Here is a 53,527-nt window from a genome sequence, read left to right on the forward strand (position 1 = left end):
ATGCCACACGGCGTTGGAATCGATCCGCGCCATCTGGACCGGGGTGAAATGGCTGATCGACGTCGATGTTGTCGGGTTCTTCGACAACATCGATCATGATGTCCTCGTATCCCTGCTCGAAAAACGGATTGCGGATCGTCGCTTCGTGCGGCTCATCCGGGGTCTACTCAAGGCCGGGTATGTCGAAGACTGGGTCTTTCACAAGACCTACAGCGGAACGCCCCAAGGCGGGGTCGTCTCCCCGATGCTGGCGAACATCTACCTGCATGAACTGGATATGTTCATGCAGGCCAAGATGGCTGGCTTCGACAAAGGGAAGCAGCGATCACCATCCCCTGATGCCCGGCGCATCAGGAACCGCCTGTCCTATGTCCGCCGCACAGTGGATCAACTTCGCGCCAAAGGGCGCGGCGACGATCCCAGAGTCACTTCCTTCTTGGAAGAGATCGGTCGGCTCAAGGCGGAACGGCTTGCCGTTCCGGCCAGCGACGCCTTTGATCCGAACTACAGGAGACTGCGCTACTGCCGATACGCCGACGACTTCATCATCGGCGTCACTGGTAGCAAATCGGAAGCACGACAAATCATGGAGGAGGTCAGGACCTACCTGTCCGATCACCTGAAGTTGGCCGTGTCCGCCGAGAAAAGCGGAATCCACAAGGCTTCGGATGGGGCACGGTTCCTCGGATACGAAGTCCGGACCATGACCAATCCCAATCCGCACAAGGCGATCTTCGATGGTCGTCCGGCAGTGCGGCGAGGCTTGGCCGACCGGATGAAACTTCTGGTGCCAAGGGACCGCGTCGTGCGGTTCGTCAACTCAAAGGAATGGGGCGACTACGACAGCTTCAGACCTGTTGGGAGGGCGGCCTTGCGCTTCGCAAGCGATGTGGAAATCGTCCTAGCCTATAACGCCGAATGGCGCGGCTTTGCGAACTATTATGCCATTGCTGACGACGTGAAACGCAAGCTGAACAAGGCAGGTTACTTCGCCTTGCTCTCATGCGTGAAAACCATCGCCGGAAAGCACAGGACATCGGCTCGCAGAGTCTTCGCCAAACTGCGTCGCGGTACGGACTTCTATATCAGCTACGAGGTGGGAGACACCACCCGGACAATAAAACTGTGGCAGTTGAAGGACCTCCAGCGACACACGCGCACCTGGGGCGGGATCGATATCCCTTCCTCAGCAAAGTTCGTGTTCAGCAGGACAGAGCTGGTCGAGCGGCTCAACGCCCGCGAATGCGAGCGTTGCGGTAGCAATGACCAACCTTGTGAGGTTCATCACGTCCGCAGGATCGGCGAATTGCAGCATGCCGGGTTCAGTCGCCATATGGCGGCCGCCCGTCAGCGTAAACGCATGGTCTTGTGCTCCCGCTGCCACAACGATGTCCATGCCGGACAGCCGACCGACCGCCAACGGCGGACAGCACGCAGTCGTGGAGAGCCGAATGCGCTGAAAGGTGCACGTTCGGTTCGGAGGGGGGCCTAGCGATGTTCTCTCCGAGACATTGCGGGCCTACCCTACCCTCGCAGATCGATGGCCTGCCGCCGCATTTCTATCCGAGCCCGGTGCCTGAAGCGCCGCCGACGCCCTCGCAGAAGGCCGCTGCCATCGAGCGCTTCTTCGCACCCGTCCCGGCTGATATACGCCTCGGCGGAGACCGCGCGTTCTACTCGCCAGGCGCTGATTATATTCAGCTTCCGCACCCCAATGTCTTCAACACCGAAGACGGGTTCGTGGCCACGAAAGCGCACGAACTCGGCCATTGGTCAGGCCATGCCTCGCGGCTTGCCCGCGAATTTGGCAAGCGTTTCGGCGACAAGGCATACTCCTTCGAGGAGCTGGTAGCAGAGCAGGTGAGTGCCCGGATCTGCTACGAACTGGGCCTTCCGGCAGACCTCCACGAAAGCCATGCAAGTTATGTCTCGCACTGGCTGGAGATCCTCAAGGCGGACAAGACGGCGATCATCACCGCGGCCGCGAAGGCCGATCAGGCATTCAACCATCTTGCGGCCTATTCGGGCTACCAGAGCGAACCTGCAGAGGATGAAGGGGAGGAAGCCGATGAAACGGCGCCAGTTCCGGCTTGTGCTTGAGCCAGCCCCCGAGGAGGTCGTTCGCCTCGCCCAGCTTCACCGTTATGCCGGCGATGTCGCAGGCCAGGGGAGGGCGCCCATTGGCGGTGTGCTGGCTGAGTATATCGCAGGCCTGTTCCCCCAGAGGGATCCACGCCAGGTGCTGGACGGTCTTCTCGGCAAGGGGGACGCCGGTTGGTCGCTTGGCACAGCTCCGGGTCAAGGCCGATCGCTAATCATCCAGACAACCGAGGCGGGCGTGGCGGTCTCGGCAATAGCGAGGATCCTCGAACAGATTGCGCCAGGGGCGCTCCTGCGACCGATGATCTACGAGCCGTTGCCGCTGGAGAACCCGAGCGAGCACCGCGGCAGCCTGCATTGAGGGAAGGGGGATGGGGCCATTGCATCTTGCAATGGAAAGGAAGCCTCATGTCCTGCGACATCGATTACCGTTACCGCCGCGCACTCCAGCCCGACGGGCTGACGACCTTCGAGAATGCGCTGCGGGCATTGAACGAGGCCGTCGATGATGTCCGCCTTGCAGGCCGGCAGGTTGGAAGCTGCCCGGCAGTGCTGCTCCTCACCCGCCACCTTCAGCGCATTGCCGACGGAAGGCCGACCGAATGTGAGGCAGACGACCAGGCGCTGCGGTCCCAGTGCATCGAACGCCTTGCCGAGCTCAAGCACAGACCGGCGATCATTGCGCTGGTCAAGCGCGGGATCGACTATCGTCCCGAAGAGCTGCGCCACTACCGGCGCGAGGGCACGCGCACACTCCGTCAGATCGCAGCAGGGATCGGGCTCGATCACGCCGATTACCGCATCAGCTATTACACCTCACAGGAACAACTCGCGGGCGAGCATGTGCTGGAAGCCGAAGGTATCTATGTCCGGATCAGCCCGGAAAGGTTCGGCGAGCCGGGTCTCGCTTGGCGCAACCCGTTCTGGAAACCGCCTGGCGCGGTGATGCGCAAAGCGCCGATCACCGCCCTTGCAGATATTCCCGCACTCACGGCGCGGATCGCGCGCGAATTGAAGATCGCACCTCCGGCGCAGCCGGGGCTCATCTGAAGGAGAATACGCATGGGCTGGCTTTACATGCACCGGGCCGGAATGGGGGGCTTCGACACTCCCAAGGCCTATCTCGACAATCAGCTCACATGGGAGCGCGAAAATGAAGAAACCGGCACCTTTGAAGGATGCCGGGTCATCAGAAGCGTGTCCACAACCGGGGCCAATTACGCAGCTGTCCAGCGCTATGGATCGAACAACCAGACCCACGCCATCTCCGCGGTGATCTGTCTGGTGCGCTGGAACCCCAAGGCCGCAGACGGCCTCCTGTTCGGTTACAAGGACATGGATGAAAACTCCGGGCCGGTGGAGGCCGGATGTCCCAGAAGTATCCTCGAGGAACTGGGACCAACCCGTCACCCTTATGCCCTCGACTGGCGCAACCGGTGCTACCGCCATCTGCGCCTCAAGGAACGCAAGATCGCCGATGGAGACATGATCCGGCTGCATGAACCCATGAAGTTCACCGACGGGAGCGAACACGCCGAATTCAGGGTGACAAAGCGCGACGCGAAGATTGAACTTAGCACGCCCGATGGCCGAGGCCGGTTCCGCATCAGCAGATTGATGGAGCGCCGGTTCGAAGTCGTGCCGCCCAAGCGTGCGCCGCGCACATTCTTCCCGGCAACGCCGTAACGCTCGGGAGGTGATCATGCTGCTTCAGAGCCTCGATCCCAGAAGGGCGATCCTGTGCGGACGCGCCAATGCCGAGCGCCTCGCCATCCGGATGACAGCAAATTCCGGGCAGAGCCATGCCGTGGTGAGGACGGACAGCAAGCTCCAGCCCTTCTGCGTTTTGCCTGCAGAAGAGGGCCTTCCCGGTGCGATCGAATTGCAGGTCGTGGTTTTGTAAGAGCGGGAAACCTCTGCGGCAGAACCGGAACACCTGCTGGGTCTGGGCACAGCAAACCTTGATTACCGCAAAAATTGACGCTATATCGCGTCAGAATTCATGGGAAAGTGCAATGGCGATTCAAAACTACGCTGACAACGGAGCGTTTGCTCCGCGCAAGATCGTCGACGCGCTGCGGACCACCAGCGACGAACTCGCACGCTCGCTGGGCCTCGGCAAGGACGCGATCCAGCGCAAAGACCGGATCGCGTCCGATCGTACCCAGCGCCGCCTTCGCCAGATGGTCGAGGTGCTCAACAAGGTCGAACCGCGCTTTGGCTCGGCGTTGCTGGCCTATGCCTGGTACCGCTCGGAACCGCTGCCCGGCTTCTTGGGCCAGACCGCCATGCAGCTGGTGCAGAGCAACCGGGCCGACGACGTTCTGACCTATATCGACGCGGTCGACGCCGGCGTCCACGCCTAGTCCAATGCACTTTACCGGGCTGCTCTACCGCGCCCACAATCCGGTTTGGTCCCGCGAACCCCTCTCAGGGGAGGGGGCGGCCCGGTTTGGCGGACGGTTCAATCGCATCGGGCGCATCGCGCTCTATACTTCCCTCGCCCCTGAGACCGCGCTGCGCGAGGCCAATCAGGTTGGCACCCTCCAGCCCACCACGCTCGTCGCCTATCAGGCCGACATCGGACCGTTGGTCGATGGCCGCGATGTGGCTGCATTGCGGCCTTTCGGTATCGCACCGGCTGAACTCGCCGACCCGGCGTGGCGCGATCGGATGCTCTCAGGCAAGCCGGTTCCGACGCAGGATCTGGCGGAGGCCGCGATCGCGCAAGGCTATGCCGGCATCGTTGTCCCGAGCTACGCCCGCGGTGCCCCTGCGGACGCGCTCAATCTGGTCCTGTGGGACTGGGACGGGCGCATCGCGCTTGTTGATGACGACGACCGGCTTGGCCTTCGCAATAACTGATGGCCGCTTATTCCTCGATCATCCCTCCAAGACCGGGATCGAGATACCACGATGGGCCTTCGGTAAAGTCGGCATTGCGGGCAGGAACCGGGCCATCAGGCTCTGACGAGACGTAAGGGTTGACCATCGGCGCAGGGTGCTGCCCCGATCGCAGAATGTGCCCCGACATCTGGCAGCGCGGCCCGAGGAGCCCGAAAAGCCATTCGAGATCGTCGAGCATCTGGACGACTCCGCGCCCTGCTAGCGCATAGTAGAGGCAGCGCTGATAGTCATCGCAATGGCAGGACAGGATTTGCGTCAGCCGAGCCTTGGCATTGGGCAGGCCCTGAAACACGCCTTGCAAGGTCTCATAGAGCTCGCGCGCCGAGTAATAGGCATCGAACGGCTCCACTCCGATTGAGGCATTGGCGAGCATGCGCTTGGTTGGACGGCAATTCGGATCAAGTGCCGCGTCGCGCAGCGTGACATCGAGGTCGAACTTGCCGATATCAAAGACCTTGTTCATTATTCATGGGCTCCTGCTGATTATGAACATATCGTGAACAAAGGACAGGGTCAAGGCGTCATCATGCATGTGGCTGGTAGGTAAGGACACCACAGGAAGGACCGGCAGGGTCGCCATCAGCGACGAGCTGAAGGCTGCGCTGGTGCGCTGGTATACAGGCCGGGGCAGGGAGGCCGACCACCGCGCTTGCGTCTCACTGGTCTCCACCGCGCGAGAGAACCACAAGTGGATCGCCTGCGATTGCCTTGGGGCAGAGCGTCCGCCGCCGCTGATGAGCGCGGCATATCTCAGTTTTCAGGAGACCTATTACCTCCGGCGCCTTACTTCACGGCCTGGCCACGATTCAGGTTGCCCGTTTCATCTGCCGCAGGCGCCACCGCGCATCCGCGAGACCGTGAAGGACTCGCTCTATGCCATCGGCATTCCGAAAGGCCTGTTCAGCGCACACCAGAAGGCACCGGAGAAGCTTGCGCAGAGGCCAGAGGACATAGAGCCTGACGATCGCTCACGCGGTGTCGCCATCCCGCGCCTTGGCAAGCTGCTCTGGCTGCTGATCGAACGCGCAGGCTCGAATATCCTGCGCGAATTACCGCCCAGTGGCAGGCGCGCAGGCTCGATCAGCGAAGAAATGCGCCACCTCAAACGCGCGGCTGAGGGCCTCGAAATCGCGCCGGGCATCCGGCTGTCGGATCATCTCTACACCAACGCGATCGATTACGAGAAACGGCGGGTCCATGCCCGATTGCGGGCTGCGGCCGAGACCTGGCCGCCCGAGTTTGCACCGCAAGCCTTTCTGCTTCTCGAAGCGAGCGAGGTCACATCGAGCGAGGTGGTGACGGGGCTCGGAACTGTCGAAATACGCAATCGCATCCAGCACACTGGGATCATCCGGGCCGAGGTCGAGCCACCCTTTCTCGTGCTGGCCGTCGTCGGCGAGCATAGTCGGCGCGAAGGATACCTGGCGCTGCGCGCCTATGCCCAGCCTGTCTTCAGCGGGAACCAGTTCGTGCCCGCCGAGCGTGAACACGATCGCGACGTGCTGCGCGCGCTCCAACAGGCCCAGTATGAATTGCGCCGCCTCGGTGTCAGGATGGCGGTCAAGAAGGTCCTCTTTGACATAACGCTGGCTGCGGGCTCAGCGAGGCCGGATTTCCTGGAGGCGCTGCTCGATGAGCATAGCGGGGTGGAGTGCAAGTTCGCGCTCCAGATCCTGCAGTCGGATGATGCTGACTATCTTGAACTGCGCAGCATCGAGCGCGAGCGTCTCGGTCAGGCCGGGCTTGTCGTATCCATGGCCGTCAGCAGCGTGACGCCTGAGGCAATTATCAGCGAAGCCCGCCGCATTCTCGAGTGAAGGGGAGGGGGAGGATGTGAGCGAACCTGAAGAAGGAGAGTTCGCACATGACATGCTTTGCTCCGTCGCCGCGCCCATCGACATCGATCTGGGGTGCGGTCCAACAGACCGATCAGCTTGGCCCCGGGATTTGGTCGGTGATGACCGCCAGCCACGGCGGCATCATTCTGTCCGATCAGAGACAGGCCGCCATGCCGCCGGCGCTACTGATCGAGGGCGGCTCCTACGAGGAAGACTGCGACTGGGCGCTCCCGATCCTTGCCTTTTCCAGCGAGCTTGATGGGCAGGGCTTCTGCTCCGCAGGCTTCCTGCAGCTTGCCCGCGATACCGCCAAATGTTGGCATCCGGACCGCTTCAGCGCCTTTACCGGCGAGGCCGTCGAGGAGAATGCCTCCACGATCCTGCGGACGCGTAAGGCCTACATCGCCGCGATCGGCGAGTTTTGCGTCACCAGCGCCTGGGGCGATTGGGCCGAATGGGTGCCGGATGGCAAAGTCGGCGTGATTGCCCGGCAAGTCGAGCGCGTCGATCACCTTGGCCGGCCAACCTATGGCGAGGCTGAGGTCTGCGCGCTGGTCGCGAAGGACCTCTACGCTGCGCGCGGCGAGGTCACAGCGCTGCGGGATAGGGCGCACGAGATCATTCCGATGCCCGAGGCCCTGCGGCCTAAGCGCGTGGGCTGAAGAGCAGGCCCAAGCCGTCCGGCTCCGACCAGGCGTCAAGCCGCCGATCTGGAGGGAAGGGGGAGGGGAAGGGCGAACCAGTGCGATGAAGGACCCTTTGCCATGAACCCGACAGTCATCCGACCCAGCGTCAGCCCGAAGACGATCACCAAAGTCACACGCCTCTTTAACGGCACCATCGGCGATATCCTCGGCGAGCTCCTCCAGAACAGTCGCCGTGCTGGCGCTTCCCGGATCGATATCGCCTGCTGCGCGGATCAGGACGGAGCGCGCCTGACCCTTGTCGATGATGGGTCCGGGGTCGCCGATCCCCAGACCATGATTGCGCTGGGGGATTCGGGCTGGAGCCAGCACATCCATGAGGCCGAAGACCCCGCAGGCATGGGTGTCTTCAGCCTCGCGGGCAAGGATACCCGGATCAGCACGCGTCATGCCGATGCCGACACCGGATGGTCGGTCCATGTCCCAGCGGATGGCTGGACCGGCGCGAAGGACATTGCCGTGGTGCCCCTTGCTCGCCCGGTTGGGACGACCATCACCTTCCTGATGCCCGGGTTGAGCGAGCAGACGACCGAGCGGATTCTGCGCGAGGTCGCGAAGTTCTACCCGCTGCCGGTGTTCTTCAATGGCGCGCAAGTGCCGCGCGAGGACTTTCTCGCAAAGGCGATCTACATCGCCGAGTGGAACGGCAGCCAGATCGGCGTGTTCGAGGGGCGCGAATACCACCAGGACCCCACGACGAACTTCCATGGCATGGTGCTCACCCGCAAGCTTGCCAGCGTCTCGGAGAGCCTTGGCGGCAAGACCTACCATGCCCGGCTCGATATCGGGGCCACCCCGGGTCTTGCCCTTGTGCTCCCGGCGCGCAAGGAATTCGTCGAGAACGCCGCATTTGCGGCGCTGCAGGCAGCGTGCAAGCGAACGATCTATGCCGCGCTGGCGCACAGAGGCCAGCACCGGCTTTCCTTCGAGAACTGGAAGGAAGCCCGCGATCTGGGGGTTGCCCTGCCGGAGGCCGACCCCTGCCTGCCCCGCTGGCATGCGGCCATCGCGGAGAGCGACAACGTCAATGTCGAGTATGAGGAGGTCGCGGCAGGTGCGGACACGATCCTTGTCGCGGATCTTGAGCCCGATATTGCACAGGGACTGGAGCGCGCGCTGCGCGAGCACCCTTTGCGCCCGCACCTCGTCGAGAACCATCCCGCATACGCTGGCTATGGCTGGTATGACGCGCTGCATCAGCTCGGCAACGTGCGCTTCTATGTTTCAGCCGGGGAGCAGGGCCACGTCATCGCCGAGAACGGCAGCTTCCCGCCGCTCGATGACCATGTTCGAGCCGAGACGATCGAACTGAGGTTCTGTGTCTTTCACCGCGCCAGCGAAACGCAGCGCGAGGAACGGATCCCGGCAGACGTCGCCTTCGTCATGGGCGAGGATGGCTGGTACAGCGGTGTCGACCAGATCCGTATCGCTTTTGTGCCGGGTCCGGCGCTGACCCCCGAAACGCTGGTCGATCTGATCGAGAATGTCTGTTTCTGCGCGAGCGACGACAGCGAGGCTGACTCCTGGGACACCCAGCACGAGCACTTCTTGCGCAATGCACGCGAGCTCGCAGCCCGGGTGCTGCTCGGCGAAGACGAGGCCATAGCGGCGCGTATCCGCGACACGCTCGCCGGCATCCTATGGGTCATTCCCAAGGATCGGCAGGTTGCCATTACCGTCGCCCCCGGGACCGCGATCGATGTTCAGCTTTCCGCTTGTCAGCCTGCGGGCTGAGGCTCGCGAGGCCGTCCGGTTGCCCGCTCGTCGTCTCTTGGATCAGGAGGAGACCTCCAATTCATGACACATCTGACCTCACTTGCGCGCGGCAACGCACCGAGCGCATTGCGCTGCTCAATGATGCCGCGCGCCAGGGCCGTGACCGAACGGCCCGCATTGTCATGACCTCCGGGCTGCTTGCAGAATTCGGCGGCGACACCGTGGCAGACAGCATGATGGCCCAGGCACGGTTGATGGCCGCTCTGCGCCATTGCACCTTCGCACCAGATTCGCCCGAGCGAGACTTTGCAAGCCTGGATGTCGATGGCATCAAGGTGCTGATGAAAGTCGATTATTACGACACCGAACTGGCGTTCGGGTCAGAGGATCCGGCCAATCCAGCGATGACACGGCGCGTCATCACGCTGATGCGGCCAGCGGACTACTGATCATTGTGAAGGGCAGGCATTTCGCTGCGTGACCGGGCAGCCGCCCAAGCCCGATGCGGAGGTAAACGGCGCATGAGCAGAGACAAAGTACCGCTTCATAACGGGATCGCGGCGGCAAGTGCCTATGTTGGCTGGGATCGCCCGATTCAGACCTATTTCGCACAGGTTCTAAGCGCCCCTGACGAAGACGGAGAGGAGATCGAACTCGTATGGGTCGGAACCGCCTTCGGCGAGCTGCCCCGCGCGGTTGACGCAATCCGCGTGCTCGAACCCTATTGCCATATCGAAGCAAGTCTTGCCGCACAGCTCGAGATCGACAGGATGGCATGCCTCGCCACGCGCGATGGACCCAATCAGCTCGAAGCCAAGGCCTTCATGGCGCGCCTCAGCCAGATCAAGGACAGGTCCGAGCCCGAAGCTTAGGTCGGTGCAGACCGCGCATGGCTCGAAGCAGGGCCGGTTCAGCTCCAAACCTCGCATCGAGACTCCTCAGCCCTCTGGGCTGGATAGAATTACGCGCGCCTGCGGTGGCTGGCGCACGGGCCGGGCCATGGGCCCGGAGGAGAGGGGGATGGGAGAAGGTGTTCCGGACAAGGGGTTCGGACAGCATCAGGAGAATTTGACATGAACATCGGCACCCTCAAGGCCAACGCAGAAGGCGTTCACATCGGCCGCATCACCACCCTCACCTTCAGCGCGACGGTCGCTCTGCGGGCCTTCGAATCCACCAACGAGCGAGCACCCAAGTTCGACCTCATGGCGCTCTCGGCGGATCGCCGCAGCTGGGTCAAGATCGGCGCGCTCTGGGAATACTCGTCGAACGAGACCGGCGAGTGCTTCCTGTCGGGCCAGATTGACGATCCCAGCCTCTCGGCGCCGATCCCGGTCGCCATGTTCCAGCAGAACGACGGCAGCTTCAACGTCGCCTGGCGGCGTTCGAAGCCCAAGGCCTCGCTCGACGGCTTCGGCAGCGAGAGCGAAGGCGCCCTGCCGCCGCTCACCGCGACCGGTGACGAACCGGCCAGCGACCGCGGCGTTGACACCGGCGCGAGCAGCGGCGACGGTCTGGGCGAGAGCACCGCGCCCAAGCCTGCAGCCAGGACCAAGGCGCGCGAAAGCGTTGATGCCTGATTGTCATCAGCCTACGTGACCGGTGCCGCGACCCGCGCCGGTCACACGAGGAAGGCCCGTCCGCGCATGTGTCGCGGGCGGGCCTTTTCTTTTGCAGCCTGCAGTCGGGCTCCACAGATCTGCCGGGTGAAGACGGCCTGCGAGAGGGAAGGGGGAGGTGCCGTTCAAGCAAAAGGAGGCTTGAATGGCACAGACAAACTGGACTCTCGATCTTGGCGGGGCTCCGTGGAACGAAGACTGCGCGCAGATCGGCCACACCCCGAACTTCGACCTCGTGAATACCGCGGAAGCCACGCTCTATAGGGCTGCGCTGATCGCGGTGGCTGGGCCTCCGCCCGCCGGGATCAGCCTGCGGATCAAGGCTAATGCTCATGATTTCGGGACCTACCGGACAGTCGAGGCGAGCATCGACAATGAGCAGGACGATGGCAGCCATGCCAGTTATCTCGAGACCCTCGAGACCGGCATCGCCTTCTGGCATCAGGCCGGGTTTGCACCGCCTGAATTCGGCAAACTAACGGCGAGCGATCAGCTTGCGGGTTTCGTCGTGGATGCCGTCGCAAGCGCGCTGCGGATAACACGGCCGAGCAGCACCGGCGCCTTCTTTCCGGCGTCCTCCGGGCCGCTCCACCGGAACCTCACCGCAGCCTTTCCGGAAGCGGCGCAGCGCGCCTTTTCTGAAGGGGGCCTGCCATGCTGACGGATAGCGAGCGCTTCGCCTTCAGCGCCTGGCGGATCCATGCGTTCGCTTCGACGGGCAATGCCTACGACGCCGTGCAGACCGACGAGACTATCGCTGCTGGCGATACTCTGCTCATTCTCGATGAAGGGGTTGTCGGTGTCGCGATGACCTGGCCCTTTGCTATCACGGCAGAACCGGGCAAGCTTCACGCGGTCTGTGAGCCCGGCGCTGGCGAAACCCTTGGGCACATTGAAAAGGCGCTCGATGCTCCAGATGGGTCAATCGCTCGAGCCTGCCGCCTCGCAAGGACTCTGGGCTTTGCGATTGATGCGGGCCTTGTCCCAGTGTTGCCGGAGCTGCCGACGATAGAGGTGGACGGCTAGTGCGGCAATCGCCGTCACAGAAATCTTGCTATTTTGGCAATAATTGCTATTTTGAGACCAAGAGGAGATACCACCATGCCAGCGGCGGCAAATGAGCACCCCAGGATTCCCCTGACCCGGTTTCACAACAACACTGGCGAGTTCCTCGACCTTGCGACCAAGCAGCCGGTCGTCCTCACCAGCCATGGCCGCGAGCGGCATGTGATCGCAGATAGCGAATATTTCCGCCATCTTGAACAGGCGGCGCGCGGTATGATCACAGATCACATGAATATCGAAGCTGTCGCTTCGTCCGACATGACCGACGCCGACCGCCAAGCTTTCGCCAATGCACGGCCCTCGGACAGCGAACTCGCCAATGACCGCTGGGAAGACTGACCGCCCCGCCGCAGGCCATATCCTCCGATACGTCTACCTCTTCGAGGAAGAGCAGCGCCAAGGCCGCGATGAGGGCGTCAAGGAACGCTTTGTCGTCGTCGTGGGTGTCGAGGGGTCACGCTATCTTGTCGCCGCGATCACGACCAAGGGCGAGGGGCGCAAGAACGCTATCGTGATCCCCGATGAGATTGCGCGCACAGCCGGGCTCGCTCCCGGTAGCGCCATCGTCATTTCGGAATTCAACCGGTTCACCTGGCCCGGGTTCGACATCAGACCCCTGATGAAGCAGCCCGGGTACATTGCCGGACGACTCCCACCGCGGTTCACGGCAAAGATCATCGATGCCATAGCAGCCTGGAGAGCAGCTCCCGTCGACCGGGATTGATTGGCGCAACGTGCAAACAGGCAGCCCCCTTGGATCCTTGTCCGATTGTGCGTGAACGCCGGGCCAGTGGCGCCAACCCTGCGGATCGGCATCCCAGATGGCCAAGGTCAGGTGTTCCGGACGACTGCCGCAAAGGGACTATTCGCTCACCGAAATCGGCGAAAACAGACAATCAATCCTGCGATCATCCTTGATAACAGCAAGCCGAGACGCGGCGAGGTTGATATTCAGGCACGCAATCAGCCCCTGTGCCACCCGCACGTCCGCCGCCCAGTGCCCCTGCCTCTCTGGTCGAGCTTAGGGCCAACCTGCAGAAATGCGAGCCGTGTTGCCCGGCAAGCCGGGCTGCCCGCACCACCTCGATTTCCGAGGTTTCCCGCGCGCGAAGGCGCGCGGTGTCCCAGCTCTCCCGCCGAGGCTCGATAAGGGCACCGGCGGACGAGCCGTCGGCACCAAGGAGGCTCTTGCAATGAACATCGTCAACCTCGTCGGCCGTCTCGCCAAGGATCCAGTTGCCCGTGATCGCAGCGACACCCGCATCACCGAACTCATCCTCGTGACCGAACGTCCCGTCATCCGCGATGGGAAGGTCCAGAAGGACCCCGAGACGGGCTACCCGGTCAAGGACGCCGAATTCCACAAAATCACCGTCTTCAACGGCCTCGGGCTTCCGCTGCGCCAGCACAAGGCCAAGGGCGACCAGCTCGCCGTGACGGGCCGCATCCACTACTCGCGCTGGCAGGACGCCGAAGGCAATGACCGCTACGGCTGCGAGATCATCGCCGAGAACGTCGAGTTCCTGTGATCATCAGGAGGGCGGCGCTTCGGTGCCGCCCTTCGCCGCGTTATTGATGGTGCGCATCCGAGTGCGGCGCGCAGGCCGGTTAGTTGCCGGTGGGATTTATCCTGGCACCACGATGACCACAGCTGCAGCGCAAGTGCCGGGCTACCATGTCCAGTTTGAGGGGGATCGACCTGGTGAAGCACTGATCGCGCAGCCGGGCCGCCGGCATGATGACTACACGCCTGCAGCGGCCGCACTCGATCTGCGCATTGAGGCCATGACGAACAAGATCGGCGACAGAATCGAGGCGTTTGGTTCCCATACGCCATCGAGAACATATAAAGAACTTTATAGTCAAGGGATGCCGAAGGGGAGGTTGGCGCCTGCCGGCCTATGGCCGGCATCGCGCTCTATTCCGCCGGGCTGCCGGCAGCACACAAGCCTTGCCGGTGTGCTGCGTCTGCGACCGGCGTCACCGAGTCCCTGCCGGGTCTCGGCCCGTTCGGGTGACGATCGCTGGCGCGGCCTTTGCCTAGGCCTTGGGCTGCTCTCGGTACCGCAGAGTATATTCTTATGTCCGGTTTAGGGAAACAGGTTGATCGCGCCGGATGACCGGGGTTGGGTGGGAAGCTGCCCTTCCCGGCTAATGAACCAACGGCGGATATCAGGTCCTCTCACAACAGCTCGGCACGATGGTCATTGGGTGGCTTGCCGACTGTATAGACCAACTGAACCTATGAGAACTTGCCGTGAACCCACTATCTTCGAGCGCTGATGGCTCGCGGCATGTGTGAGAGCATCCTTAATTATCTGCTCCGTCGGTCGTTATCTTTTGGAAGCCTTTTTTCCGGGAGCTAAGTTATGACGTCAATCGGATCAGCGGGCGGATCAGCCCCCTATGTCGATCGCGCTACTTACTTGGCCCGTCATGTCAGTGCCCACAACAGACAGGAAGGCGTCAAACCGATAACTCTGGAGGAGGCAACCTCAGAATTGGAAGCTATGGAGCGTTCTGATCTGAAAACTGCCCAAAATCTCGAGACTTTTTATCGAGGAGAAGGGACGATTGTAGGCGGCGACCCTAGCAAGGTAAAAGATAATTTAGCACATGCACGGGCGGCCCGCAGCAAATCCTATTCGCAAATGACCGGTCCCGTTTCGATCACGGCCCTCGATGTCAATGCCGTGGTTAAGGCACAAGGGCAACTTATTGGCAGTGACCTCAAAAACTTGTCAGCTTATGGCGACCACCTTCGCAACGAATTGTCTGCTGCTTCGTCCGTTAGGAGTGATGTGACCTTTACCGGCGCATGGGGCAAGGATCGCATCACACACGATGTGAACGAATACATAGGTTGGATCACTCAGGCGATGCAGCAGTCGTCTCAAAACGCTAGCAATTCAAACACTGATTAAGACAAGAAAGGCGTCGGTTTGCGACTTTCCAGTTTCGGCGGAAAAGTGATCGGAAGCTGCCAGTCAGGTTCAAGCGCTGACTTAATCTGCGGCGAACGAAGGGCCGAGGATGCCAGATGGCCTTATCGGCCCTCCCGATCCAGACGGATGGCTTCATCGAGAAAGCGCTGGGGGTCTCGCACGTACTGCGCTGCTTGTGATTGCATGATTGTTCTCATGACAGCCTCACGGCTTGGCTGAATGATTGCGCCCTCTGGCGTCGCGAGGACGCTATCAAAATGGCGCGCGAAGTCGCAGATCCCGCCGACCAATGGCAAAGACAGGTCCGCTACATTGAGGCGGAACTGGATCGCCTCCATGGCCTGCCCGTCGATGCTGACCTGAATGTCGTCCGCTTTCTCGTCGCCCCAAATCCGCATGCCGTCAGACCAAGACGGTTTCTCTGGAAGGAGCCTGCCGAGTTTCGAGAACACCACCTCCTCATCAGCCGCCGAAAAACCGAGAACGGTCTCATCGAGTTGCGCGCGGCTCATCCGCACTGCGGCAACCCCTGCGACGCGCGCCGCAGATGCAGGAATGAGATCGATGACGAACTGCCACACTGCCATCATTAAAACATAGCGCATAGCTCAGCTGCAGCAACAGGTTGAATTGCCGCGTTGTCCGTGGCTGCCCTCCCTCTGCCGACGAGCCGCGCCGAACCGCCTAAATGACTGGGAGTGTTCCCGCTGTAACCCCTTCGCAGGGCCGAAGGGGCGGCCCGGCGTGGCGCTGAAGCGCCTGACCAGCCCTGCCTTCGTCACACCTGCTCGGGGGCGGGAACGTCTCTTCCACACACACAGGAACACCTGCCGAAACCTATCGGCGGCCGCCCCTTAGTCAAGGATCGCGGTCCCCCCAATTTTCAGCGGGGAGGCTGTGTCGCTGCGCGCCAGCCACCACGCTGAAAATCGGTTCCCCCACGCCCGCCATGGCGGCGGCGAGACGAGCTCGCCGTCCCTGACACGGTTCGTCCGGCCCGATGGGTTTTTGGCTGTTCCCAATGTGGGGACAATTTCAAAAATCGGAGGCTGTTATGACTGTTTTCAACTCGTTCGCAGATCTGGCTCAGGCACGGATCAATCTCGCCGATGCACGTGAAGGGATCACGGAATCCTACGCCGGGGCGTTTCTTGAACATAGCGATCTGGCCAAGCTTAACATCATCGAGGCTCCAATCGCTGCAGAGATGCCGGACCCCGACATGGCGCGCCGCGCCGTGGAGATGGCAATCGGAACGATCTTCGATGTCCTCAAGGACACGCGCATGGAGGAATTTGCGCAGCAACTCGCCTGGGGCATGGTCAACTCCTTTCACATGACCGCACGCCTGGCTGAAGGACGCGAGGACGATGCTGCAAAGAAGCTCGGCGAAATGGCACGCCACTTCGACCCTTCGGAAATCTACGCTGTCGAGCTCGAGGAAACACAGCAGCTCTGCCAGACACTGCAAGGATGCCGAGAAGCGCTCGAGGCGATGCGCGATCATGCAGCAGACGTCTACCGGGTCGAAACCGGTCGCCCCTTCACGGCCGCACGGGGGTCGCAGGTCAGCAAGAACGGGGTGACCGCAAGCCAGGTGCAGGCACGCGATTTTCTCGCAGCACGCGCCAAGGATCGCAGAGCGCAATTCCAGCCCGATGGCCCGCTGGTGATCGTGTCAGGTGGTCAGAAGGATTGGCACGATTTCGCGATGATCTGGGCTATCCTCGACGACATCAAGTCCCGGATCCCGAACATGGTCCTGGGCACGACCGGCATGCGCAAGGGCGTCGACGCCATGGCGGGTGCATGGGCGCAGCAGAACGGGGTCAACACAATCCTGTTCGTTCCCGACCAGCGCCACGGCAACCGCGCTCCGTTCCTGCGGAACGAGAGCATCGTCAAACTGAACCCGGTTGAAGCGATCATTGGGGAAGGATCGGGCATCCAGTCGAACCTTGCACAGCGCCTCCGTCAGGCAGGCGTGCCGCTGCACATCCGCCGCATCAGTGATCAGGCGCAGGTACGGTCGCGCAACCTTGGGTGAGCGCTTTTCGGAAGGCTCCGGCTTATGCCGGGGCCTTCCGCTCTTCTTTTGCGTAAAGGGCGGGCTCTGGGGGCATCGAACCCCCTTCGCCCGCTGCCGCGAGCAACGCGATCCCTGAGTTTATCAGCTGCGCTTGTACCTTGGCTCCGCGCGCCTTGCCCATGCTCGATGCTTTGCATCTTGCGGGCATCGCTGCCGCGCCAACTGCTACACCCCGACAATGGGTCGACCGGCCATCCTTGGGGTGAACCAGAACCATCTGCCGACATTCATCCACAAGCTCGGGGAGTGAGAAAGGAAAGGGGGATGGAGGGGACGAGCAGCGACAGGAGGCAAAGATGCTCGTCACATTCCGCGTCAAGGATATCGAGACAAGGCTCCATTCGAAACCGGCTCAGATACGCCCGCCAGAGCTCGCCGCGCTGATGCGCAGACTACACACCGCCAACAGTACAATCGATGCAGATCCAGGCGAATTCCTGGCCGCGCCCCTGAACTTCGAGATCAATGCCAACGCGCTTGCCATCGCCGAGTTCGCATCATGCTTCGACCATCGTCCGGAGATGATCGCGATCGTCGAGGAAGCGCAGTTTCTTGGGCGAATGCTGCGGATTGAGCACCCGCAATGCGATGCGCCGATCACGATGCGCGTTAGTGAACACATCGCTCTGGTAGGTGACATCACAATGAGCAACGACCTTGCGGCTAAGGTGCTCACCTCTCTTGGCCGCCATGCAAATGAATCTGGCCAATTGTCCCTGCAGAAGCTTGGGACAGCGCTCGAGGATCACCGGACTTACGCGGCTTTCGTCAAGGCAGGAATCACTCCGCTCTTCGAAAGCCTCGCGTTCATCGCCGCCACCGATTGTGGAGAGCAACATCCACTGCTCGAATGGACCTTATGACTATCCGGACAGCAGTTCACGAGCAGTCACGAACCGGCTGAACTCGTCGCCATGTTTAACGCTCGATCTGCAACCAGCCTCCTGCAGGATCGAGGTGGAAAAGGGTGCCCGGCACGTTGCCGCGGCGCCCTTTTTTCATGCCGCCTGGGTCACGCCAATGCCGAACAACCACGCTCCAGGACATAGCTTTCGCGAAGTCGCTGGGAACGCATGCATCCCGCCGCAGGCACGTCCACCACCATCGCCATGAGCACCCCGCCAGCATACTGGTCAACCACTAATTTCCCGACCGAGAAGCCGTGCTGCGCCGGCTTCCGCACCATCGAAAAATTAGCGGTCAAGCCTCCGCTTCGCTCCGGTGACCAGCACACTGACGGGGCGCTGTTTCATGGCATGGCGGACGAGCCGCCAAGCGCCAGGAGGCAAGGTCATGTGCTACACAACGGAAAGCTACGAAGACGACGTTTCAGTGCTTCGTCAGATCAACCCCAACATCATCGCCCTTGATGAAAAAACGCTGGAAGCTGAGCGGCGCTCATACCACACCTTCTTCGACGTCCATGTCGTCGAGACCCGGGACGGATACATCCTCATCGAGGAAGGAGACTATGGCGAGCTGCCGATGCATCTGATCGACCAGATCGTCTACACCGCAACCGGCAAGATGGCCGATGAATTCTGACGAGACAGGGCGGTGGTCATCGCCGCCCAACTCGACAAAAACCAGACGTCACCCGCCAAGCTTCTCGAGGGCAGAAATCGCCACCTTTGGCTTCACTTTGACGGCCAGCTCCAGAAGGACAATCGCCGTATCCTGACCGACCTTCTTGATCAGGCGATTAAGCTCTCGCTCTGCTTCCTCACGCTCAAGCTCTGCAAGCTTCTGCCTGCGCTCTTCCAGCTCCTTTTCCGCTGCTGCCAGCGCGGACCGTTCGCGTTCAAGTTTCGACACCATTGCGCATTCCTCCCAGCCTTGAAAGACCATGCGAAGATGCACCAATCGCAGGGTCTGTTCGAGGCATTTTTTTGCTTGCTGCTCTCGCTCCGCTTCGTCGCAGAGCACGGCCTGCTTGAGCCAACGCCATGGCCAAACCAAGAGCCATTGTCGTCCCACAGCTCCCGCTGTAGGCGGAAATAACGCATGCGGTGAGTTCGCGATTCAGGCTCGCTCGCGCAATCCCACTGGAGAACCACCTGGGCCAGTGATCCCCCTACGGCAATGGACCTAGCACAGGGCACAAGTTCCTGATTTTTGCACACCGTACACCGCTGCGCGGTAGGCTGATGCAGCGAAGTTCGGCATATTTCACAATTGGTTAGCTGAACTCTTGCTCAGAATTCGGGCGGTGCAGTCGCCTGCAGGATGCTCAGGTTTTCAATAAAGCATTGAAAAACCAATGCCATAGCGCTGCACCGGGCTGCATCGCCGAGACTCTTGGCAAGCGCGATGCAGCGCTATATACTCGAACCTGCGATAGACGAACCACGCCTGAAAAGGTGTGGTAGTGGAAAAGAAACAGTTCCAGAGCGTCGGTGTAACGCTCAGCCCGAGGATGATCGACATCGTCGATCAACTTGCGACAAGCCGCGGTGTCTCGCGGTCAGAAGCCATCCGCATTGCTCTTGAAGTGGGCATTCCCCTTCTGAAGGCGGGACTATCGCTCAATGCCGAGCGGGCTGTCACAATCCTCGAGCATACCCAGCTCGCGCTTTCGCTCATCGTTCAGGAGCAATATCCGGCTGATGCCGAACACCTGATCGCTCAGGCGCTCTCCAACGTGCGAGAGCATCATGGCTGAAGACATCCGGTTCAGCAAAAAAGCTGCCACTCTCACCCACGCTTCCGCGCGCGGAAAAGTGAAGCGGAACGCAGGCAACTTTACTCGCGGATCGCAGCTGTTCCACCATGAAATCCTGATGACCTGGGCGGGCATCAGAATGCCCCTCTACGTCTGGGTCGGAACCGCCGTTCTACTGCTGTGCGTCCTCGTCAGTTTGACCTTCAAGAACCACGAGGTTCAGCTCGTGCTGATGAAGCTCTACGCCGAGGCCTGGGGATGGGTGCAGCTCAATCCCAACAAGCCTGTGAACCTGACGCTTCCATCGGGTCAGATGGTGCAAGGTACCATGTCCATGGTGCCCTATCATCCTGCCGTGGAAAGGGCGTGGGCCAAGGCTGTGCAGGTCAGCATTTCTGCGGGTCTTGGTGCAGCCTTTATCTGCGTACCTTTGACCGTCTGGTTCGTCGACTTTTCGAAACGGCGCGGCACAGACATTCTGACCGAGCGCCATGAGCGCGGTGCCGTGCTTGTGACACACAGCGAACTGGCCCAAGCCATCACCAGCCATAACTGGAAAGAGCATGTCAGCGAGTGCCGCAAGCGCAAGCCAGCAGTGGACCCCGATCAGATCCTCGCAGAGCCTTTGAAAGATCGTGTCCGGGCGGGTCTGCATGCGCCTTACCGTCTGGCAGGTGTGCCGGTTCCCTGGCGCCTTGAGCAAAGCCATGCGATGTTCATCGGGACGACCGGGGCCGGCAAGACAACCGAGCTGAAGAAGATCGTAACGCAGGCGCGCGAGCGCGGGCATCGCTGCGTCATTTTCGATCTGACCGGCACTTTCGTCGAAAGCTTTTATGATGCCGAAACGGACATCATCCTCAATCCGATGGACCGCCGCTGCGTGCCATGGTCGATCTTCAATGACTGCGACAATTACGCCGAATTCATGAGCGCCGCGACCGCGCTGGTTCCGAGCGGTCACAGCGCGGAGGATGACTTCTGGCAGAAATCGGCGCGCACCCTGTTCGTCGAAATGTGCGTCAAGATGATCAAGATGGGCGTGAGCTCAAATGGCGCGCTTTCCTACTTCCTGATGCAGTCGGATCTGAAGACGATCCATGCTCAACTTGAAGGCACGATTGCAGGGCCGATGATGTCACCCGCCGCTGCCAAAATGGCAGAGTCGATCCGTACGACCTTCATCGCCAATGCGAATGTTTTCCGCTTCCTGCCAGAACCGCCTCCGGGCGAAACCGGCTTCTCGATCAAGAACTGGATGACGACTGAACCGCCCCGGCTTTCCCGGAGGCATTTTCAATTGAGTCATGCGACCATATCGAGGGTCTCGTTGGCCGCATAGTAGTTGGCTTCGGCTTCGGCGGGTGGGATGTGCCCGATGGGTCCGAACAGGCGGTGATTGTTGAACCAGTCCACCCAGCGCAGCGTTGCCATTTCCACGGCCGATGCGCTCGGCCATGAGCGCTGCCGCCAGATGACCTCGGCCTTATAGAGACCGTTGATGGTCTCGGCCAAGGCGTTGTCATAGCTGTCGCCGACGCTGCCCACAGACGGCACGAGGTTGGCTTCGGCCAGACGCTGCGTGTAGTTCATCGCCAGGTATTGAACGCCCCTGTCGCTGTGGTGGATCAAGCCATCATCTGGACTTGGCCTGCGGGCATGGATCGCCTGCTCCAGGGCATCCAGTACGAAGCCCGCCGTGGCGCTGGTGCTGACCTTCCAGCCCACAATCCGGCGGGCGAAGGCATCGATCACGAACGCGACATAGACGAACCCGGCCCAGGTATGGACGTAGGTGAAGTCGACCACCCACAGCGCATTGGGCCGGCTGACGCGGAACTCGCGGTTGACCTTGTCCAGCGGGCACGGTGCCTTGGGGTTGCTGATGGTCGTCACCGTCGTCTTGCCCCGGCGCACGCCTGCCAGGCCCATGGTGCGCATCAGCCGCTCGACGGTGCACTTGGCCACCTTGATCCCCTCGCGGCGCATCTGGTGCCAGACCTTGCGGGCACCATAGAGGCCAAAGCTGTTCTCGTGGACGCGCTTGATCGCCTCGCGCATCTCGTCATCGCGCCGGACACGGGCGGGGCGCCTGCCGGGATCGGCAAGGCGGGCGGCATATTCGTGGTAGGAGGAAGGGGCGATTGCCAGTTCCCGGCAGATCGGCTCGATACCCAATTCCTTCCGGTGAGCGTCGATGAACGACATCACCATTTGCCGTGGCGGTCGAGCTCCGCCTGCGCAAAATATGCCGAGGCTTTGCGAAGGATCTCGTTGGCCCGGCGCAGTTCCTTGACCTCGCGCTCCAGGGCCTTGACCCGATCACGATCACTGACAGCCTGCGCCGCTGGCCCTGCTCGTCGGCTCGCCTCCTCACGGCACCAGCGGCGCAGTGTCTCGGTCGTGCAGCCAACCTTCCCGGCGATCGACGTCATCGCCGCCCACTCCGACGGGTAATCTCCCCGGTGCTCCTCCACCATCCGCACCGCACGGTCGCGAAACTCAGGCGAGAACTTGTTCCTTGTAGCGCTCATCGTGGCTCCTTCTCACAGATAGGAGCCTCCGGGAAAGCCGGGGCGGTTCAGACCGAGGTCAAGGAAGGATCGATCCTTTTCATTACCTCCACTCACCCGGACCTCGTCCTCAATCGTCCGCTTTTGACCCTTTGGATGGACCTTGCCGTCAATGCGCTGTTCCACATGGGAAGGAGCCGCGATCTGCGCACGTGGTTTCTCATCGACGAGGTTCATGCGCTGCATCGCCTCCCGGCGATCGATCATGGCTTGCAAACCGCGCGCGCGTTTGGCGGTGCCTTCGTGCTTGGCATGCATTCCTTCGACAAGCTTGAAGAAACCTATGGTGAGAACGGGGCTACCAATCTGGCCTCGCTGGCGGGCACCAAACTGATCCTCAAGACGGCCGATCCCGAGACGTCGCGGCGATGCTCCGAGTTCATCGGCAACCGTCAGGTCCGGATCATGGATGAAGCCTATTCCTACGGCTATAATGACAACCGCGACGCCTCGACGATCACGCCCCGTACCAACGTCGAAGAACTCGTCATGCCGGTCGACATCAGCGACCTGCCCAGCATGCACGGGTTCGTGAAATTCCCGGACGGTTTCCCCGCTGCCCGGATCAGGCTGATGTGGAAAGATTACGAACCCCGCGCAAAGGGCTTCGAGCGTGTCACCGACATGCGCGCCGCCGAATACACACCACCGTCCGGGGATGGCGCGGAATTGGGGGGTGGGGATAGGGAAGGCGCACAACCTGACATCGCGCCTAAGGAGCGGAAGGATCGGGAAGAGGTCGCGCTGAGTGAGGCTGAGCGGGCGGCGCAGCAGCTGATGGAGGCGATCGAAGGGCCATTGAACCCTGAGCGCGAACTGACCGAGGAGGAGATGGCGCGCAAGATCGAGGATGAAGAGGAGCGGGCAGAGTTCGAGCGAAGGCCAGCGCAAGGGGAGCTGTATGGCTATAACCGCCCTGGCAAGAAGGACCAGCGCGAGCGGCAGAACCTGGCCATCCGCGACAGCGAAGAGCGCGGCGCGCAGTCTAAGATCGAAGGGCCAAAGGGGCGAGCGCAGAATAGCAGAGCAGACGCCCAGGAGAGCGAGCTTTCCAAAGAGAACATGCGCGGCATCGGAAACGAAAGGCAGAGTCGTCAGGACCCTTCCATTGACGATGATCAGGAGCTTGGGCGATGAGCGCGGCAGGACAGACCTGCCATGTGTGCCCCCTATTCTGCGCGCAATGTGCCGGGCCGATGCTCCGGCGCGAACAGGCAAGGGTAGCCTGAGATGCTGTCGGTCGCATCAGTCGCGTCAGCCGGCGGCGCGGCAAACTACTTCGCCAAGGACGACTACTATGTCGGCGATGGCCCTGCTGAGCTCAGCGAATGGGGCGGGAAGGGCGCCGAAGCACTCGGGCTTGCTGGTCCCGTTGCCAAGGATGACTTCGAAAAAGTCCTTGATGGCAAACTGCCCGATGACACGGTCGTAAATGGCAATGCAAACCGCCGTTCGGGGATAGACCTCACATTCTCCATGCCGAAGTCAGCCAGCCTGCTGGCGCAGTTGGGCGGCGACAAGCGGATCCTTGATGCACAGCTGGCCGCGGTCAAGGCGACCATGGCCTATCTCGAGAAGCACTATGCGCAGGCCCGCGATCGATCACGCAATGCCAACGGCGAGGGCGTGGTCACAGGCAAGCTCCTCTATGCCCTGTTCCAGCACGACACGAGCCGGGCGCTGGACCCGCAGAACCATACCCATGCCGTCATCGCCGCGATCACCCAGGACAAGGATGGCAACTGGAAGGCACTGTGGAACGGAGAGATCTGGAAGAACAACACAGTCCTTGGCTCCATCTACAACGCCGCGCTGCGGACGAACCTCGAGAAGCTTGGCTACGAAACCCAGATCACGGGCAAGCACGGCCAGTTCGAGATCAAGGGCGTGGCGCGCGATGTGATCGAAGCCTTCAGCCAGCGTCGCCTGACCATTCTGGCGACGGCCGAGAAACTCGGGAAGAGCGCAAACGACACAGAAGCCTTGCGTGAAATCACCAAGCGCACCCGCGATCCCAAGCTGAATCCGGATGACAAGCTGGCGCTCCGGCAAGAATGGGCCAAGCGCGCTGCCGGGCTGGGGTTCGATGCCAAGGCGCTGGTCGAACAGGCGCGGGAGCGCGGCTCCGAGGGGCGCGAAAGCCCTTTGGGATCGCCTCAGCGGGTGCAGGAGGTTCTGAGCGGGCTCCGCGACAGCGTGAAGCTCTACACTCGGCCAGCGGACACACTGACAACCAATGGCCTTCAACGGATCACCCTGACGCCCACGCAGCTGCGCACTGAGATGGCAACCGCTTCTGCGATCAGGATCATCGGCGAACGCGAAACCTCCTGGAGCCGGGGCGACCTGGTCAAGACCGCGCTCGACCTTGGCGTAGAAGGCGTGACCGCTGACGGGGTGGAAGCACGGATCGGGGTGTTGGTGGCCGACGGGAGGATGCTGGAGGGCAAGAGAGACAGGCTCGATGACAGGCCCGAGAAATACACCACACCTGAACATGTCGAGATCGAACGGGCAACGCTGGCCAATGTCGCCGCGGGAAAGGGTGCAGGCCACTCCATCATCGAAGCTGCCGAGGCCCCCGGGCGCTTGCGGCAAGTCGCGGGCACTCATGACCTCAACGCCGAGCAGATTGCCGCTGGAACACTGGCGCTCGCCAGCAAAGACCGGACGATCGTGATCCAGGGTGTCGCAGGTGCCGGAAAGACGACGATCATCTCGGCAATTGCGAGCGTGGCGCATCAGGAGGGAAGGGAAGTGATCGGCCTCGCCTTTGCCAACAAGATGGTCAGCGTTCTTCGGACCGGGACGGAGATCCGCGGGCCAGACGGGGAGATCGTCAGGCAGGAAATCGCAGCAAGAACCGTCTCATCCTTTGTGAATGAGCATCTGCGGCCCGCGCTTGCGGGCTCGGGTCCGAAGTTCGAGGCATCGCGCGAAGCCTTGCGCGGCAAAGTGCTGGTGTTGGACGAGGCGTCGCTGGTTGCGAACAAGCCGATGAATGACCTGCTCACGATCGCCAACCGCCTTGGTGTTGAAAAGCTGGTCATGATTGGAGACCGCGCCCAGTTACAGCCGATCGAGGCGGGCAAGAGCTTTTCGCTGATCCAGTCCGACAACCCCGCAATGGCACGCATCGACACCAGTCTACGGCAACGCACCGAGCACATGAAAGAAGCGGCGGGCCTGGTGCGCGCCGGCATGTTCAAGGAAAGCTTTGCCTCGCTTGGCGAGCGCGTCGTGGAAGCAGGCGCAGACCACCTCAAGATCACCGCCCAAAAGTGGCTGGAGCTGTCGCCGAACGATCGCGAGCGGACCGCGATTTACTCATCAGGACGTGCGGCGCGCGGCGAACTCAACCGGATGGTCCAGCAGGGCCTGAAGGCAGAAGGGGCGATCCAAGGGGAAGGGCTGAGGCTGACCACGCTCCTCCCGGCCCATGCGACGCGCGAGGAGCTGCGCTACGCCTCGACCTACAGCAAGGGCCAGCTGCTCGAAGTGACGCGCCAGAATGCACCCGGAGGGCTTGTTCGGGGCCGATACGATGTCGAAGGTATCGACGCGAAGGGCCGGATCATGCTGCGCGATGAAAGCGGCAAGCTGATCAAATTCGATCCGGCGGCGATCGACCCTTCGGACAAGCGCGATGCCTTGAGGCTCTCCGAAAAGCACAAGGAGACAATCTACGAGGGCGACAAGATCCGCTGGACCGAAAAGGATGATGCCAGAGGGCTGATGAAGTCCGAGGAGGCGAGGATCCTCGGGATCAGGGACGGGACCGTCACGCTCGAGAACAAAGCAGGCGAGACCGTGGAACTCAAGCAGAATGATCGCATGCTCGAGCGGATGGGTCTGGCCTATGCGATCAACATGCATCAGGCGCAGGGCGACACGCGCGACATGGCGATCGGTGAGATGCACTCATCAGCCCGGCACTTGTCGAACCAGCGTCTGGCGCTCGTCATGATGACCCGGGTGCGTGACGACATCACAATCGTCACCAACGACCGCAATCGGCTCCTGGCGCAGATTGCCCGAAATCCGGGCGACAAGACCAGCGCACTCGAAACCCTTGGTGAGAAGCGGGTCGAGGCGAAGCGTGGTGGGCGCGAGGCTGGCGAGTTTCGGCCCACAATTCCCGATCATTTGAGGGCACCCGAGGACAGGCAAGCATCTGCCTCGCGGATCGATCCGGCGAGCCTTCGGGAAACGCCGCAGCTCGACGTTCCCGAACGCAACATCGAACGCAGCCGATAGGAGGAAGATCGTGACACAGATGGGCCACGCCACAGCGGACACGCCGCCTTCAGACACCTTCCAGATTCACCTCACGCAGCAGCTGACCCTGACCAATCTGGTGAACGAGGCAGGGCTCTCGGAGATCGCGCGTGCCGCTGGCGGGGATAGCTTTGTGGTCTGCGACCTCAATACGCAAGGGGTTCAGGGATGCGCTGATCTGCGAGCCGCCCTCGATAACCAGAAAATGACCGCCGAGTTGGTGGCGATAGGTCTGATGATCCTTGTCGCCGTTTTGGTGGGCACGATCGCGGCCGCCTTTGCGAGGCTGGTGGCGAAGCGGACGGTTCCTCCTGGGGATCAGTGCGCCAATGCCTTCATCCCGCTGCGCAGGGCTCGGGCAAAGCCCCGGAAAGATGCGGTCAACATTATCATCAGGAAGGAGAGAAGGCATGGCATTTGACTACGAAGACGCAGGGACCTTCGGGAGCGAGCGCGAGGCGAAGGACTGGGCGCAGCGCAACAAGGTCGATCTGCGCGATCTCCACATCCGCAACGTCGGTGGCCAGCGGGTCGAGGTGGGAATCCGCAAGAGCGCCTACGACCAGCGCGAGGATTACGACAACCAGCACGGCCAAAGACAGGACCGGTTCTGGCGGTGAACCCGCCCCAACACTGAACGATCCGATGAAAATCTGCCTCGGAAGGAAGGGGCATGCCGTTTTGTAGAACCGAAGCTTGTCGAGCCCCGTTTTCTCAGAATATGGACATGTGATAATTGCAGTTATCATATATGCGGAATTGACGCCGTTCTATAAGGTGCGGTACAGCCAGCGCCGATGAATGACGCAGCGCACCTCGACGACAACGCCCGGATTGCGGGGGAAACGGCGCCAGCGCCACCAGCGGCTGCCGACGATCTCTCGTGGGCAGTTGTACAAATGCGCGCGGGCGCGCGTATCGTCGTCAACGAAGGCCTGCTCGCCGCCTATCAGGCCGCTTCGTCACCGCACAGCATCCGTGCGCTCAAATCCGACCTCGAGGCGTTCGACCGCTGGTGCCGACGCCACAGCCGCATCGCGCTGCCGGCAACGCCCGAGACGGTGGCGGACTATCTCGACGCGCGGGCAGGGCAGGGGGGCAAGCCGGCCTCGCTCGGCCGTTACAAGGCGTCGATCGCCAAGATCCACCAGCTGCTCGAGCTGAAGGATCCGACCCCGGCGTCGCTGGTGAAGCTGCGCCTGCAGGCGATCCGTCGGCGGCTCGGCACGGCGCAGACCCAGGCGCGGCCGCTGCGGTTCAAGGGACAGGTAGCCAACGTCGAGCGCGACGAGCCGCGCGGGCTGAATGTGCGGGCGTTACTCGAAAGCTGCGCGGAGGATCTGCCGGGCCTGCGTGATCGCGCTCTGCTCTCTGCCGGCTATGACACCGGGCTACGTGCCTCGGAGCTGGTTGCGATCGAGGTCGAGCACATTATCGAGGCGATCGATCCCGACGCGCGTTTGCTCAGCATCCCGCGCAGCAAGGGCGACCAGGAAGGGGAGGGGGCCACGGCCTACCTCAGTCCGCGGACGGTGCGGGCGATCGCGGCCTGGGTGGAGGCGGCCGGGATCGAGGCGGGGCCGGTGTTTCGGCGTGTGAACGTGCGGCGCTATAAAGCGCGAGCGGCTGTGCGTGGTCGGCGGATCGACAGCATCTCCGGGCGGGAGGCGTGGGATTTGCGCAAGACGCTGTCGAAACGGGCTGTGCCGGCGCGAGTGGAGTATGATGTGGGGGAGGGGGCTCTCCACCCCGCGTCGGTCGGGCCGATCTACCGATCGATGATCCAGCGGGCATTCGATGCTGCCGCGCTCACCGATTTGACGACGGATGATCTGGCGCGCCTGCTCAAAGGCGTTAGCGCGCATTCCACACGCGTGGGGCTCAATCAGGACCTGTTCGCGAGTGGCGAGGATCTTGCCGGCATCATGGACGCGCTGCGGTGGAAATCGCCTAGAATGCCGCTTGCCTATAATCGTAATCTTGCAGCGGAGCACGGGGCTGCTGGACGGCTCATGGCGAAGATTGGCTAGGTCTGGTCGTTTGTCTCAAGTATTCGGCCATACCCGCGCCAGACACGCGAGCTTGTCGGCCGCGGGGCTCAGCGGCGTTTTCAATCGGGTGTCAGCGCGAAGCCCCGAAGTTGGAGACTGGCCAACGTCGTGAGCGCGGAATCATTGATCGCCGCGCCGGATGTCACCTGATCCGGCCTTATCTTGTTGCCGACCATGGCTTGGCTGCACACACGGACCGACACACCGGCATTCTGGAGGTCCACAATAAGCGCGACGTTCGGATTGGCAGCCACGTTCATGCGCGCCGCATATGGCGCGCCACGCAGGACGAGCGGGGTTGCGAGGCCATGGATGATTACGACGATGTCGCCAGCGGCCGGGCGCACCTTTTCAGCGCCCAGCAGGTTCACGAAGCGTGCAACTTTCTCAAGGCTCAGGTTAATTGGTCGGGAGAGCTGGCGGCCCTGATGATATTGAACAAGACCCGATAGCGGAGTGTGGGATCGGGACGCTCGGCATCGCTGGGCACGGCCACTATACAGCCGAACTGCGGGATAACGGGTTAGATGCGATCTGTTGGTGCGGCCAGCGATGTCCCGCCCGTCAGCGTCGTGGCCGCGAGTAAAGCATGGTAAAAAGCTCTTTTCAACAATGTTGCTCTCCTCTTGAGCAACAGAGGCTGCATGAGCGCTGTGAAAACTAGGCGACACTGAACTGGCCCATCATCCCGTTATCCTCATGTTCAAGGATATGGCAGTGGTACATGAAGGGAGCGCTTTTGGCCGGATGATCGAAACGGATGAGAAGCTCTACGGGCTCCTTCACAAGCACAGTGTCGCGCGGCCCCTGATCAAGAACATCGGGCTTACCGCCGTCCCGACTAAGAACATCGAAGTGGACGCCGTGAATGTGAACCGGGTGGCGCATCAGTTCACCAGACACCTCCCATATCTCGGTGGAGCCAAGCTTCACGGTCTCATCGATGCGATTCATATCGAATGGTTTGCCGTTGATCGTTAGGCCTCCACCTCCGCCGCCTGACCCCATCATGCCGCCCATACCCATGTTCAGGACGAGGCGGCGGCGGCGCACCGCCTTGCCAGCGTCGGGCCGGGCTCGTGATGCCAGAAGGGTTGGCACCGCCCCGCTGGCACGAGCCTGTCCCAAGGGTCGTGGCTCAAACCGCAGCACGGTCGCGGGCGCGTCAGCATTAGCCCTGCCGGCGCTACGCCCCATCATACCCATCCCGCCCATCATCGAGCTGTTGGTGTCTGCCGCCGTCACAAGCGAAGCGGGTCTGCCGTCAGTAAAGTCGACGAGAAGCTCAGCACGCTGTCCCGGGGCCAGGGTTATGGCTTCAAGCGCCACTGCCCGTTCGAGCAGCCCCCCTTCGGTGCCGATCCAATGAAAGCTTCGTTGGTCACTGAACGAAAGTTCGTAGATCCGAGCGTTCGATGCGTTGACGAGCCGCAGGCGGACCAACCGGTTTGGGACCGCAGCCAAAGGGTTCACCGCGCCGTTCACCAGGATCGTGTCGCCGCGCCGCCCCTGCATTGCGACCATCATGCCACCCGGCATGACAAGGCGACCGCTTTCAAACTGGCGATCCTGGATGAGCAGCGGCAGATCATCCACGCCATATTCCGAGGGCAAGCCCAGACCCTGTTCTTCGTCGTCGGTTACCAGCAATGCCCCGGCCAAGCCTGAATAGACCTGCTCGGCCGTCAACCCATGGACGTGCGAGTGATAAAGGAGCGTCGCTGCTGGCTGCCGGATCGGGAGCGTAGGTCGCCAGGTCGCTTCTGGTGCGATGATCTGGTGAGGGCCTCCGTCCAGTTCTCCGGGAATCAGAAGCCCGTGCCAATGCACAGTCGTGTTCACCTTCAGTCCGTTGGTCACCGCAGCCGCCACGTCGTCGCTGCGACGCACCCTGATCGTCGGTCCGAGATAGCTGCCATTGTACCCGAGCGTGTCGCTCGGACGGCGGGGATAAAAGGAGGTCGTGCCCGACTGGACGCGTAGCGCGAACGAGCGATTGGACCGCGCGTCCAACAGCGGTGGCATCGGCAGCAGGTTTTGCCCGCCGTCGCCGAGAGCTGAAGTGGAGCGCGAGCACGCGGCGGTGGCAAACAACGCGGCTCCGCCAGCCAAAAGCGAACGTCGATCGAGCATCAAACCTGATCCAACGCGCGGGGCAGCTCGGCTGCGTCATTAGTTTTGGCACAATAGTAGCTCACGGCGGCTCCTAAACTTGATTCAACACCTATCCATCATATATGTTGCATATAAGATTCTTGGAGGGCCGGTGTCACTTTTTCTCGCACTGTCTCCGGAGCTTCTGGAGAAAAAGGCCGGCGAAGCGGAGGCGTTTCTCCGTTCGCTGGCGAGTCGGCACCGGCTGATGATCCTGTGCAGCCTGCTCGGGGGGGAGTTGTCGGTTACCGAACTGGGCGAACGCCTCGGACTGACGCAGTCCAATCTGTCCCGCCATCTGGCCACGCTGCGCGACGAGGGACTGGTAGGAACTCGGCGCGCGAGAACCACTATCTACTACCGGATCACGTCGGAGCGCGTGCTGCCGATCCTTACTGAGCTCTACAAGCTGTTCTGCGCCGATGGCGACGTCGAGGAAGGTGCATCCTGACGATGGAGGGTTTTACCCCATTTTCGGCCATCCTGGGCGGTGCGCTTATCGGCTTCTCGGCCTCGCTCCTGTGGATCGCCAATGGGCGCATCGCCGGCATCAGCGGCATCGTCGGCGGCGTGCTTGCGCCCGTTCACGGCGATGTGGCGTGGCGCGGGATGTTTCTGGTCGGCCTGATCGCTGCGCCCTTGCTCTACCGCGCGGCAGGGGGCGTGCTCCCAAACCTCGCCACGCCGGCGCCCCTCATCGCCGTGATCGCAGCCGGCCTCCTGGTCGGGTTTGGGACACGGCTCGGAAGTGGCTGCACCAGCGGCCACGGCGTCTGCGGGATCGCCAGGCTTTCGCCCCGGTCGCTTGCTGCGACCGCTATCTTCCTCATCACGGCGGCGGTGACTGTGTACGTCGCCCGACACATCATTGGGCTATGAGAAAATGAAGAAGCTGCTCGTTGCACTGGCCTCAGGGTCCATTTTCGGCTTGGGTCTGATCGTCTCGGCCATGGTCAGTCCAGGCAAGGTTCTGGCGTTCCTTGATGTCACCGCACCGGCCTGGGACCCAAGCCTGGCCCTGGTCCTCGTATCAGCGGTCATCGTTTCAGCGTTGGGATTTGCGCTCGGCCGAAGGCGCGAGGCCCCGCTTTTCGCCGCTACGTTTAACGGTGCATCGAACCGCTCCCTGGACGGGAAGCTCCTCTCAGGCGCGGCTCTGTTTGGCATTGGATGGGGTCTCGTCGGATACTGCCCTGGCCCTGCCCTGGTAGCGTTGAGCCTTGGGGCACCGGCGGCGCTGGTGTTCGTCATCGCAATGCTCGTCGGCATGGGCCTCTTCGCTCTCCTCCAGCGCCACCAGGCGGCCGCGGTGGGAGCTAAGCCATGACGCCGGTCGATCTCCTCACCCTCCTATCCGGTGTGATCGTTGGCTTCACCTTGGGCGTGATCGGCGGCGGCGGCTCGATCCTTGCCCTGCCATTATTGCTGTACGTCGTCGGCATGAAGGACCCGCACGTGGCGATCGGCACGAGCGCGCTGGCGGTCGCCGCCAACGCCTTCGCCAACCTGGTCCAGCACGCCCGGGCGGGAACCGTGAAGTGGCCCTGCGCCTTGGTTTTCGGGGTATCGGGTGTCGCCGGAGCCCTGATTGGCTCGACCCTGGGCAAGATGGTGGCCGGTCAGCACCTGCTGGTGCTATTTGCGGGCGTCATGATCGTGGTCGGACTTTCCATGCTGCGCGGCAAGTCTGGCGGCGGGGACCCGGACGTGCGGATCACGCGGCCGATCGCTGTCCGGCTCGTCGTGATCGGGCTTCTCGCCGGCCTGCTGTCAGGATTCTTCGGCATCGGCGGGGGTTTTCTGATCGTTCCCGGCATCATGCTCGGCAGCGGCATGCCTATCCTCAACGCGGTCGGTTCGTCGCTGTTTTCCGTGGGGGCGTTCGGCTCGGCGACAGCCTTCAACTACGCCCTGTCAGGGCTCGTGGACTGGCGCGTGGCCGGCTTCTTCATCGCAGGCGGGGTCGGTGGCGGCATCGCTGGCATGAAAATAGCCATCCGGCTCGCCGACCATAAGGGCCTGCTCACCCGCATGTTCGCTTTCGTCCTGTTGGCCGTGGCCACCTACATGCTGTTCCGCAGCCTGGGCGGGATCGGCACCTAACCACCTTTGGAGACCGATCATGATTTTCCGTCAATTGTTCGAGCCGGAGTCCTCGACCTACACCTATCTCCTTGGCTGTCCTGAGACGCGCAAGGCCGTCCTGATCGATCCCGTCCTCGAGTCGATCGAACGCGACCTTGCCGCGCTTCAGGAGCTCCACCTTGAACTGGCCTATACGCTGGAGACGCATGTCCATGCGGACCACGTCACATCGGCCTGCTATCTGCGAAGCCTGACCGGCTCCAAAATCGCGTATCCCGCGATGGACGGCCTTCCTTGTGCTGACGTAGGGGTCGCTGAGGACCAGCCCCTGACTGTCGGCGCGCTCACGCTTCAACCGCTGTTTACGCCGGGGCATACCGACGCCCATCATACTTACCTGGTTGATCAGCCCGGTGTTCTCCGCGCTTTTACCGGCGACGCATTGCTGATTGACGGCTGTGGCCGCACCGACTTCCAGAACGGCGACGCCGCCACGCTCTATCAATCGGTCACGCAAAAGATTTTCACCCTGCCGGGGGACGGACAGATCTTCCCCGCTCACGATTACAATCATCGTCGCATCACGACGGTGGCGCAGGAGCGCGAGCGGAACCCCCGCCTCGCGGGCAAGACCGTTCAGGAGTTTGTGGCGATCATGGACGCTCTCGATCTGCCTTACCCCAAGAAGATCGACATCGCCGTGCCCGCGAACAAGCTTTGCGGTGATTGCCCGACAGATCTGCCCGAGCGGCTACGCCAGATTGGCGGCAAGTCCGAACAGGGTTGAGAGCCCATGCACAGGAGAAGATTTATGCCGCGACGTACCTCGAAACAACTGGTTTCTGAAGCCAATGCCCTTGTCGAAAGTCTCCCGCCTGAAGAAGCAGCCCGGCTCGTCGGCAATCCCGATATTCAGTTTGTTGACATTCGCGAGCCAGCGGAAGTCGCGAAATCGGGTCTGGTCGCTGGCGCGGTGAACGTCCCGCGTGGCCTGCTCGAATTCCAGATCGATCCGGAAAGTCCTACTCACAATGCCAAGCTCGCGGCAGGATCGCGGCTGGTGCTCTATTGTGGGTCCGGCGCCCGCTCAGCCCTTGCCGCAAAATCGCTCAAGGAAATGGGCGTCGAGAACGTCGTCCACGTGCCAGGCGGGTTTTCGGCGCTCAAGGAGGCGGGCGCCTTGATCGCATCGGAATAAGTTCATGGTGCGGTTATTCCTAGCTGTCACGGTGCTGATCTGACCTAACCTAGCTTTTTTGAACCTGCAAAAGATTTGGCCTGCCGCTGGTTCTTTAATTGGTTTCGATCGAGAGAGGGGGTAGCGACCAGCCGCAACTCTGAACATTCCTGGAACACCGAAAGCTGGTCGCGATGCACCATATTCAGTTTGCCGGTCTGGGCCTCCACCCGGTCGCGTTTTCCCTAGGCCCGCTCGATCTGCGCTGGTATTCACTCGCCTACATCGCGGGCATCGTCGCGGGCTGGTGGTATCTGCTTCGGCTGCTGGCCCAACCCGCGGCTCCAATGATTAGCGCGCAAGCTGATGATCTCGTGTTCTACGCGACCCTGGGTGTCATCCTGGGGGGTCGGCTCGGTTATGTGATCTTTTATGGACCCGAAATGATCCTCCATCCCCTGCAGATTTTGAAGCTGTGGGATGGCGGCATGTCATTTCACGGGGGCGCTACCGGTGTATCGCTCGCGCTGATCCTCTTCGCGCGTCGGCACGGCTTAGATTGGTTGCGTGTCCACGATTACGTCGCCTGCACGGTGCCGATCGGCCTGTTTTTCGGCCGCCTCGCCAACTTCGTGAACGGTGAGCTGTGGGGAAAGCCATCCGATCTGCCGTGGGCGATCGTGTTCCCGGGAAGCCATGACGGCCTCGCCCGGCATCCAAGCCAACTCTATGAGGCCGGACTTGAAGGGTTGGCACTGTTTGCCGTGCTCGCCTGCTTGTTCTGGTTCACCAATGCCCGTCGAAGGCCCGGTATGCTAGTCGGGGTGTTCCTCATCGGCTATGGCCTGGCCCGGTTCACGGTAGAGTTTTTCCGCGAACCTGATGCCCAGCTCGTCGGTTTCGCGGCGAGAACCGGCCTGCACATGGGTCAGTGGCTCACCTTGCCGATGCTCGTCGGCGGATTTTACCTGTTTGCCACATCTGCGGGCCGCATGCGTCGCTTGGGTTCAGCGACCACCGTGTCGCGAATATGACCGACCCCCGTCGCATCATAGCCGCGCAAATCATCACTCGCAGGCGCGCCCGCCTGCTAGCGCGAGATTTTCGGGGGTGGCTGCGCGCCAGCGAAGCATCGTTCATCGTGCTGGCGATCGGCATTGGCGGGGCTGCAGGCCTGCTGAGCGTGGTGCTGGGCGCGCTCGCGCGCACTCTGCAGCACTTGTTATTCGCGCTACCCCCGAACACGCGATTAAGCGGCGCCGCGGCTCTCGGACTACCGAGCCTAATCGTTCTGCCGCTAGGTGGTCTTGTCTTCACAGCGTTTGGATACGCGACCCGTGCCCGCAAGCGCCGCCTGGTGGACGCGGTCGAGGCTAATGCCCTGCACGGCGGGCGCATGTCGCTCCCGGATAGCCTTGTCATTTCAGGGCAAACGGTTCTCTCGAACGGCTTTGGAGCGTCGGTCGGCCTCGAAGCCGCCTATGCGCAAATGGGCGGGGCCGTAGCATCGGTGCTCGGCGGTTGGTTGAAGCTGCGTCGTGCCGATCAACGAACGCTGGTCGGGGCTGGGACGGGCGCGGCTATCGCCGCCGCGTTCGGCGCTCCTCTAGCGGGGGCGTTCTACGCATTCGAGATCGTTATCGGGGCTTACACGCCGTCGGCGATTGCACCCGTGGCCGCTGCAGCTCTGGCCGGTGCGCTAGTCGCGCAAACTTTCCTGCAGCAACCCTATCTGATCGACGCTGCCTCAAGCGTCTCAGTCGAGACGCACCATTACCTGATCTACGCAGGGCTCGGCGCTATCTCTGCGCTGGTTGGGATCGTACTGATGCGCGCCGTGGCGCTGGTCGAGCGTGGAACGCGACGAACGGGGATGCCGGAATGGGCGCGCCCCGCGCTAGGCGGCCTGTTGTTGATCCCGATCGCGATTGTGTCGCCACAGTCCCTCTCGGCCGGGCACGATGCGCTTCACGCTGATCTGGCGCTCGGCGCCTCGCTTGGTTTCATCCTGATCGTGCTGTTCGCCAAAAGCGCCGCGTCGATCGTATCGCTCGGATTTGGATTTCGGGGCGGGCTGTTCTTTGCGTCGCTGTTTCTCGGAACGCTGATCGGTCACCTCTTCGCCGAAAGTCTGACATTGATGGTCGGACATCCCGTGGTTGATCCGCGCAATGCCGCGCTAGTGGGGATGGCGGCGTTCGCCGTCGCGGTCGTGGGCGGGCCGATGACGATGGCAATGCTCGTCCTGCAAGCGACGCATGATTTTTCTCTGACGGGGGCGGTCATCGCTGCGTCATTGGTGTCGTCAACCATCGTGCGCGAGCTGTTCGGCTATTCGTTTTCGACGTGGCGACTTCATCTGCGCGGCGAAACGATAAAGAGCGCGCGCGACGTGGGATGGGTGAAGACCCTTACCGCAGGGCGGATGATGCGAAAGGAAACCAAGCCTACGCCCGCCTCCATGTCGATCGCGGAGTTTCGGCGTACCTTCCCGCTCGGATCGACCAGCAGGGTTGTCTTGGCCAACGCGCAAGATGTCTATGCCGGTATCGTAGTCGTACCGGCCGCCTATGCGGAAGGGCTCGATCCGAACGCCAGCGTCGCCACACTCTCCTCCGGGCACGACGTGGTGCTGACGCCGGATATGGACATAGCCGCAGTGATGACGAATTTCGATGAAGCACGCACCGATGAACTTGCCGTGTTGTCGGCCGATCGTCATGTGCTCGGCGTCGTCTCGGAAACCTATGTCCGGCGGCGCTATACTGAAGAGTTGGAAAAGGCACAGCGCGAGCTTTTCGGCGAGCGCTGAACTCCTTGAGCGCCGCCCGAGCCCGCCACCAAAGATTGTCATGCGGGTTTAGATAGGGTAGGGGGGTATGATATGGCTCACTTGTCCGAAACGAATGCTGATCTGGTGGCGCGCGTGCGCCGAATTGCGGGACAGGTCGGGGCGGTCGAGCGCGCACTACAATCGGATTCCTCTTGTTCCGACGTGCTGCACCTGGTCGCGGCGGTGCGTGGTGCGGTGAATGGCCTCATGTACGAAATCATTGCCGAGCATCTAGAAGCGCATGTGTCCCGCGCAGGGCTCGATGACGCCGAGCGGGCGGCCGGCGCCAAAGAATTGCTGGCGGTGATCCGTCGCTACTCCAAATAGGACTTCCTCATGGCGACATTGCCCGAAATCGAAGCCTTTGCGCACGATCATGTATTCCTGGGTGCGGCGCACGACGACAACGCGCGCCGAACCTTGTGGGTCGTGGCGCTCACCGCCGGGATGATGGTGGTCGAGATTGTCGCCGGATACCTGACCGGCTCGATGGCGCTGCTCGCCGATGGCTTTCACATGGCGACGCACGCGGGCGCGCTCGGGGTTGCCGCGGCTGCCTATGCCTATGCCAAGCGCCATGCCTCCAACCGGGCCTACAGCTTCGGCACGGGCAAGGTCGGCGATCTGGCCGGGTTCGCGTCGGCGATGGTGCTGGGGCTGATAGCGCTCGGGATCGGCGTCGAGTCCATCCTTCGTCTGTTTCAGCCGATCACGGTAGCGTTCGGGGAGGCGACGATCATCGCGGTGGTCGGCTTGGGCGTGAACATCGCCAGCGCCTTCCTGCTTTCGGGCGGGCACCATCACGGGCACGATCATCATGGACACGAACACGGCCATGCTCACGGCGCGCATGGCGGCGACAACAACATGCGCTCAGCCTACATCCACGTCCTCGCCGACGCGCTCACCTCCGTCCTTGCCATCGCGGCGTTATTGGCCGGACGCTATCTCGGCTGGGTATGGATGGACCCGGTGATGGGGATCGTCGGCGCGGTCGTGATCGCGCGCTGGTCATGGTCCCTGATGCGGGACACGGCATCGGTGCTGCTCGATGCGACCGATCATCATGTCGAGGATGAAGTGCGCGAGCTGGTCGAGACGCCGGGGGACGCGCGCATAACCGACCTTCATGTCTGGCGCGTTGGACCGGAAGCGCACGCTGCGATCGTCAGCGTCGTGAGCGGGCAGGGCGTCACCGGCGACGAGATTCGCGCCCGGCTCGCGCCGGTCCATGAACTCGCGCACCTCACGGTCGAGTGTCGTTAGAACCGCGCGGAAGCCGACGAAAGGAAGACGCCGTGGTGGAACCGACGGAGCGGGAACTGGCGAGCAAGGTGCCCGCGGTCACGCTGGGCTTCTGGCTCATCAAGATCCTCGCGACCACGCTCGGCGAAACGGGCGGCGATACCGTCTCGATGACGATGAACCTCGGCTATCTGGTCGGCACCGCGATCTTCCTGACGGTGCTGGTCGCCCTGGTGTGGTGGCAAGTGGCGGCGACGCGCTTTCACCCGTTCCTCTATTGGGCGACGATCATCGCCTCGACGACGGCGGGCACGACGATGGCAGACTTCGCCACCCGCTCGCTCGGTATCGGCTATACCGGAGGATCGGCACTGCTGCTCGGCTGCGTGCTGGCCTCGCTGATCGTCTGGCATCGATCGCTCGGATCGATCTCAGTCGAAACCGTGCGCGAGCCGAAGGCCGAGATCTTCTACTGGATCACGATTACATTCTCGCAAACGTTGGGCACTGCGCTCGGCGACTGGACGGCCGATACAGGCAACCTCGGCTATATCGGCGCCGCGATCATATTCGCGGGGCTGCTCGCCGTACTGGCGCTGCTATATTACACGACAAACGCCAGTCGCGTGCTACTGTTCTGGGCGGCGTTCATTATGACACGCCCCCTCGGGGCTGCAGTCGGCGATTTCCTTGACAAACCGCTGGATCACGGCGGGTTGTCATTTAGCCGGCCGTTGGCGTCCGCTGTTCTGACCGCTGCCATCGTGCTTCTTATCATTGTTCTGCCGCAACGCGCCGGGCAGCACCCCAAGCACGTGGTCCTCGACTGAGCGCGCATCGCTCTGGATCGAACGCTGTCGAGACTGGGGCAGTCTTCTTGCGATGCCGTGCTGTATGCCGGCATAGCGTGGCTAACGAATCTTGGTACGGCAGCGTGCAACTCTCATCGAGTTTACGGTCACCAAGGGCTGAACTTGCGATCTCTCGCCGTTAGCAGACCTGTAGGATCGGCTCAGGAGGCCAGACGCGCGAGTATCGGACATTCGGGCCGCTCATTGCCGTGGCAGCCTTTTGCCAAGTCGAGCAACGCTTCCCGCATGGCGTTGAGCGCATCCGCCTTCCGCCCGAGGTCGGCGGCGCGCGATTCCGCCAACATCTTGACCTCCGAACTGGCGCGATCGCGATCGGACCACAGACAAAGCAGCTGTCGGATTTCTTCGATCGGAAAGCCGAGATCGCGGGCATTTGCAATAAAACGAAGCCGATGGACGTCGGCTTCGCTGTAGTCGCGATAGCCACTATCCCGCCGTGCGGCCGACGGGATCAGGCCGATCTTCTCATAGTGGCGGATCATCCGCTGCGAGACCCCACTCGCGCCCGACGCGCCGCCTATGTTCACAATGTCACCCGATTGAGGCGGAGCGCGTTGGTGACCACGCTGGCCGAGGACAATGCCATCGCCGCCGCCGCGATGATCGGGGAGAGGAGGATGCCGAAGATCGGATAGAGCAGCCCCGCTGCGATCGGGATACCTGCGGCGTTGTAGATGAAAGCGAAGAACAGGTTCTGACGGATATTGGACATCGTCGCCTCGCTCAACCGGCGCGCACGGACAATGCCGTTCAGGTCACCCTTCAGCAGCGTCACGCCCGCGCTTTCAATCGCGACATCGGTGCCGGAGCCCATCGCGATGCCGACATCAGCCGCCGCGAGCGCAGGCGCGTCATTGACCCCGTCGCCGGCCATGGCGACGATACGGCCCTCAGCCTTCAGTCGCGCGACTACTGCGCTCTTTTGATCCGGCAGCACTTCGGCTTCGACATCGTCGATCCCGAGCTTCCGCCCAACCGCTTGCGCCGTAGTGCGATTGTCGCCCGTCAGCATCACAACCCTTATGCCCTCCTTGCGAAGCGCCGCGATGGCCTCGGCTGTCGTCGCCTTGATCGCATCGGCAATGGCAAGAATTCCGGCCGCCTGCCCGTCGATGCCGAGGAAGATGGCGGTCGCACCATCCTGGCGCAGTTCGTCCGCCTTCTGCTCGAGTGCGCCGACGTCGATCCCGCTTTCTGACAAGAAACGGGCGTTGCCGAGCGTGATGCGCTTGCCATCCACCGTGCCGATCGCGCCCTTGCCGGTCGGTGAATCAAAGTCGGTGACCTCGGGAAGCGCAATCCCCCTATCCTTGGCGGCGGCGACCACGGCCAGTGCCAGCGGATGTTCGGACGCCCGCTCCACGCCGGCGGCGAGCCGCAGCACCTCGGTCTCCTGATAGCCTGCCGCGGGAATGATGCGGGTGACCGATGGCCGTCCCTCGGTCAGCGTGCCTGTCTTGTCGACGACCAGCGTGTCGACTTTCTCCATCCGCTCCAGGGCTTCGGCATTCTTGATCAGCACGCCGAGCCCAGCGCCCCGGCCGATGCCGACTATGATCGACATCGGCGTCGCCAGCCCCAAGGCGCAGGGGCAGGCGATGATGAGGACGGCGACGGCGGCGATCAGGCCATGGGCCAGGCGCGGCTCCGGCCCCCAGATACCCCATACTCCAAAGGCAATGAGCGCGATCAGCAGAACGGCGGGCACGAACCATCCCGCGACCTGATCGGCCAGTCGCTGGATAGGTGCCCGCGAACGCTGCGCGTCAGCGACCATCTGGACGATGCGCGCGAGCATCGTGTCGCGGCCGACCTTCTCGGCGCGGATGACGAGCGCGCCGCTCTGATTGATCGTTCCGCCGATGACCACGTCGCCGAGCGCCTTCGTGACCGGCATCGATTCTCCCGTCACCATTGACTCATCGAGCGAGGATCGGCCCTCCTCGACCTTCCCATCGACCGGCACCTTTTCACCCGGTCGAACACGGAGACGATCGCCGACAGCGACCTGGTCGAGCGACACCTCCTCGTCATCCCCGTTCGCGCCAATGCGGCGCGCGGTCTTGGGCGAGAGGTTGAGCAGCGCCTTGATCGCGCCTGAGGTCCGTTCTCGGGCACGTAGCTCGAGCACCTGTCCCAGCAGCACGAGAACGGTGATGACGGCGGCGGCCTCAAAATAGATTGCGACTGTGCCGTCCATCATCCGAAACGCTGCGGGGAAGATCCTCGGAGCGAAGGTTGCGACCACGCTATAGGCCCAGGCCACGCCCGTCCCCATTGCGATGAGCGTGAACATGTTGAGGTTGCGCGTCCGGATGGACACCCAACCGCGTTCAAAGAATGGCCAGCCTGCCCAGAGTACGACCGGGGTTGCCAGCGCGAATTGCAACCATCCCGATAGACGGGCCGGCACAAGATTGTGCAGCGCCGGGAACAGGTGGCTGCCCATCTCCAGCACAAAGACCGGGATGGTGAGCAACAGCGCGATCCAGAAACGCCGGGACATATCCAGCAGTTCGCCGCTTGGCCCGGTGTCTGCCGTCACGAGGTCCGGCTCGAGTGCCATGCCGCAGATCGGGCATGGCCCGGGATGGTCTTGGCGGATCTCCGGGTGCATCGGGCAGGTCCAGATCGCGCCTGGTTGGGCGACCGCCGCCTCTGTGTCACCCGCGGACAAGTAGCGCACCGGGTCGTCGGCAAACTTCGTGCGGCAGCCGGCGCTGCAGAAATGATAGTCCTCGCCGTCATGCGAGGCATGATGTGGCGTTGCCGTGGGATCGACCATCATGCCGCAAACCGGATCCTTGGCCGTCTTCGCGTCGGCGTCGCCGCCGTGTTTGCCCGCGCAGCAGCCGTGCGCACCAGAATTGCTCGCTGGAAGAGGATCAGTCACAGACTCGTCTCCTTATCGACGAAGGTCAATCTGGGGTCTGACATCATGTCAGGGTCAAGCCCGGCCCACATTCATTTTTGCGCGCGTACCTTGGCGCGTTCCCACGTCAGCCGGACAATAGATTGTGGATGGCCGTCGCGGCCTTCGCCGCCTGGCCTGCCGCGACCGCAATTTGATCCAGCCCTTCAACCATGTCGCCGGCAGCAAACAGGCCGCCGACCGTCGTTTGCTGATGCTCGTCAACCACGATGCAACCTGCCGGGCTCAGTTCAGCGCCAGCCATTCGCGCCAGTTCCGAGCGAGGAGAGGTTCCAAGGGCAACATATAGGGTGTCGAACGGGAGCAATTGGCCATCAGTCAAATGGGCGAGCAAATTCTCACCATCGATCGACAAGTCCCGGATTGGCGCGCGTTCGACCGCAATACCGCCTCGAGCCAGATCTGCCTCTTCGGCGTCCGACAGTTGCGAGCCGTCTTGGGCGAGTAAGGTCACGGTGTCGCTGTAGTGGCGAACGAACAGAGCCTCGGCCGCACCATGGTCGGAGCAGCCCAGCACGGCTACTCGCTTGCCGCGGACCTCATAGCCGTCGCAGATCGGGCAATAGCGTATCAGCCCTTGGGCAACGGCTCGATCATGCGTTTCCTGCGCCATTCGCGGTCGATGATTTGTCACGCCTTGGGCAAGTAATATTGTTCGCGCACCGAAGATTTCCGCTTTCGTTTCGACGACGAAACCCTCCTCGGCTCGGTCGATGCGCTCGACCTCTCCGGTGACCAATTCGGCACCGTAGCGGGCGGCATGTTGATGCATGCGAACAAGCAGATTCTCGCCAGAGATACCGTCTGGAAAACCGAGGAGGTTATGTGTCGTCGGGATGGAGGACCCCCGGCCATCGCCAGCATCGATGACCAGCGTAGAACGCAGAAACCGGCCTAGATAGGTTGCGGCTGTCAGCCCTGCGGGACCGCCGCCTATGATTACGCAGTCGTACATGCCCGCCTTTCGCTTACCTCGGTCGTCACTTGTATTACGCGGTAGCCCGCTCCTTCCCTCGAATGCGCGCGCGTTCCTCGAAAAAAAGCAGTAGCTCGTGAGGGGTAAGCCCCGTCGCTGCGTAAATTCAGATGAAGCCCATCGCCAACTGGATGGACAGCTCAGGTGCCCACGGGTCGCAGCGTGGCGCGGGGGCGAGCGGACGTGGCGAAGACGGATTGGAATTACCGATCGCTCTCCATTGTCGCTCGCCCCGCAACAACCACAGGTCGCAACGTCAGGGGGCGACGACACCATCATCGACTGGGGAGAGATGGAGACCTACAGCCCTTTTTCGGTTTCGATGGGCCAGGCGCTTTGGGTGATCATGCTTGTCGCTGGACCCCCGCTGATAATCATGCTCGTGGTCGGGCTTATAATCTCGATGATCCAGGCTGCGACGTCGATCAATGAACAGACCGTGAGCTTCGTCCCCAAGCTCCTGGCGTTCATCTTGTTCCTCGCGCTGTACGGGGTAACCGTTGGCGATCTCCTGATCGACTACACCCGTGACCTGCTGGTGCATATTCCAGACGATATCCGATGACGACTGCCGGTTTTCGTCCGGTACGGCTGCGCAAAAACTGGTCGTATACGGGGCAGAGTGCTAGCCTCGGCGAGGATCGAAGCGAAGGGGGGACGGGGTTTGGCGGACTTTGAATTGCTGGCGCGGGAACTGATCCAACGATGGAAGGAAGACCCGAACGCGACCTATCAAAGCTGGTTTCTATGGGACGAGCGGATCAAGAATTTTCGCTCGATCAGGCGTGGTTTGGCTCAGGTGGTGGCCGAGATCGAAGCCGGTCGGTTTGGCGTGGCCTATCGCGGCTCTTCGCTGGAAACAGTCGTTCATTCGGTCGCCGAGCAAAGACAGATTTTCAAAGGCGCGGATCATGCGTTTCTCTGGAAGCCCAAATTGCGCATCCCCGACATCTATGAAAACCCGGCGAACCAACGCGCGTTCGGCCGATTGCTCGATCATTGCGCTTGCTGCGACACTGCGGAAGAAATCATTGCAGGCATTCACACGATCGATCGGCTGAACATCAAGGGGCTTGGGCCAGCGGTCGCCAATCTCCTCTATTTCCTGCATCCAACGCTCGTTCCGCCGTTCAACACGGCGATCGTCAACGGCTATAACAAGCTGACCGGCGGCAAGGTGAAGCTCGGAAGCTGGCACCATTTTCTTGCGATGCGCTCGGGCGTGCTCGACCTGAACGAGCGGTTTCGCGACCTGCTATCGAACGATCTCGGCGCCATTGGCGGCCTCCTGTTCGATATCGGCTCAGGCCGCTACCCGGCGCCGCCGCGCGACGAGGAAGACCAGACCGTGGGATCGTGGACCGCGCGGCTTGAGCAAGCCCGTGCGGAAGCACAGACGCTCAACAAAGCGATGCAGAAACAGGGGGAGAGTGATCGAACCCATTCGGAAATTCAGGCGTGGCTCCGCGATATCGGTCTGGCGCTGGGGTATGACATCTGGATCGCATCCAACGATCGGGGCCGACTGCATGACGGTGTGCGCCTGGGAGAGGGTTGCCTAGAGAGCTTGCCGGCTTCGATTTCGACATCGACCGGCGCGGACGCCATCCGCCTCATCGATGTTTTGTGGCTGGAGCAGGGCGGCGACCGTGTCGCGGCAGCCTTCGAAGTCGAACATTCGACCTCCATCTATTCGGGCATCGTCCGGATGCTCGATCTTGCCCTCAGCGGCAGCGATCTGCATGCCACCGCAGGATTGTTCCTTGTCGCTCCGGATGCTCGCGAAAGCGAAGTGCGAGCGCAAATCGCAAGGCCAGCATTCAGCCGGATCGCGGACCTGGAAATCGCCTATCTTCCTTATGACGAGCTCGAACGGCACAAGGAGTCGATTTCCCGCTTTGGCTCGGGCTTGAAAGCGATCAAGGCGATTTCGCGCGCCCTGCCGTAATGACCTACATCCCGGATGCAGGCGGGGCCAACAGGCCCAACCAGGCAACGAGGGCAAGAATAGCGATGGCGCATCCGGTCTCGATGGCGAGGCTGCGGCGGAGTGACCCTATCGCCGAGGATGTGTTGCCGGTTTCAATGGCCGCAGCAAGGGAGGGCGTCAGGAAGAAGCGATTGGTGGCGGCCAGCATCAGCATGACGCCGAACAGGATCAGCTTTCCTGCCAGCAGTAGACCGTAGAGACTGGTTAAAAGTGATCCGAGCCTGGACGGTCCGATCAGAATCCAACTGTTGACGAAGCCCGACAGGATAAGCAGCGCCACGACAGCCGAGCCGACCTTTGCAAAGCCATCCAGCGCGCGGTGGGAGAGGTGGATATGATCTATCGCCATGCGGGCGGCAGGGCGGAAAATGAGAAGGCACAAGGCGAATAGTGCTCCTACCCATATGCCTGCGGACCATAGATGGGTGATGTCGGCGCCAAGATGAATCCATCCCCGCAAGCCTTCATCGGCCGCGCCGTGACCGGTCCAGGCCAAGGTTGCGAGAGCGACTGCGGCGGTGACGGACAGCGACCACAGCGCGAAAGCGGGGCGACGCCATCCGACGATGGAAAAATACAGCACGAGCAGGAGGGCCGCGACCCGCACTTGCCAGACTGTGCCGATCGCCGTGCCCGATATCAAAAGATTGACCGTGGCGCGGTCCACCTGATCGAGCGGAACGCCTGCCATTGAGGACGCGAGCACCATCATGCCCAGGATCGATAGTCCGATGCCGGCCAGTGCTATTGTCGCCAAGACTGAGCGGAAGCGCAGGACCGAGCCGGATGCCCGCTCGGTCCCGCGCAACGTATAGAGGCCGAACATCGGCAACCCGAAGAGGAGCATGAGATCGAGGTAAAGGCCTAGCCTGACCGCGATCGCTATGATGTCCGGCACGTTCTTACTGGACCTTGAAGGTATAGCTGCCCTGAATGCGATGTGTGTCGGTAGAAACGACGTGATAGTCGACCTTGTAGGTTCCAACTGCCAACGGCTTGGCCAGCGTAGCGACAAGCGTCTTGCCGTCTGCACCCACGGTCGCCTTGACGCCGTTGATCTTCATTGGCCCCATCTTCATGCCGGGCATTTCGGTCATCGTCAGGTCGATCCCGGAAAATTGCGCGACCAATGCTTCCGAAAAGACGAGCTGGATCCTGGTCGGAGCGGCGACCACGGCATTTGCGGCAGGGGTTGCGCTATTGAGCTTGGGGTGGGCCTGGGCAGCAGTAGCGGTGAGGACAGACGCCGCCATGGCGACGGCAAAAACTGTTTTACGAAACATCGATTTCTCCATGGGCGGCGATACTGCCGACAAAGCGATTTACGCACCGCGTGGCGCGACCCCTCATTTAGCTTCCAAGATTTCTTCAATGTCGGGAGGCCTACGGGTTCGCACCAGAGATCTGCGCGGCCGATGAGGGATGAACGCGCGTCGTGCGTATGCTCAATTGGATGGGTGCGAGATCACCGAGGATCCAGGGACGCATTCTGCTCGGGAGGACGCGATGGAAAATTCGAGGACAGCATGGCTGCGGAGGCATTTTCCAAGCGTAGGCTTTATTGCCGCGACCGGCTTAGTTGGCGGAGCGCTTGCTGGGATCGTCGTGTATGTCGGTGCCTATGACATAGGGGCTGATGCGCCGCACACGAAGCCGGTTTATTGGCTCATAGAGCAGCTCCGTGATCGTTCGATCGCCGTCCGGTCACGCAACGTGAGCGTCCCAGCCAACCTAGCGGACGTGAAACGGCTGCAGAGCGGCGCAGGACTTTACACCGAGATGTGCAGCGGCTGCCATCTCGGGCCGGGTTTGGAAAAGTCGGAGATCAGCCAAGGTCTCTATCCCAGGGCTCCGGAGCTTTTCCGGGAACAGCAGCGATCGGTAAAGGCGCAATTCTGGATCATCAAGCATGGGGTCAAGCTGACCGCGATGCCGGCCTGGGGTAAAACGCATAGCGATGAACTGATTTGGGATATGGTCGCCTTTGTGCGGAAGCTACCGCAGATGACCCCGGCCCAATATCAAGCCGCAATTGCCAGCGCGCCCGAAGACCATGACGCGATGATGAGGGATATGCCCGGCATGAAGAAGACGATGCCATAACGATGTGGTGCTTACCCGGCAGGCGCTGGCAGTCGGGCTCCGCTCAGGACAGCGGTGCTTTGACGGACAGACCGATAGAGGGAACAATGGGCAAGGTGGGTCCGGCGCCAGCGCGCCCTACCAAATAAGAGATCGGATTTTGCGATGAATATGGATTTAGATGGGCTTTTGGCCCGCTTGCGAAACGAACCGGGACATCCGGCCCTTATCGGTCTGGAAGAGGCCGTGTTCAGGCGCATTGCCGCCCTGCCGCAGGTTTCGGCCGCTTCTCAACTCAGGCTCGGCGCGGTGGCCGCCTTTGGCGCGGTGTTGCTCGGTATCGCGAGCAACGGATTCACGCCACCTGCCGAGGCATCGGTAACACTCTCGCCTTTCGGGCCATCCAATCCGCTTGCTCCCTCAACCTTGCTGGCGGGCCCTCGATGAAGCCGAAGCTGCTCGTTCTGATCGCAATCGTCGCCTTCGTTGCGGCCGTTGCGGGGGTGTTCCTGGGTCGCTACTTCTTCCCGCAGCCCAAGGCAGCCGGGGTCGAACTCCACGACGTATTGCACAGCAAGCTGGATCTGGACGACCGTCAGAAGGCTCAAATCGAGCTTCTTGAGCAGCGCTTCGCCGTGCGCCGACGCGCACTGGAGCTCGAAATGAGAGCGGACAATGCGCGTCTCGCAGCCGCGATCGAAACCGAACATGGTAACGGACCGCGGGTGGCGGCGGCCGTCGATCAGTCACATCAGGCCATGGGTGCGCTGCAAAAGGAAACACTTGGTCATATCTTCGCCATGCGCCAGATCTTGCGCCCTGATCAGGCCAAGACCTTCGACCAGGCGGTGGTACATGCGCTCACCGACGATGTACGGTGAGTCTGGATCTTCAGGCGTGCTCCGACGGTGAACTTGCGGCGTTGACGCTCGCGGGTCGGCAGCCAGCCTTCGCGGAGATCATGCACCGACACCAGGCTGCGATATTTCGCTTGGTGCGCGGCCTCGTCGGAAATGCCGAGGACGCGCTTGACCTTACCCAGGACTGCTTTGTATCCGCATTCAGCCATCTGCGAAAATATGATGGTGCGCGGCCGCTACGGGCTTGGCTGTCCCGGATTGCGATCAACAAATGCCGCGATTGGCGGCGCCGACAGAAGGTGCGGCAGCTTTTCACCTTCGGTTCTGCCGCGTCCGACGACGAGATCGAACAAGTGCCGGATGAGGCACCTTCCGCACATGCCAATGCTGACGCGAAAATGCAGCTCAAGCGAATGGCGGCCGCTATCAACGCATTACCTGCTCCATTGCGAGAAGTTCTGTTGCTTCGCACCGTCGAAGGACTGAACCAGTCGGAAGCCGCAACCGCGCTCTCGATCAGCGGCAAGGCGGTAGAGACGCGTCTCTACCGGGCGCGGGCGCGCCTTGCAGAAATCTTGGCCGAGGCGTGAGGGGTGCGTCCCGCTCGCGCGTAAGGAAAGAGAGATACCGCGCTTGAGCGTCTTTGCGGACCCAGAGTGCTGCACGTTGAACAAGGAGACACTATGCCCCCGGTATTGAACCGCCGCGACCTTTTCCGCGGCGCCGCGCTTACGGGCGGTGGCCTGGCTTTGTCGGCCTGGATGCCGGCATGGGCTCAGCCTGTTGCAGCCGGGATCGTGAAGCCGCTCCCGACTGTGAACGGGAACGATATCACGCTCAAGATCGCGCATCAGATGATGATGATCGACGGCCGGGCCAGCCATGCGATCGGGATCAACGGCACTGTGCCTGCGCCCTTGATCCGTTTGCGTCAGGGCCAGACCGTGCGCCTGTCGGTGATCAACGATCTTGAGGAAGACAGCTCGATCCATTGGCATGGCCTGCTCGTGCCGTTCCAGTTCGATGGTGTGCCCGGGATCAGTTTTCCCGGCATCAAGGCTAAATCAACCTTCGTCTATGAGTTCCCCATCGTTCAGGCTGGCACCTATTGGTATCATAGTCATTCGGGGTTGCAGGAACAGATGGGCCATTATGGACCGATCGTCATCGACCCGGAAGGCGAGGATCCGATCAAGTCAGACCGCGAGCATGTCATCGTGCTTTCCGACCATAGCCAGATGCATCCGCACCAGATTTTCAAGAAGCTCAAGCAGGTCGGTGGCGGCTATTTCAACTATCAGCGCCAGACGCTTGCCGGTCTCCTGGCCGGGAAAGATCAACCGCTCAAGGAACGCCTGGACTGGGGCAAGATGCGGATGGACCCCACTGACGTCTCTGATGTCACCGGTTCAACCTACACCTACCTTGTAAATGGGCATGGTCCTCAGGACAACTGGACCGCGCTTTTCAGGCCGGGCGAGCGGGTTCGACTGCGTTTCGTCAACGCCTCTGCTATGACGACATTCAACGTCAGGATTCCCGGCCTCAAACTGACGGTCGTTCAGGCAGACGGCCTCAATGTCAGGCCCGTCGAGGTCGATGAATTCCAGATTGCGGTCGCCGAGACCTATGACGTTATCGTCACGCCAGCGGATGACCGCGCCTATACGCTGGTTGGCGAATCCGTCGATCGGTCGGGCATGGCGCGCGCCACCCTGGCCCCGCGCGAAGGCATGACAGCCGAAGTCCCTCCGCTTCGCAAACGGCCCCTCGCCAATATGAAGGACATGGGCATGGGGGACATGGACATGAGCGGCATGTCCGGCATGGACCACGCAGCGGTGGGACACGACATGGCAGCCGGCGGAGCCGCCGCGGGCGGTATGGCGGGCATGGACATGGGGTCCGGCGCCTCGCCCGGCACGGATAAGACCGCAGGTGGTGCCATGGCCAATATGCCCGGGATGGCAGCGCCTGCTGGTGACGCAATGGGCGGCATGGCGATGGGTGGAATGGGCGGCATGAACATGCGCGACGCCAGCAAAGCCCCGCAGGTCAAGATGGGGCCTGGTGTACAGACGATCTCGCCCGTGCCGATGGATCGCACGGGAGAGCCCGGACAGGGCCTTGAAGATGTCGGGCACCGCGTCCTTGTCTATCGCGATCTCATGGCCGTGGAGCGCAACCCGGATGTCCGGGCGCCCGATCGTGCGATGGAGATCCATCTAACCGGGAATATGGAACGCTATATGTGGTCGTTCGACGGGGTGAAGCTCAGCGACAAGCGCGAGCCCATTCCGTTTATCGAAAACGAAAGGGTCCGCGTCACGCTCGTGAACGACACGATGATGTCGCACCCGATCCATCTTCATGGACATTTTTTCGAGCTGGTGACCGGGCATGGCGAATATTCGCCGCGCAAGCACACGGTCAATGTCGCCCCTGGAGGCAAGGTAAGTTTCGACGTCACCGCAGATGCGGTCGGCGACTGGGCGTTCCATTGCCATATGCTCTACCACATGCATGCCGGGATGATGCGCGTCGTCTCTGTCAGGCCTCGGGGAGAAGCCGCATGAAGTCGCTTCTTCTCCTGATCGGCGCGGCGCCGCTCGCCCTCGCAGTACCGGCCAGCGCACAATCGATGCAAAACATGCCTGGCATGAACATGCCGATGGCTCAGCCGCCAGCAAAGAAGAAGCCTGCGGCCAAGCCGCCACGTCAGGCCAAACGAGCAACCGCCGCGAAGCCGGCTGCCAGACCCGCGCCCGCAAGGCGTAGGGCGCCCGCTGCGAAGCCCAAGCCCGCTATGCAAGGCGTGTCGGGAATGGGCGATATGCCCGGTATGACCATGCCAGCCAGCAAAGCGCCTGCGGCGGCCGATCCGCATGCCGGCCATGACATGTCGAGCATGCCGGGCATGGTGATGCCCGGGTCGACGGGCGGTGCGATGAACCACGATATGCCTGGCATGAATATGCCGGCAGACACGGGCGGTCAGCCGATGCAGCACGACATGTCGTCGATGCCCGGCATGGCGATGGACGGGCAAATGACGGGTCATGGGGCAGGGGGTACGAGCCTTGCGCCTGGCAACGCTCCTGCACCAACGCCTCCGAGCGATCACTATGCCGATCGGGTCTATAAAGACGGCGAGATGGCCGCTTCGCGCACCATGCTGCACAACGAACATGGCGGCAGCACCAGCTCGATGATCCTGTTCAATCTGGCAGAATATCAGGTCCGGAACGGCCGCGACGGCTATCGCTGGGATGGCGAGGCGTGGTTCGGCAAGGACCTCGACCGGCTCGTGGTCAAGACCGAAGGAGAGGGGGCTTTTCGCGAAGGGGTCGACAGTGCCGAAGTTCAGGGGCTCTACAGCCGTGCGCTCGATCCTTACTGGAACCTGCAGGCCGGCGTCCGATATGATTTCAAACCCAACCCGTCCCGAACGTATGCGACGATCGGAATCGAGGGGGTCGCGCCTTACTGGTTCGAAACGGAAGCAGCCTTGTTCTTGTCGAACAAGGGCGAGGTGCTGGGGCGGATCGAGGGCTATTATGATCAGCGCATCACGCAGCGTCTGATCCTGCAGCCCCGCGTCGAACTGAATCTTTCGGCTCAAAATGTGCCTGAGACAAGGATCGGATCGGGGCTGTCCAATGCCGAGCTGGGATTGCGCCTGCGCTACGAGGTCCGCCGCGAATTCGCGCCCTATATCGGTGTTTCCTACGACCGTAAGTTTGGGCGGACGGCGGACTATGCGCGGGCCGATGGGAAGGACGTCAAGGCGACGAGCTTCGTCATTGGCGTGCGGACCTGGTTCTGAGAAGTATCCGGCTCCGCTCTCACGTTGGGGCTAGCCGCGTCCATCGCTGGCTGGCCCTGACTATCGGCGTCCAACTACTGCTGTGGTTTGCCAGCGGTCTGATCATGAGCGTGTTGCCAATTGACCGTGTTCGCGGTGAACATCTCGTGGAGCGTATATCGCCCGCGACGCTGGGTCAGGCGCAATCGCGCGCGCCGCTGGACCTCGTCTTGCGCGCCGCAACCAAGCCCGTGCGCGAAGTCCGATATCGCCCACTTCTGGGACGCGAGGTTGCCGAAGTCGAACTCGTCGACGGCACGGTAATGCTCCACGATGCCGAGACCGCGAAGGTCATTTCCCCGCTGAATGCTGCCGTGGCTCGCGCGGTGGCGGTGCAAGCCTATCGCGGCACGGCGGCTCAGACGAGCGTGCGCCCGGTTTCGGCGGCCAGCACTGAATATAAGGGCATGCTTCCGGCGTGGCGAGTGGATTTCGCCGATAGCGACGCGACGCATGTCTACGTCGCCCAGAATAGTGGTCGGATCGTTGCCGTCAGAAATGGCACATGGCGCCTCTATGACTTCTTTTGGGGCCTCCACATCATGGATTGGAAGAACCATGAAAACTTCAACACGCCCTGGCTGATGGGCTTTGCCGCAGGGGGTCTCGCGCTGGCGATCGCGGGATCGGCGCTATTGTATTTCCGGTGGCCGCGAAAGCGGCGCCGCAAGGGCTGAATATCGCGGAGAAAATCGGGGCGGGGGCCAAAGGAGACGACCAATGATGAAAAATGCATATTCGAGCCTCGCCCTGCAGACCTTGGTCGGCGGCGTCATCATGTATTTGGTGATGTTCGTTATGATTGATAGCCTGGGGAGCTTCTACAATAACCTCAATATGCTCTACATGACGTTGATGATGGTTGCGCCGATGGTGGTGCTGATGATCCTCGCGATGGGCCATATGTTTCCGTCGAAGACCGCAAACATGGCCCTTCTGATTGGTTCGGTGGCGATATTTGCCGGATCATTCGCGCTCATTCGCACGCAAACTACGATCGGTGACACGGCTTTCCTCCGTTCGATGATCCCGCATCATTCGGGAGCGATCCTAATGTGTCGCGAGGCGTCCTTGAAAGACCCGGAAATCGTCCGTCTGTGCGGCGGCATCGAGGAATCTCAGCGCCGCGAGATTGATGAGATGAAGGCTATTCTAGCTCGCAAGTAGATTTCGCAATTCATTCTCGGAAATTTTTGCAGCCTGGCGAGGGCAATGGCGCGCTCGTGCGTATTAACAATGCGGGGCGCTGAGGAGAGAATTGTGAAGAAAATAGTCGCCGTCATGATCGTCGGATTGTTGACCACACCCGCGATCGCGCAAATGCAGGGCATGGATCATTCCAAGATGGACATGGGCCAGATGATGAACCCCACGGCAGCCAATCCGTACCCGCCGGCCGAGATGGAAATGCATCAGAAGATGATGTCTGCCATGGGCGGCGATGCGACGGAAACCTGGGTTCGCAAGATGATCGAGCATCATCGCGGCGCGATTGCGATGTCACGCATTGTTTTGCGCGACAGCAAGGATGCGCAGGTTCGAATGATGGCGAACAAAGCGATTACCGAGCAAACGCGCGGAGTGGGCGAGCTTCAGGGTTGGCTGAGAGCTCACCACAAGCGCGCACAGTAGAGCCTTCCCTCGCCCTTGGGCGGGGGAACCAACAAGGGATCCTATGACACTCAAATTTGCCCTCGCTGCGTTAATGGCAGCCCTCTCCGTCGCTAGCGCCGAAGCTGCGCCTATCGTCATGCATCGTGACCCCGGTTGCGGTTGCTGCGAACAGTGGGCGGCCCAGGTGCGCAGACAATTTGGACAAAGCATCAACATCGTCGACGACCAGCAACGCGGCCGCTTTCAGCACGCTCAAGGCGTGCCCTCTGCGCTGGCATCATGCCACACTGCAATT

General features: G+C 61.7%; 63 protein-coding genes, 1 pseudogene and 1 other annotated feature (2 of these 65 running past the window's edge). Of the genes and pseudogenes, 53 read left to right on the forward strand and 11 right to left on the reverse strand.

From position 1 onward, the window contains the following. The 8 genes from ACZ1JX_RS20360 to ACZ1JX_RS20395 all read left to right on the forward strand — a co-directional run. A protein-coding gene (locus ACZ1JX_RS20360) for a reverse transcriptase domain-containing protein (protein WP_010890906.1) crosses the window boundary here: on the forward strand, positions 1 to 1,492 show its 3' portion. The gene continues 410 nt to the left of window position 1, outside the view; only the last 1,492 of its 1,902 coding nucleotides appear in the window; its start codon lies beyond the left edge, outside the window; it ends in the stop codon at positions 1,490 to 1,492. 2 nt (positions 1,493 to 1,494) lie between these two features. Next, a complete protein-coding gene (locus ACZ1JX_RS20365) occupies positions 1,495 to 2,100 on the forward strand; it encodes a zincin-like metallopeptidase domain-containing protein (RefSeq protein ID WP_465126885.1) in 606 nt (201 codons plus the stop codon). Beyond that, entirely contained in the window at positions 2,069 to 2,461 is a 393-nt protein-coding gene (locus ACZ1JX_RS20370) for a hypothetical protein (RefSeq protein ID WP_465126886.1), read from the forward strand. Before ACZ1JX_RS20365 ends, ACZ1JX_RS20370 begins: the two co-directional genes overlap by 32 nt. Before the next feature lie 47 nt (positions 2,462 to 2,508). Next, entirely contained in the window at positions 2,509 to 3,150 is a 642-nt protein-coding gene (locus ACZ1JX_RS20375; protein WP_465126887.1) for a hypothetical protein, read from the forward strand. A 12-nt stretch (positions 3,151 to 3,162) separates the two neighbouring features. After that, complete coding sequence (locus ACZ1JX_RS20380) at positions 3,163 to 3,786, forward strand: DUF6927 domain-containing protein (protein WP_465126888.1); 624 nt, start codon at positions 3,163 to 3,165, stop codon at positions 3,784 to 3,786. 16 nt (positions 3,787 to 3,802) lie between these two features. Next, positions 3,803 to 4,003: a hypothetical protein gene (locus tag ACZ1JX_RS20385; RefSeq protein WP_120222510.1), complete on the forward strand. Its 201-nt coding sequence runs from the start codon at positions 3,803 to 3,805 to the stop codon at positions 4,001 to 4,003. Between the two features lie 112 nt (positions 4,004 to 4,115). After that, a complete protein-coding gene (locus ACZ1JX_RS20390; protein ID WP_465126889.1) occupies positions 4,116 to 4,466 on the forward strand; it encodes an antitoxin Xre/MbcA/ParS toxin-binding domain-containing protein in 351 nt (116 codons plus the stop codon). 4 nt (positions 4,467 to 4,470) lie between these two features. Continuing rightward, positions 4,471 to 4,965: an RES family NAD+ phosphorylase gene (locus ACZ1JX_RS20395; RefSeq protein WP_465126890.1), complete on the forward strand. Its 495-nt coding sequence runs from the start codon at positions 4,471 to 4,473 to the stop codon at positions 4,963 to 4,965. Between the two features lie 7 nt (positions 4,966 to 4,972). On the opposite strand, the gene ACZ1JX_RS20400 is transcribed toward ACZ1JX_RS20395, so the two are convergent. Next, positions 4,973 to 5,470, reverse strand: a complete 498-nt coding sequence (locus tag ACZ1JX_RS20400; protein ID WP_066276735.1) for a hypothetical protein — start codon at positions 5,468 to 5,470, stop codon at positions 4,973 to 4,975. Between the two features lie 67 nt (positions 5,471 to 5,537). Here ACZ1JX_RS20400 and ACZ1JX_RS20405 point away from each other — a divergent pair, with 67 nt between their 5' ends. From ACZ1JX_RS20405 to ACZ1JX_RS20460, 12 genes are all read left to right on the forward strand, one after another. After that, positions 5,538 to 6,824 (forward strand): hypothetical protein, encoded by a 1,287-nt coding sequence (locus tag ACZ1JX_RS20405; protein WP_465126891.1) that lies wholly within the window; start codon positions 5,538 to 5,540, stop codon positions 6,822 to 6,824. A gap of 47 nt (positions 6,825 to 6,871) precedes the next feature. After that, positions 6,872 to 7,507 carry a DUF7007 domain-containing protein gene (locus tag ACZ1JX_RS20410; RefSeq protein WP_465126892.1) on the forward strand — a complete coding sequence of 212 codons (636 nt, stop codon included), beginning with the start codon at positions 6,872 to 6,874 and terminating at the stop codon, positions 7,505 to 7,507. Positions 7,508 to 7,609: 102 nt separating this feature from the next. Next, positions 7,610 to 9,283 carry an ATP-binding protein gene (locus tag ACZ1JX_RS20415; protein WP_465126893.1) on the forward strand — a complete coding sequence of 558 codons (1,674 nt, stop codon included), beginning with the start codon at positions 7,610 to 7,612 and terminating at the stop codon, positions 9,281 to 9,283. 164 nt (positions 9,284 to 9,447) lie between these two features. Then, positions 9,448 to 9,714, forward strand: coding sequence for a DUF3768 domain-containing protein (locus ACZ1JX_RS20420; protein WP_465126894.1), 267 nt, complete (start codon positions 9,448 to 9,450; stop codon positions 9,712 to 9,714). A 72-nt stretch (positions 9,715 to 9,786) separates the two neighbouring features. After that, entirely contained in the window at positions 9,787 to 10,137 is a 351-nt protein-coding gene (locus ACZ1JX_RS20425; RefSeq protein WP_465126895.1) for a hypothetical protein, read from the forward strand. A 201-nt stretch (positions 10,138 to 10,338) separates the two neighbouring features. Continuing rightward, the gene (locus ACZ1JX_RS20430) at positions 10,339 to 10,845 is read left to right on the forward strand and encodes a DUF736 domain-containing protein (RefSeq protein ID WP_465126896.1); all 507 of its coding nucleotides are present in this window, start codon (positions 10,339 to 10,341) and stop codon (positions 10,843 to 10,845) included. Positions 10,846 to 11,029: 184 nt separating this feature from the next. Continuing rightward, positions 11,030 to 11,545, forward strand: coding sequence for a hypothetical protein (locus ACZ1JX_RS20435; protein ID WP_465126897.1), 516 nt, complete (start codon positions 11,030 to 11,032; stop codon positions 11,543 to 11,545). Continuing rightward, positions 11,539 to 11,910 carry a hypothetical protein gene (locus tag ACZ1JX_RS20440; protein WP_231471949.1) on the forward strand — a complete coding sequence of 124 codons (372 nt, stop codon included), beginning with the start codon at positions 11,539 to 11,541 and terminating at the stop codon, positions 11,908 to 11,910. Before ACZ1JX_RS20435 ends, ACZ1JX_RS20440 begins: the two co-directional genes overlap by 7 nt. A 75-nt stretch (positions 11,911 to 11,985) precedes the next feature. Further along, the gene (locus tag ACZ1JX_RS20445; RefSeq protein WP_231471948.1) at positions 11,986 to 12,288 is read left to right on the forward strand and encodes a type II toxin-antitoxin system Phd/YefM family antitoxin; all 303 of its coding nucleotides are present in this window, start codon (positions 11,986 to 11,988) and stop codon (positions 12,286 to 12,288) included. Next, positions 12,269 to 12,673, forward strand: coding sequence for a hypothetical protein (locus ACZ1JX_RS20450; protein WP_465126898.1), 405 nt, complete (start codon positions 12,269 to 12,271; stop codon positions 12,671 to 12,673). The genes ACZ1JX_RS20445 and ACZ1JX_RS20450 overlap by 20 nt, the downstream gene beginning before the upstream one ends. A gap of 316 nt (positions 12,674 to 12,989) precedes the next feature. After that, the gene (locus ACZ1JX_RS20455) at positions 12,990 to 13,478 is read left to right on the forward strand and encodes a single-stranded DNA-binding protein (protein WP_465126899.1); all 489 of its coding nucleotides are present in this window, start codon (positions 12,990 to 12,992) and stop codon (positions 13,476 to 13,478) included. 840 nt (positions 13,479 to 14,318) lie between these two features. Next, positions 14,319 to 14,873, forward strand: coding sequence for a hypothetical protein (locus tag ACZ1JX_RS20460; RefSeq protein WP_465126900.1), 555 nt, complete (start codon positions 14,319 to 14,321; stop codon positions 14,871 to 14,873). A 122-nt stretch (positions 14,874 to 14,995) separates the two neighbouring features. Here ACZ1JX_RS20460 and ACZ1JX_RS20465 read toward each other — a convergent pair whose 3' ends face one another. Further along, the gene (locus ACZ1JX_RS20465; RefSeq protein WP_465126901.1) at positions 14,996 to 15,475 is read right to left on the reverse strand and encodes a hypothetical protein; all 480 of its coding nucleotides are present in this window, start codon (positions 15,473 to 15,475) and stop codon (positions 14,996 to 14,998) included. A gap of 473 nt (positions 15,476 to 15,948) precedes the next feature. Between ACZ1JX_RS20465 and ACZ1JX_RS20470 the strand changes: the two genes are divergently transcribed. From ACZ1JX_RS20470 to ACZ1JX_RS20480, 3 genes are all read left to right on the forward strand, one after another. Then, entirely contained in the window at positions 15,949 to 16,941 is a 993-nt protein-coding gene (locus ACZ1JX_RS20470; RefSeq protein WP_465126902.1) for a DUF2493 domain-containing protein, read from the forward strand. A gap of 338 nt (positions 16,942 to 17,279) precedes the next feature. Continuing rightward, positions 17,280 to 17,846: a hypothetical protein gene (locus ACZ1JX_RS20475; RefSeq protein ID WP_465126903.1), complete on the forward strand. Its 567-nt coding sequence runs from the start codon at positions 17,280 to 17,282 to the stop codon at positions 17,844 to 17,846. A gap of 430 nt (positions 17,847 to 18,276) precedes the next feature. Continuing rightward, positions 18,277 to 18,528 carry a hypothetical protein gene (locus ACZ1JX_RS20480; protein WP_231732291.1) on the forward strand — a complete coding sequence of 84 codons (252 nt, stop codon included), beginning with the start codon at positions 18,277 to 18,279 and terminating at the stop codon, positions 18,526 to 18,528. Between the two features lie 48 nt (positions 18,529 to 18,576). Here the strand turns inward: ACZ1JX_RS20480 and ACZ1JX_RS20485 are convergent, their stop codons facing one another. Beyond that, positions 18,577 to 18,909: a hypothetical protein gene (locus ACZ1JX_RS20485; RefSeq protein WP_465126904.1), complete on the reverse strand. Its 333-nt coding sequence runs from the start codon at positions 18,907 to 18,909 to the stop codon at positions 18,577 to 18,579. 490 nt (positions 18,910 to 19,399) lie between these two features. Between ACZ1JX_RS20485 and ACZ1JX_RS20490 the strand changes: the two genes are divergently transcribed. Together ACZ1JX_RS20490 and ACZ1JX_RS20495 are read left to right on the forward strand one after the other, a co-directional pair. Then, positions 19,400 to 19,645, forward strand: coding sequence for a ribbon-helix-helix domain-containing protein (locus ACZ1JX_RS20490; protein ID WP_465126905.1), 246 nt, complete (start codon positions 19,400 to 19,402; stop codon positions 19,643 to 19,645). Continuing rightward, complete coding sequence (locus ACZ1JX_RS20495) at positions 19,638 to 20,987, forward strand: type IV secretion system DNA-binding domain-containing protein (RefSeq protein ID WP_465126906.1); 1,350 nt, start codon at positions 19,638 to 19,640, stop codon at positions 20,985 to 20,987. The genes ACZ1JX_RS20490 and ACZ1JX_RS20495 overlap by 8 nt, the downstream gene beginning before the upstream one ends. On the opposite strand, the gene ACZ1JX_RS20500 is transcribed toward ACZ1JX_RS20495, so the two are convergent. Then, a protein-coding gene (locus tag ACZ1JX_RS20500) for an IS3 family transposase (protein WP_465123188.1) occupies positions 20,951 to 22,179 on the reverse strand; the annotation gives its coding sequence in 2 pieces (ribosomal slippage) (positions 20,951 to 21,891 and positions 21,891 to 22,179; 1,230 coding nt in all). The two genes, ACZ1JX_RS20495 and ACZ1JX_RS20500, sit on opposite strands and share 37 nt — an antisense overlap. Further along, positions 21,784 to 21,898, reverse strand: a sequence feature (AL1L pseudoknot). It overlaps the preceding gene by 115 nt. 54 nt (positions 22,180 to 22,233) lie before the next feature. On the opposite strand from ACZ1JX_RS20500, the pseudogene ACZ1JX_RS20505 reads away from it, so the two are divergent. The 5 genes and pseudogenes from ACZ1JX_RS20505 to ACZ1JX_RS20525 all read left to right on the forward strand — a co-directional run. Then, positions 22,234 to 22,828: pseudogene (locus ACZ1JX_RS20505) on the forward strand (type IV secretion system DNA-binding domain-containing protein); the annotation flags it as partial. A 620-nt stretch (positions 22,829 to 23,448) separates the two neighbouring features. Next, complete coding sequence (mobF, locus tag ACZ1JX_RS20510; RefSeq protein ID WP_465126907.1) at positions 23,449 to 26,475, forward strand: MobF family relaxase; 3,027 nt, start codon at positions 23,449 to 23,451, stop codon at positions 26,473 to 26,475. A gap of 10 nt (positions 26,476 to 26,485) precedes the next feature. Beyond that, positions 26,486 to 26,917, forward strand: a complete 432-nt coding sequence (locus tag ACZ1JX_RS20515) for a hypothetical protein (RefSeq protein WP_465126908.1) — start codon at positions 26,486 to 26,488, stop codon at positions 26,915 to 26,917. Beyond that, complete coding sequence (locus ACZ1JX_RS20520; protein ID WP_465126909.1) at positions 26,907 to 27,116, forward strand: hypothetical protein; 210 nt, start codon at positions 26,907 to 26,909, stop codon at positions 27,114 to 27,116. The genes ACZ1JX_RS20515 and ACZ1JX_RS20520 overlap by 11 nt, the downstream gene beginning before the upstream one ends. A gap of 279 nt (positions 27,117 to 27,395) precedes the next feature. Continuing rightward, positions 27,396 to 28,526 carry a tyrosine-type recombinase/integrase gene (locus ACZ1JX_RS20525; RefSeq protein WP_373438220.1) on the forward strand — a complete coding sequence of 377 codons (1,131 nt, stop codon included), beginning with the start codon at positions 27,396 to 27,398 and terminating at the stop codon, positions 28,524 to 28,526. An 80-nt stretch (positions 28,527 to 28,606) separates the two neighbouring features. On the opposite strand, the gene ACZ1JX_RS20530 is transcribed toward ACZ1JX_RS20525, so the two are convergent. Then, positions 28,607 to 28,918 carry a DsrE family protein gene (locus ACZ1JX_RS20530; protein ID WP_232016439.1) on the reverse strand — a complete coding sequence of 104 codons (312 nt, stop codon included), beginning with the start codon at positions 28,916 to 28,918 and terminating at the stop codon, positions 28,607 to 28,609. A gap of 289 nt (positions 28,919 to 29,207) precedes the next feature. Further along, entirely contained in the window at positions 29,208 to 30,680 is a 1,473-nt protein-coding gene (locus ACZ1JX_RS20535; RefSeq protein ID WP_465126910.1) for a multicopper oxidase family protein, read from the reverse strand. Positions 30,681 to 30,813: 133 nt separating this feature from the next. On the opposite strand from ACZ1JX_RS20535, the gene ACZ1JX_RS20540 reads away from it, so the two are divergent. The 11 genes from ACZ1JX_RS20540 to ACZ1JX_RS20590 all read left to right on the forward strand — a co-directional run bounded on the left by ACZ1JX_RS20540 (position 30,814) and on the right by ACZ1JX_RS20590 (position 38,871). Continuing rightward, the gene (locus ACZ1JX_RS20540; protein ID WP_465126911.1) at positions 30,814 to 31,152 is read left to right on the forward strand and encodes an ArsR/SmtB family transcription factor; all 339 of its coding nucleotides are present in this window, start codon (positions 30,814 to 30,816) and stop codon (positions 31,150 to 31,152) included. A gap of 2 nt (positions 31,153 to 31,154) precedes the next feature. Next, a complete protein-coding gene (locus tag ACZ1JX_RS20545; RefSeq protein WP_088182546.1) occupies positions 31,155 to 31,580 on the forward strand; it encodes a YeeE/YedE family protein in 426 nt (141 codons plus the stop codon). 4 nt (positions 31,581 to 31,584) lie between these two features. Beyond that, the gene (locus ACZ1JX_RS20550; protein ID WP_465126912.1) at positions 31,585 to 32,028 is read left to right on the forward strand and encodes a DUF6691 family protein; all 444 of its coding nucleotides are present in this window, start codon (positions 31,585 to 31,587) and stop codon (positions 32,026 to 32,028) included. Beyond that, positions 32,025 to 32,804, forward strand: coding sequence for a sulfite exporter TauE/SafE family protein (locus tag ACZ1JX_RS20555; RefSeq protein WP_088182544.1), 780 nt, complete (start codon positions 32,025 to 32,027; stop codon positions 32,802 to 32,804). Before ACZ1JX_RS20550 ends, ACZ1JX_RS20555 begins: the two co-directional genes overlap by 4 nt. 19 nt (positions 32,805 to 32,823) lie before the next feature. Beyond that, the gene (locus tag ACZ1JX_RS20560) at positions 32,824 to 33,573 is read left to right on the forward strand and encodes an MBL fold metallo-hydrolase (protein ID WP_088182543.1); all 750 of its coding nucleotides are present in this window, start codon (positions 32,824 to 32,826) and stop codon (positions 33,571 to 33,573) included. A gap of 24 nt (positions 33,574 to 33,597) precedes the next feature. Beyond that, a complete protein-coding gene (locus tag ACZ1JX_RS20565) occupies positions 33,598 to 33,984 on the forward strand; it encodes a rhodanese-like domain-containing protein (RefSeq protein ID WP_465126913.1) in 387 nt (128 codons plus the stop codon). Positions 33,985 to 34,157: 173 nt separating this feature from the next. Then, positions 34,158 to 34,997, forward strand: a complete 840-nt coding sequence (lgt, locus tag ACZ1JX_RS20570; RefSeq protein ID WP_465126914.1) for a prolipoprotein diacylglyceryl transferase — start codon at positions 34,158 to 34,160, stop codon at positions 34,995 to 34,997. Beyond that, on the forward strand, positions 34,994 to 36,775 hold the full coding sequence (locus ACZ1JX_RS20575; protein ID WP_465126915.1) for a chloride channel protein: 1,782 nt from the start codon (positions 34,994 to 34,996) through the stop codon (positions 36,773 to 36,775). The genes lgt and ACZ1JX_RS20575 overlap by 4 nt, the downstream gene beginning before the upstream one ends. A 72-nt stretch (positions 36,776 to 36,847) precedes the next feature. Continuing rightward, positions 36,848 to 37,123, forward strand: coding sequence for a metal/formaldehyde-sensitive transcriptional repressor (locus ACZ1JX_RS20580; RefSeq protein WP_068075194.1), 276 nt, complete (start codon positions 36,848 to 36,850; stop codon positions 37,121 to 37,123). A 9-nt stretch (positions 37,124 to 37,132) separates the two neighbouring features. Further along, complete coding sequence (gene dmeF / locus ACZ1JX_RS20585) at positions 37,133 to 38,062, forward strand: CDF family Co(II)/Ni(II) efflux transporter DmeF (RefSeq protein ID WP_465126916.1); 930 nt, start codon at positions 37,133 to 37,135, stop codon at positions 38,060 to 38,062. A gap of 35 nt (positions 38,063 to 38,097) precedes the next feature. After that, positions 38,098 to 38,871: a COG4705 family protein gene (locus ACZ1JX_RS20590; protein ID WP_465126967.1), complete on the forward strand. Its 774-nt coding sequence runs from the start codon at positions 38,098 to 38,100 to the stop codon at positions 38,869 to 38,871. A 182-nt stretch (positions 38,872 to 39,053) separates the two neighbouring features. Here ACZ1JX_RS20590 and ACZ1JX_RS20595 read toward each other — a convergent pair whose 3' ends face one another. The 3 genes from ACZ1JX_RS20595 to ACZ1JX_RS20605 form a co-directional block, all read right to left on the reverse strand. Next, a complete protein-coding gene (locus ACZ1JX_RS20595) occupies positions 39,054 to 39,440 on the reverse strand; it encodes a Cu(I)-responsive transcriptional regulator (protein WP_068075188.1) in 387 nt (128 codons plus the stop codon). Beyond that, a complete protein-coding gene (locus ACZ1JX_RS20600; protein WP_465126968.1) occupies positions 39,437 to 41,701 on the reverse strand; it encodes a heavy metal translocating P-type ATPase in 2,265 nt (754 codons plus the stop codon). The genes ACZ1JX_RS20595 and ACZ1JX_RS20600 overlap by 4 nt, the downstream gene beginning before the upstream one ends. A gap of 211 nt (positions 41,702 to 41,912) precedes the next feature. Further along, complete coding sequence (locus tag ACZ1JX_RS20605) at positions 41,913 to 42,800, reverse strand: NAD(P)/FAD-dependent oxidoreductase (protein ID WP_465126917.1); 888 nt, start codon at positions 42,798 to 42,800, stop codon at positions 41,913 to 41,915. 313 nt (positions 42,801 to 43,113) lie between these two features. Here ACZ1JX_RS20605 and ACZ1JX_RS20610 point away from each other — a divergent pair, with 313 nt between their 5' ends. After that, on the forward strand, positions 43,114 to 43,386 hold the full coding sequence (locus ACZ1JX_RS20610) for a flagellar biosynthetic protein FliQ (protein ID WP_088182557.1): 273 nt from the start codon (positions 43,114 to 43,116) through the stop codon (positions 43,384 to 43,386). Positions 43,387 to 43,485: 99 nt separating this feature from the next. Continuing rightward, a complete protein-coding gene (locus tag ACZ1JX_RS20615) occupies positions 43,486 to 44,769 on the forward strand; it encodes a type II restriction endonuclease (protein ID WP_465126918.1) in 1,284 nt (427 codons plus the stop codon). A 4-nt stretch (positions 44,770 to 44,773) separates the two neighbouring features. On the opposite strand, the gene copD is transcribed toward ACZ1JX_RS20615, so the two are convergent. Beyond that, complete coding sequence (gene copD / locus ACZ1JX_RS20620; RefSeq protein ID WP_465126919.1) at positions 44,774 to 45,658, reverse strand: copper homeostasis membrane protein CopD; 885 nt, start codon at positions 45,656 to 45,658, stop codon at positions 44,774 to 44,776. 55 nt (positions 45,659 to 45,713) lie between these two features. Next, positions 45,714 to 46,094, reverse strand: coding sequence for a copper homeostasis periplasmic binding protein CopC (copC, locus tag ACZ1JX_RS20625; protein WP_129927286.1), 381 nt, complete (start codon positions 46,092 to 46,094; stop codon positions 45,714 to 45,716). A gap of 223 nt (positions 46,095 to 46,317) precedes the next feature. On the opposite strand from copC, the gene ACZ1JX_RS20630 reads away from it, so the two are divergent. From ACZ1JX_RS20630 to ACZ1JX_RS20675, 10 genes are all read left to right on the forward strand, one after another. After that, entirely contained in the window at positions 46,318 to 46,914 is a 597-nt protein-coding gene (locus tag ACZ1JX_RS20630; protein WP_465126920.1) for a c-type cytochrome, read from the forward strand. 144 nt (positions 46,915 to 47,058) lie between these two features. After that, complete coding sequence (locus ACZ1JX_RS20635) at positions 47,059 to 47,340, forward strand: hypothetical protein (protein ID WP_088182533.1); 282 nt, start codon at positions 47,059 to 47,061, stop codon at positions 47,338 to 47,340. Further along, entirely contained in the window at positions 47,337 to 47,774 is a 438-nt protein-coding gene (locus tag ACZ1JX_RS20640) for a periplasmic heavy metal sensor (RefSeq protein WP_088182532.1), read from the forward strand. The genes ACZ1JX_RS20635 and ACZ1JX_RS20640 overlap by 4 nt, the downstream gene beginning before the upstream one ends. Further along, positions 47,771 to 48,343: an RNA polymerase sigma factor gene (locus ACZ1JX_RS20645; protein ID WP_088182531.1), complete on the forward strand. Its 573-nt coding sequence runs from the start codon at positions 47,771 to 47,773 to the stop codon at positions 48,341 to 48,343. Before ACZ1JX_RS20640 ends, ACZ1JX_RS20645 begins: the two co-directional genes overlap by 4 nt. Positions 48,344 to 48,436: 93 nt before the next feature. Then, complete coding sequence (locus tag ACZ1JX_RS20650; RefSeq protein WP_333970723.1) at positions 48,437 to 50,329, forward strand: copper resistance system multicopper oxidase; 1,893 nt, start codon at positions 48,437 to 48,439, stop codon at positions 50,327 to 50,329. Further along, positions 50,326 to 51,579: a copper resistance protein B gene (locus tag ACZ1JX_RS20655; RefSeq protein WP_088182529.1), complete on the forward strand. Its 1,254-nt coding sequence runs from the start codon at positions 50,326 to 50,328 to the stop codon at positions 51,577 to 51,579. The genes ACZ1JX_RS20650 and ACZ1JX_RS20655 overlap by 4 nt, the downstream gene beginning before the upstream one ends. Before the next feature lie 80 nt (positions 51,580 to 51,659). Next, positions 51,660 to 52,295 (forward strand): hypothetical protein, encoded by a 636-nt coding sequence (locus tag ACZ1JX_RS20660; RefSeq protein WP_256960029.1) that lies wholly within the window; start codon positions 51,660 to 51,662, stop codon positions 52,293 to 52,295. Positions 52,296 to 52,338: 43 nt separating this feature from the next. After that, complete coding sequence (locus ACZ1JX_RS20665) at positions 52,339 to 52,785, forward strand: DUF305 domain-containing protein (protein ID WP_084356045.1); 447 nt, start codon at positions 52,339 to 52,341, stop codon at positions 52,783 to 52,785. Positions 52,786 to 52,854: 69 nt separating this feature from the next. Beyond that, complete coding sequence (locus ACZ1JX_RS20670; RefSeq protein WP_333970767.1) at positions 52,855 to 53,250, forward strand: DUF305 domain-containing protein; 396 nt, start codon at positions 52,855 to 52,857, stop codon at positions 53,248 to 53,250. Between the two features lie 43 nt (positions 53,251 to 53,293). Then, positions 53,294 to 53,527, forward strand: the 5' portion of a protein-coding gene (locus tag ACZ1JX_RS20675) for a DUF411 domain-containing protein (RefSeq protein WP_333970726.1). It continues 210 nt past the right edge of the window; 234 of the gene's 444 nt are visible here — the first part of the coding sequence; its start codon is at positions 53,294 to 53,296; its stop codon lies off the right edge, out of view.

Source organism: Novosphingobium sp. BL-A-41-Hi4A-0G (genome assembly GCF_055521735.1).

What these genes read in the sequence shown, in the direction of transcription:
- ACZ1JX_RS20555 (WP_088182544.1), top strand. Translation starts at nt 32,025, where the DNA reads ATGACGCCGGTCGATCTCCTCACCCTCCTATCCGGTGTGATCGTTGGC.
- ACZ1JX_RS20420 (WP_465126894.1), top strand. Translation starts at nt 9,448, where the DNA reads ATGACCTCCGGGCTGCTTGCAGAATTCGGCGGCGACACCGTGGCAGAC.
- ACZ1JX_RS20455 (WP_465126899.1), top strand. Translation starts at nt 12,990, where the DNA reads ATGCGAGCCGTGTTGCCCGGCAAGCCGGGCTGCCCGCACCACCTCGAT.
- ACZ1JX_RS20400 (WP_066276735.1), bottom strand. Translation starts at nt 5,470, where the DNA reads ATGAACAAGGTCTTTGATATCGGCAAGTTCGACCTCGATGTCACGCTG.
- ACZ1JX_RS20665 (WP_084356045.1), top strand. Translation starts at nt 52,339, where the DNA reads ATGATGAAAAATGCATATTCGAGCCTCGCCCTGCAGACCTTGGTCGGC.
- ACZ1JX_RS20415 (WP_465126893.1), top strand. Translation starts at nt 7,610, where the DNA reads ATGAACCCGACAGTCATCCGACCCAGCGTCAGCCCGAAGACGATCACC.
- ACZ1JX_RS20380 (WP_465126888.1), top strand. Translation starts at nt 3,163, where the DNA reads ATGGGCTGGCTTTACATGCACCGGGCCGGAATGGGGGGCTTCGACACT.
- ACZ1JX_RS20385 (WP_120222510.1), top strand. Translation starts at nt 3,803, where the DNA reads ATGCTGCTTCAGAGCCTCGATCCCAGAAGGGCGATCCTGTGCGGACGC.
- ACZ1JX_RS20475 (WP_465126903.1), top strand. Translation starts at nt 17,280, where the DNA reads ATGCTCGTCACATTCCGCGTCAAGGATATCGAGACAAGGCTCCATTCG.
- ACZ1JX_RS20440 (WP_231471949.1), top strand. Translation starts at nt 11,539, where the DNA reads ATGCTGACGGATAGCGAGCGCTTCGCCTTCAGCGCCTGGCGGATCCAT.
- ACZ1JX_RS20630 (WP_465126920.1), top strand. Translation starts at nt 46,318, where the DNA reads ATGGAAAATTCGAGGACAGCATGGCTGCGGAGGCATTTTCCAAGCGTA.
- lgt (WP_465126914.1), top strand. Translation starts at nt 34,158, where the DNA reads ATGCACCATATTCAGTTTGCCGGTCTGGGCCTCCACCCGGTCGCGTTT.
- mobF (WP_465126907.1), top strand. Translation starts at nt 23,449, where the DNA reads ATGCTGTCGGTCGCATCAGTCGCGTCAGCCGGCGGCGCGGCAAACTAC.
- ACZ1JX_RS20480 (WP_231732291.1), top strand. Translation starts at nt 18,277, where the DNA reads ATGTGCTACACAACGGAAAGCTACGAAGACGACGTTTCAGTGCTTCGT.
- ACZ1JX_RS20545 (WP_088182546.1), top strand. Translation starts at nt 31,155, where the DNA reads ATGGAGGGTTTTACCCCATTTTCGGCCATCCTGGGCGGTGCGCTTATC.
- ACZ1JX_RS20390 (WP_465126889.1), top strand. Translation starts at nt 4,116, where the DNA reads ATGGCGATTCAAAACTACGCTGACAACGGAGCGTTTGCTCCGCGCAAG.
- ACZ1JX_RS20525 (WP_373438220.1), top strand. Translation starts at nt 27,396, where the DNA reads ATGCGCGCGGGCGCGCGTATCGTCGTCAACGAAGGCCTGCTCGCCGCC.
- ACZ1JX_RS20550 (WP_465126912.1), top strand. Translation starts at nt 31,585, where the DNA reads ATGAAGAAGCTGCTCGTTGCACTGGCCTCAGGGTCCATTTTCGGCTTG.
- ACZ1JX_RS20395 (WP_465126890.1), top strand. Translation starts at nt 4,471, where the DNA reads ATGCACTTTACCGGGCTGCTCTACCGCGCCCACAATCCGGTTTGGTCC.
- ACZ1JX_RS20370 (WP_465126886.1), top strand. Translation starts at nt 2,069, where the DNA reads ATGAAACGGCGCCAGTTCCGGCTTGTGCTTGAGCCAGCCCCCGAGGAG.
- ACZ1JX_RS20445 (WP_231471948.1), top strand. Translation starts at nt 11,986, where the DNA reads ATGCCAGCGGCGGCAAATGAGCACCCCAGGATTCCCCTGACCCGGTTT.
- ACZ1JX_RS20635 (WP_088182533.1), top strand. Translation starts at nt 47,059, where the DNA reads ATGAATATGGATTTAGATGGGCTTTTGGCCCGCTTGCGAAACGAACCG.
- ACZ1JX_RS20495 (WP_465126906.1), top strand. Translation starts at nt 19,638, where the DNA reads ATGGCTGAAGACATCCGGTTCAGCAAAAAAGCTGCCACTCTCACCCAC.
- dmeF (WP_465126916.1), top strand. Translation starts at nt 37,133, where the DNA reads ATGGCGACATTGCCCGAAATCGAAGCCTTTGCGCACGATCATGTATTC.
- ACZ1JX_RS20405 (WP_465126891.1), top strand. Translation starts at nt 5,538, where the DNA reads ATGTGGCTGGTAGGTAAGGACACCACAGGAAGGACCGGCAGGGTCGCC.
- ACZ1JX_RS20410 (WP_465126892.1), top strand. Translation starts at nt 6,872, where the DNA reads ATGACATGCTTTGCTCCGTCGCCGCGCCCATCGACATCGATCTGGGGT.
- ACZ1JX_RS20565 (WP_465126913.1), top strand. Translation starts at nt 33,598, where the DNA reads ATGCCGCGACGTACCTCGAAACAACTGGTTTCTGAAGCCAATGCCCTT.
- ACZ1JX_RS20605 (WP_465126917.1), bottom strand. Translation starts at nt 42,800, where the DNA reads ATGTACGACTGCGTAATCATAGGCGGCGGTCCCGCAGGGCTGACAGCC.
- ACZ1JX_RS20520 (WP_465126909.1), top strand. Translation starts at nt 26,907, where the DNA reads ATGGCATTTGACTACGAAGACGCAGGGACCTTCGGGAGCGAGCGCGAG.
- ACZ1JX_RS20640 (WP_088182532.1), top strand. Translation starts at nt 47,337, where the DNA reads ATGAAGCCGAAGCTGCTCGTTCTGATCGCAATCGTCGCCTTCGTTGCG.
- ACZ1JX_RS20650 (WP_333970723.1), top strand. Translation starts at nt 48,437, where the DNA reads ATGCCCCCGGTATTGAACCGCCGCGACCTTTTCCGCGGCGCCGCGCTT.
- ACZ1JX_RS20655 (WP_088182529.1), top strand. Translation starts at nt 50,326, where the DNA reads ATGAAGTCGCTTCTTCTCCTGATCGGCGCGGCGCCGCTCGCCCTCGCA.
- ACZ1JX_RS20470 (WP_465126902.1), top strand. Translation starts at nt 15,949, where the DNA reads ATGACTGTTTTCAACTCGTTCGCAGATCTGGCTCAGGCACGGATCAAT.
- ACZ1JX_RS20450 (WP_465126898.1), top strand. Translation starts at nt 12,269, where the DNA reads ATGACCGCTGGGAAGACTGACCGCCCCGCCGCAGGCCATATCCTCCGA.
- ACZ1JX_RS20460 (WP_465126900.1), top strand. Translation starts at nt 14,319, where the DNA reads ATGACGTCAATCGGATCAGCGGGCGGATCAGCCCCCTATGTCGATCGC.
- copD (WP_465126919.1), bottom strand. Translation starts at nt 45,658, where the DNA reads ATGCTCCTCTTCGGGTTGCCGATGTTCGGCCTCTATACGTTGCGCGGG.
- ACZ1JX_RS20560 (WP_088182543.1), top strand. Translation starts at nt 32,824, where the DNA reads ATGATTTTCCGTCAATTGTTCGAGCCGGAGTCCTCGACCTACACCTAT.
- copC (WP_129927286.1), bottom strand. Translation starts at nt 46,094, where the DNA reads ATGTTTCGTAAAACAGTTTTTGCCGTCGCCATGGCGGCGTCTGTCCTC.
- ACZ1JX_RS20670 (WP_333970767.1), top strand. Translation starts at nt 52,855, where the DNA reads ATGCGGGGCGCTGAGGAGAGAATTGTGAAGAAAATAGTCGCCGTCATG.
- ACZ1JX_RS20600 (WP_465126968.1), bottom strand. Translation starts at nt 41,701, where the DNA reads ATGATGGTCGATCCCACGGCAACGCCACATCATGCCTCGCATGACGGC.
- ACZ1JX_RS20580 (WP_068075194.1), top strand. Translation starts at nt 36,848, where the DNA reads ATGGCTCACTTGTCCGAAACGAATGCTGATCTGGTGGCGCGCGTGCGC.
- ACZ1JX_RS20425 (WP_465126895.1), top strand. Translation starts at nt 9,787, where the DNA reads ATGAGCAGAGACAAAGTACCGCTTCATAACGGGATCGCGGCGGCAAGT.
- ACZ1JX_RS20435 (WP_465126897.1), top strand. Translation starts at nt 11,030, where the DNA reads ATGGCACAGACAAACTGGACTCTCGATCTTGGCGGGGCTCCGTGGAAC.
- ACZ1JX_RS20535 (WP_465126910.1), bottom strand. Translation starts at nt 30,680, where the DNA reads ATGCTCGATCGACGTTCGCTTTTGGCTGGCGGAGCCGCGTTGTTTGCC.
- ACZ1JX_RS20430 (WP_465126896.1), top strand. Translation starts at nt 10,339, where the DNA reads ATGAACATCGGCACCCTCAAGGCCAACGCAGAAGGCGTTCACATCGGC.
- ACZ1JX_RS20365 (WP_465126885.1), top strand. Translation starts at nt 1,495, where the DNA reads ATGTTCTCTCCGAGACATTGCGGGCCTACCCTACCCTCGCAGATCGAT.
- ACZ1JX_RS20375 (WP_465126887.1), top strand. Translation starts at nt 2,509, where the DNA reads ATGTCCTGCGACATCGATTACCGTTACCGCCGCGCACTCCAGCCCGAC.
- ACZ1JX_RS20610 (WP_088182557.1), top strand. Translation starts at nt 43,114, where the DNA reads ATGGAGACCTACAGCCCTTTTTCGGTTTCGATGGGCCAGGCGCTTTGG.
- ACZ1JX_RS20575 (WP_465126915.1), top strand. Translation starts at nt 34,994, where the DNA reads ATGACCGACCCCCGTCGCATCATAGCCGCGCAAATCATCACTCGCAGG.
- ACZ1JX_RS20490 (WP_465126905.1), top strand. Translation starts at nt 19,400, where the DNA reads ATGATCGACATCGTCGATCAACTTGCGACAAGCCGCGGTGTCTCGCGG.